The sequence below is a fragment of the Solibacillus cecembensis genome (assembly GCF_050272495.1).
Lineage (GTDB): Bacteria > Bacillota > Bacilli > Bacillales_A > Planococcaceae > Solibacillus > Solibacillus cecembensis.
In genome coordinates, this window is the sequence record NZ_JBNNMF010000017.1 from 57,672 (window position 1) to 104,372 (window position 46,701).

Genomic DNA, 46,701 nt, shown 5'->3' on the forward strand with positions numbered 1-46,701 from the left:
GTTTATGCCTTTTACGCAAAACACGAATATTCATACCAATCATGTTTTTCATCTCCTTATATTTAATAATATAGAGGATTTAAGGAGAAATCTATCAACAGTTCATAACATTTCTTGTTAAATATTGTGGCAAATATTCATACACAAGAAAGATAGCATATCCATATTTGATGCTTAATCAATTATCTGGACCGATTGTGGAACAAGCTAAAAATTTTCTTATTCAACTAACCTGCTTCGTTAGTTCAAAGAGAAAAAGCTACTCTAAAGGCAGCCTTATTCTGCTAAAGCACCCGTTAGTTGAGTAACATTTCTTATTTAAGTATTTTGCTTAATCGCTTCTTCTACGTAAGTAAGAAGATTACTGTATGGGGAGTTCCCTTTCAAAAATTGCGATACCACATTCAAAGGTAATATCACCATATCCCTCTTTTTAGAATAAAGAACACTCTGTGTTTTGCTATTACTAAACTCTCCATCAAGACTGGGAGAGTAATTACGTACAGAATCAGACTCATACCAGTAAAAGTCTTGATTAATATAATTTTTGATAACCTCACCAATATACGCACCTATTCGAACCACAAAATTATCAAAATGCTTATTTAACAGTTCAGTACCAAAATCCGTATTTATTAATCTTTTTGCATACATATCAATATAACGAATACTCTCAATAGTGAAGTCTAAATTTCTTTTAGTTAGGTTCTCTTTATCCCAGGAATCATCTGATACATCCCGATACATTAATTTTGCAATGCCTTTTAAATCATCTTTTTTTAATTTTGCTATATTTAAAAAACTAAACATAAGATGGGATTTCTCCTTTATCAATTGTCTACGAGTAAAGCTATGATAATTATATCTCTTATTCCGCTAACCTGCTTCGTTAGTTCAATAAGAAAAAGCTACCCTAAAGGCAGCCTTGTTCTGCTAATGCCCCTCGTTAGTGAACAGTTCGTTAAGGTGCATTCCATATAAAAGCACGCACTATGTGTGGACCAATTACTGTAAATGATAGAACAAAAGCATTTCCAAAAATACCTATGTTTCTTGTAACTCCTTTATTGCCAAACCACGAAAGAATAAACCCAATAATTGAACCACCTATCATTAAAGGAAAGATTACTTCATCTGGAACTAAATCAATTCCGTTTAAAAATAAAATATAAACCACTAAATCAAATCCACATATTAGTACCGATATAACGTTGAAATAATTTTTCAATTTCATACTCCCCCTTATTAACATTAACATATTCCTAGTTCAACTAAACTGCTCCGTTAGTTCAATAAAGAAAAAAGAGCTGCATATGCAACTCAATGATCTTCAAGTAAAGCCCCCGTTAGTGCAATAAGGATAAATAGTTAATTTAATTCAATCGTAATAGGTTCGAAATCAATTCGTTTATTATCACTTTGACTATTACTTACATGAGCGAATGGATAAAACATAATCGATGTTGCCTTGGGATCCAGTCCATGAATTGTTGCATTCCATGTGATATCTTCACTCGAATCCCCATCCTTTGTGCCAGATCCACCATTATACGGCACTTCATATTTATTGCCTAAATTATCAATCGCACTCAACTCAGCCTCAACATACCTCCATCTTTCATGAACAGCAGGATCGATATCTTGTAAGTAATTAATCGTTAAATTAACATCTGTTTTGATTGCATCGATTAGCTCGACCTTTACCCCCTCTTTGTTTACTTGCTCATTAATTACGATCTGTTTTCCATCTAGCTTGTTTAAAGAAAATTCAAAATGCCAGTCACCTTTCATTACTTTTTCTCCTGAATGAATTGCTTGAGGACTCCACTCTATATTCACTTTGTCTTGCGGGTTATCACGCATGGATACCGTCATCATACCAACATAGCCAACACCGTTCACATACTTCCCACCATAGCCTGCGTTACTTATATTCGTTGGCATATTCTCAAAAGTCGGAAATGAATCTAAATCCTCTTCAGCTCGTAAAACATATGAAAGAGTTACCGTACTCCCATCGTAAAATGCTTGCTCAATAATTATCTCAATCCCATTGCTTTCTTCAACTAAACCAATATCTGTACTGATCTCCTCATATGCTTGATAGTAGTCTTCTTGTGAAATGAAATAGTCGAATGCCTGACCAATAATGGGGATTTGTGTAACAAAGTTAGCAAATGCAGGTGAAACATAAACAGATGAAATTAGACCAATCGATAGAATTCCCACGGCAGCAGTATATTTAACCATTCGTTTAAAAGGGAATTTCCGTTGCTTCTTCTCTTGCTGAAAAGCGTCATCCAAAATAGCGTCTAATTCTTTAGAAGGAACAGGAATTTCATTCATAGCCTCTTTAAATCGGTTTTGTTCGTTCATCTATGTACACTCCCTTCAATGTCTTTTTAATTTTCGCTAACGCTCTTTTGCCGTTCGATTTCACTGTACCAAGCGGTTCGCCAAGTACCTCTGCTATTTGTTCGAAAGTCAAATCCTCATAATATTTTAAGAGTAGAACCGTTTTATATTTTTCATCTAATCGATAAATAGCATCAAGTAAGTCCATCTTTTCATCAGATGTTGCGATTTCAGTGGAGAGAGATTGAAATTTTAACTCATCAATTAAAATCACGTTCTTTTGTTTTTGAAGTACACCAAGCGATACATTGATACAAATTTTCATCAGCCATGTCGTGAAATACTTTGGCTCTCGTAGCTGATGAATGGACTCAATCGCCAGCAGCACTGTTTGCTGGAAAACATCTAAAGCATCCTCCTCATTCCGAACATAACTATAAGCAGTCCTATAAAGCTTCTCTTTTTCTTGCTTCAGTAAAAATAGAAGTGCTTCCCGGTCCCCTCTGATTGATTGTTTTACTTTCTTTTCGTTAACCGTCATCCTTTTCACCACCTTATCTATTAGAGAGCTGACCATCAAAAAAAGATGCACTTTTCTAAAATAAAAAAGACATATTCAAATGAATAAGTCCTTATTGTACACTTTTTTTATTCAAATAAACTGAGACGTTAGTTAAATAAAAAACGTCTCCAAAGCGTCGTTTGGTCACATTTCTTAACTTAGCGTTGGAAATCCCCATAATTTTGAAGGTACTCCTTATTGCACTAAACTGCTTCGTTAGTTTAAGTGCATTTCTCCACAATCCTTATAGTTACATTAACATAAATATCCAACAAAAAATCATCTAACCTCTAAGAAATCTACAGAGGTGAGAGGATTTTAATCAAACTTTATTACAAAGCTACATCTATGCCTATCCTTGTTTATTACAGCCTTCTTTGATTCATCTTCTATAGTTGGCCACCTTCTTACTCTTTTGGTCAAAAAACACCCCTTTAGATAAGGTTCAATCTAAAGGGGTGTTCATCACATTTTTTTATATACTTTGCGAATTTATTTTATAATCCACACTTCAGCTGCGCACTACAGTTTGTACATGTGTTACAGCCGCCCATTTCCTCTACCGTACCTTGACGGCATACCGGACATGTATTTCCTACTTCTGAACCGATTGTTACATCCGTATCTGCTAGTGGTTTAATAGTATCCACTAATACAACTTGGCGTTTTACTACGACTTCTTCTTGCTTTAATTCTTCAAATTCCATTTGCTCATCTGAATTTGATTCTTCGGCTTTTAGCGTTAGTACTTGTGAATCACGTGAACCATCCACGTATACTGTACCGCCTTTTGCTCCACCTTTATATAAACGCTCGTACACATTTTGCACTTGCTCAACTGTGTAACCTTTTGGCGCGTTCACTGTTTTCGAAATCGATGAGTCGATCCAGTTTTGGATAATGCACTGTACATCGGCATGTGCCTCTGCTGATAATTCCATCGAAGCTTTGAACCAGTTCGGTAAATTATTTTCATCTACACCTGGGTTTGCATCTAAGTATTCTTTCACGATTTCCGCTTTTACTTCGATAAACTTCCCTAAACGACCTGAACGGTAATAAGTGAAGCTGAAGTAAGGCTCAAGTCCTGTTGCAACTCCGACCATTGTCCCAGTAGACCCCGTAGGAGCAACTGTTAATAAGTGAGAGTTACGAATACCGTTTGCGATCACGCCTTCACGAATATGCTCTGGCATTTTTTTCATGAAGCCTGTGTTTGTAAAAGCTTCACGTAAACGAGCAGTTTCTGCATCCGTTGCACCTTGCAAGAATGGGAAGCTACCGCGCTCTTTTCCAAGCTCAATCGATTGTTCATAAGCGGCAATCGCAATTGTTTTAAAGATTTCGTCAACAAGTGCATTACCTTCATCTGAACCGTATTCTTTTTCACAGTAAATAAGTAAATCGGCAAGACCCATAACACCAAGACCAACACGGCGTTCACCAAGTGCTTGCTTTTTATTATCGTCTAAGAAGTACGGTGTTGCGTCGATTACGTTATCTTGCATACGTACGCCGACTTGAACCGTTTGACGTAATGCTTCATAATCAACTGTTTTCGTTTCTTTATTTGCAAACTGCGCTAAGTTTACCGCAGCTAAATTACATACTGAATATGGTGCTAGTGGTTGTTCACCACACGGATTCGTTGCAACTACTTTTTGACCATAGCTTTGTGCATTCGTCATATCATTCGCATTATCGATGAAGAAAATACCTGGCTCAGCAGCATACGTCGCACAAATATTTACTAAGTTCCAAAGCTCTTTTGCTTTAATTGTACGATCTGTACGAACAGGATAGCCGAGCTTTTCCCATTCACGAACATCGCCAACTTCATGCCATTTTTCATTGTAATCTTTCATTTGCTCTGGTGTGTAATTTGCCACATCCGGGAAGCGTAATGGGAAATCTTCATCATTTTCAACAGCAGCCATAAATTCTTTCGTTAATGTTACCGAAATGTTCGCACCTGTTAAAAACTCTGGATTGTGTACAGAATATGTACCACCGTCGCGTAATTTGGATTCTGCATCACGGATAATTGCCGCGTTAAAGCCACCGAAGCCTTCGATGTTTTTAAAGTTAACTATTCCTTGATACATAGCATCTTCTTGCTGTGTTAACGGCTTGAATTTCAACTTTTCTTTCGCTAAACGGATAATTGATTCATCCGCTGTATTTTCAATTAAATAACGTAAAATACGTGGATTTTGCATTTTTGAAATAATAAATTCCACGATATCTGGATGCCAATCTGCTAACATAATCATCTGAGCGCCACGTCTTGAACCACCTTGTTCTACAAGATGAGTCAACTTAGCAATATCATCCAACCAGCTAACTGATCCAGATGATTTACCATTTACACCGCGCGCTAATGTGTTGCGTGGACGTAGTGTGGAACCGTTCGTACCAACACCGCCACCACGACTCATAATTTCCATTACTTGCTTACGGTGATCACTAATACCTTCACGAGAATCCGCTACAAAGGGCATTACATAACAGTTAAAGAATGTTACTTCTGTTTCAGAACCTGCCCCATAAATAACGCGTCCAGCTGGAATAAATTTCAGGCTTACAAGCTGCTCATAAAACTTCTCAAACCATTCTTGGCGTTTTTCTTCCGTCTTTTCTACGGATGCTAAACCTGTTGCATTTCGTTTCGCAATTTGCTCATAGTAAATTTCTAAAGGCTTTTCGATAATATCTAACGAACGCATAATAATACCTGTTGCTTGCTCGCTCTCGTCCAATACATGTCGATAATCTGCTTCAATCATGATTGAGGCCATCTTATTTTCATGGTCAATCGATTGAATAATTCCGAGACCACGTGCAGGGAATTTCGGATCTTGTTTGACCGTTAATACAACAAAATCTCCTGCTTTTAACGTTTTCTTTTCCGTATCCTTAAAAGAATAACGATCAATCATTACAAGACGAGATACCCCTTTATGCGTAAGATGCATATCGGATGTGATTGAATGCACCTGGGGGAATTGTTCGATATCTTGATTTAACTGATTAATTTGGATGGTTTGCTCTAATACACTTGCCATCAATAAAGCCTCCTTTTAAAAATCACTCTAATAATTATTGTTCCCAACAAAAACCAAAATCAAACACAATATATTGTGTTTGATTTTTCATTTAGAATCTATATGTTGATTTTCATTTATTTCCTTAAAAAGATTACAATATAAATTTATTTCAATCAAGGGGTTGATTTTTTTAAGATTTCGTAAACCTCACTCATATCAACGTTTCCCGCATTAAAAATATTTTCACGAAAAATAAAACAAGTGTTCGTAACTTATTTTTTGAAGTTCCACTCATCTGTCAAGTATTTAGATTGCTCTAATTGTTTGACATAATGAAGTTGTTCTGCCGTTAATTCATACGGAACTAAGTCAATGTCCAATGCCTCTTCAAATCCTTCTGAGAACGCCTTCACGCACTGTTCAATCGTAAAAGGAGTTGATGCTAATCGATTCATCGCAACCGCCTTCTCAGGCAATTTTAAACGCATTTTCTCTTTCGCTTCAGGCGTTGCAAAACGGAATAATGATAATAATAAATCTTCATCAAGTTCTAATAAAATTGCACCATGTTGAAGTATAACACCCTTTTGACGAGTTTGCGCACTCCCAGCAACTTTCTTCCCTTCGACAACCAATTCATACCAACTTGGCGCATCAAAACAAACCGCGCTTTTCGGTTTTTTTAAATCAGCCAAGCTTTCCTGCGTCTCTGGAACACTAAAATAAGCATCCAAACCTAATTTTCTAAACCCAAGCAATAACCCCTCACTCAATACGCGGTAAGCTTCTGTAACCGTTTCAGGCATATCTGGATAGTTTTCAGAAACAATAATGGAATATGTAAGTTCTTGATCATGTAAAACAGCACGTCCACCTGTTGGGCGACGAACAAAACCTAAATTTTGATCCTTCACTGCCTGCAGATTAATATCGCGCTCAGCTTGTTGAAAATACCCAATTGATAACGTCGCAGGGTTCCATTCATAAAAACGGATGATTGGTGGCATACTTCCCTCACTATGCCAATCTAATAACGCTTCATCTAACGCCATATTAAAACTAGGACTACACGGACCTGAATGAATAAAATACCATTGTTTTTTCAAAATCACATCTTCTCCTCTAATTCAATTTCCCCTTGGCGTAATGACGTCCAGATTTTTTTCGAGCCCTCTCGAAAAACTCTCCTTAAAAATCTGTGACATCCGCCGGGGCTTGGGTCAACACGATGGTGATCACAAAGGCGTTGTCACAGGACGTGACGGGTTTAGCCTTTGTTCCCCTATGCAGCAGTTTTTGAAACTCCTCTGAATAAAATTGGAGATTTGACATTCATCCTCCACTTATTAAAGAGGCAACTTTCGCTGAAACAGGTTAACTATTTTAACAAACTGACTCGACTAACTGTAATACATCTCTTATAATAGACATAGAGAACGAAAGGGGCAATTTAGCAGTGACAATACTTTATACCATTTTAGCTGTTTTAGCGATTATTATCGTTTATGTATTAGTAAATTCATATCGATTAAAAAAAGCTGTAACAAATTTAACACAAGAACAATTTATTCAAGGCTACCGCAAAGCACAATTAATCGATTTACGTGAACCAAAAGAATTCGAGGCAGGCCATATTTTAGGTGCCCGTAACATTCCGACAACACAATTTGGTACACGCCATAAAGAAATTCGTCCAGATTTACCAGTTTATCTATACTGTCAAAACTCTGGTCGCAGTGCGCGTGCAGCATTGTCATTAAAGAAAAAAGGCTACACTCAAATTTATCAATTACAAGGCGGCTTCAAAACTTGGACTGGTAAAGTAAAATCAAAATAAAATCTAACATCCAGCTCCCTATTTTTATAGGGAGCTTTCTTCTTAACTTGTATCACTGCAATTATGTGAGCATACCTTTAATTGGAGTTTCTTCTATATATAAAGGTAGCTGTTAGAGGTCGAACAACTAACATCTAGTAAAATTGGACAAAATTAGAGAAAAAGAAGGTTTTATTATATGAAAATCGCCGCGCCAAAAATCGCGAATCACTTGCCAAAGCAGTCCTTCCATGATGTGCAAATGGAAGATGAGTTGGAACTTTATGATTGCCAAATAATCGACGATGAATTCGAAAGTGAACAACTGGATCACGTACGTATTTCCACTGCCCATATTAAAAATTCAAATTTAATTGGATCTAGCTTTTCAAAATCAGATTTTCTGGATGTTACTTTTGAAAACTGCGACTTATCAAATGTTCGCTTGGACGGCTCTAATATACACCGTGTCCACTTCAAAAATTGTAAACTGCTTGGCGTCAACTTTACAGATGTTCGCTTTGGCAATGTGACATTCGAGCACTGTATCGGTAACTTATCGGTTTTTTCACAGTCCAAATTTGATAAAGTGCGATTTGTTTCATGTGAACTAAGACAGACTGATTTTTATGACTGCACCTTTAAAAGCATTGAATTTGAACAATGCAATATTAACGAAGCAAACCTCGAAGAAACGAAACTTGCGAAAGTTGACTTAAGTTCATGCACGTTTGAAACGTTAACAGTTGGCATCAATTCATTAAAAGGTTGCACCGTTTCTGCACAGCAAGCAGCACTACTCGCCTCACTTTTAGGGTTGATTGTTAAATAATCAATTACGCCTCGGCGTAATTGCGTCCAGATTTTTTCGAGCTCGGGGCCACAGGACGTGGGTCAGTCAGCCGTTGTCACACGATGTGACGTTTTTAGGCTGACTTCCTCTTTTAAAGCTCCCCCTTAAAATCTGTGACATCCGCCGGGGGCTTAACTTGATTCAGTGGGGGAGAACCCCACTGAATCAAGTTAAAATAAGCCGATTGAAGTATTAACCACTTCAATCGGCTTATTTTATACTTTTATTTTCGTTGCTTCCTTTAAAGCTTTTTCCTCTACGGGAATCCGCACTGCGAGCATCGCAAAATTTAATAGTGTGAAACAAACGACGGTAAAATACGCTTGAAACATAAGTGGCAGCACTAAAATTTCAAGACAGACGACGACGTAATTCGGATGTGGGATAAACGCATATGGACCTTTTTTGACAAGCGTTGCCCCAGGTAAAATAATGATTTTCGTATTCCAGAACGACTTTAATGAGGTAAGACACCAAATTCTCATGAGCTGTAAAAATAGGAAAACAGCGAGCAACAAGTAATTTGGCGTCTGTGATAAGTTACTATACATCACCTCGATAATGAGGCAAACAAAAAAACTACTATGCAATAAAATCATGTAAGGATAATGAGAAGCCCCTACCTCATACGCTCCTTTTGCTAGCATCATTTTTTCATTGCGTTTCGCCACAACAATTTCCACTAGCCTTTGCAAGATAATCAGGATGATAATGACTGTAAATACCACATCAATCCCTCCATTCCAGCAAAACCGCTTCCCCGCTAAAGCCAGGACCTAATGCCACTAATAATCCTAGCGTGTTCGCTGCCGATTCTTTCAACATAAATTGTTCGAGCACATACAGAACCGTTGGCGACGACATATTGCCGTGATGCTTTAAAATCTCTCGGGAAATGGCAGTGTGTACGCTGTCTAATTGCAATGCCTCCTCATATGCATGCAGCACTTTTTTACCGCCAGGATGTGCAACAAAATGATCAATTTGCTCTGGCTGAATGTCATAATCATTTAAAAATTGATGGATAAACGGTCCGAGCCATGTGGCAATAATATTCGGTATGCTTTTAGCAAACACGACATGCAAGCCCCCATTTTTCACCTGCCAGCCCATCACCTCCTCAGAATTTGGCATCCATTTTGATTTTCGCCCAATAATATGCGGTACTGGCTTGTCCTGCTCCAGTTCTACTTGATCCCCACATATGAGCACACAAGCCGCGCCGTCCGCAAATAATGACGCCCCGACAATATTGCTTTTTGTATAATCGTCTTTTTGGAAGGTTAAGCTACATAGCTCAATACAAACGACGAGTACTTTCGCTTTTGGATACGCTTTGCAATAATCAAAGGCGCGACTCACACCCGCAGCCCCTCCAGCACACCCAAGTCCCCAAATCGGCATGCGAACGACTTCATCTGAAAATGGCAGGATATTCATGACACGTGCATCAATACTTGGTGTGGAAATACCTGTACTACTGACGAAAATGACAGCATCAATATCCTCCGTTGCAATCGCTGTTTGTAAAAATGCCGGATTCGTTAAACATTTTTGAATCACTTCCACGCTATAGGCAACCGCTAGCTCGACATATAATTCATTGCGTTCCTCAAATGTATGCGCCTCACGATACCATTCAGGTGGCACACAAAAATGGCGCGTTTCAATTTCACCGTTCACAAAAACATTGAGCAACCGATCAATTTTAGGCATTTGCTGTTGAAAAAGCTCTTTCGTTAATTGTTGAATATTCGACTGCGCCAATGAAAATGGCGGTGTATATGTACCGACAGAAGCTATTTTTGGCAAGATCATATCCCCTTTTAAAGTTTACATTTTTACCAATGTATTAAAGAGACGCAAGAAATATACTGCTAGATCATGACCTTTTCATAAACGGTTGTTACTTCCACTATGTTTTATTCACAAAAGGTTGTCCCTAAAATTTTTTAGCCATTATAATAACCCTCTCGCTGGCATGTTGACTTACCGGCGAGAAGATCTATTTAACTTATTTATATCGCATGAATGGTTAAGATATCTCTACTGATTAAATTTCTAGTTTATTAACAATGCCCTTTTGGTTTTCTGCAGTTGCAATTACATGTATGCATTGGCATTTGTGGTCTAAATGGTGTCCCACACATTGTATGCGTTTCACAGCATTCATTCACGCAAGATTCTGTATGTGGGAAATGATATTGATGATTGATCATATGTCTGTTAATAGTAGTCAAATGTGATGGTGAAACGTGTGGAACCACCTCAGTTGTCATATTTATTTGTTCGAACTGTTGAGTTGGTGCTATGCGCGGGTCCGCGAACTGGGTAGAACCCGATTGTATTGGAAGCTGAATTGGTTGTTGTGATGGCATTGGCATTTGCATCGGCATTCCCATCTGCATTGGCATTCCCATTTCCATTGGCATTCCCATCTGCATTGGCATCCCCATTTGCATTGGCATTCCCATTTGCATCGGCATTTGTTGCTGCGGATAACCTTGATAAAATTGCTCACTAGTCATATCAAATTGATTGAACCAATTACCATTGTTCATTTAAAGCCCTCCTTCATTAAATTTGTTACATTATTAACATATGAAATTGAAAACACGTGAACTATTTGTATGCCTATACGTTTGATGGTACGATTTATAGGCAGATTATTACAACAAAATTTTTAAAGAAGAATAGGACGTGTAAACGGATGAATTTACAATCAGTTATGCAGGAGCTTGAAGCTTTAGGTAAGGAACGTTCGAAAAAAATGTATCAATCAAACGGCGCATGCGAACCCCTTTTTGGCGTGGCGACGGGTGCGATGAAACCGATTGCCAAACCGCTCAAAAAAAATCAAGCGTTAGCAGAGGAGCTATATGCTACGGGCAATTATGATGCGATGTACTTTGCGGGAGTTATTGCGGACGCCAAAGCTATGACAAAGGATGATTTCGAGCGCTGGATTGACGGTGCGTATTTTTATATGCTATCGGATTACGTCGTTGCGGTGACATTAGCTGAATCGGATCTTGCACAAGAAATTGCGGATGAATGGATAGCAAGCGGAGAAGAATTAAAAATGTCCGCCGGTTGGAGTTGCTACTGCTGGCTGTTAGGCAACCGTAAAGACCATGAATTTTCAGAGCAAAAACTTTTAGGCATGCTTGAAACTGTTAAAAATACAATTCATGATGCACCAGAACGCACTAAATCCGCGATGAATAATTTCTTATATACAACAGGGGTTTCCTTCTTACCTCTACATGAAAAGGCAATGGAAATCGCTCAAGCAGTCGGTCCAGTTGAAATTAAAAAGGTCGATAAAAAAAGCAGTTTCGTGAACGCCTATGAAAGTATTCAGAAAGAGATAGATAGAGGGCGGATTGGTTTTAAACGTAAATATGTGAGATGTTAACGGTACGGAGCATGTTGGGATTTACACATTCAACATGCTTTTTTATGGAAGTTTTTTAGGGGGAGTTGGAGAATAAATTATAATAGTATAAAAAATGAGGAGGGACTAAATGGATATCATCAGCTTGACTATCATGCCAATTATCGCTGCATTCATAGTAACTTTTATTTTTTCAAACATTTATAAAAATAAGGACAAAGTAGATCATGGTTTTGCTTTAAATTATTTCGGAATCTCCTATCGTAGGAAAATGATTCGAGCACTTTATACTTTCCCCATTTTAATCGTGGCATCCGTCCTTTTATTTGCATCTTCACTTTTAAGTTTTCGTTATTTGCTATTCTTACTGATAATTACGGTTATCGGATTTATCATTCAGTTTCTCTATAACTATACAATGTGGAAACGAGAGCAAAATGAGTCCCCTTATTAATTTCAATATAAAAACAAACCTCGTATTTTGAACAATGAATGCTCAAAATACGAGGTTTTACCTGTCTATCGTTATTTACCTATATAATAAAATTTGATTATTCTGAAATATAATAATTCTATTCAAGTACCGGTTAGCTAAAGGCGATATTTTATGATTAAGGGGTTGTCCCAAAAATCATTGAAATGACTTTTGGTGGCAGCCCCTGTTTTTATTTTTATTCAGAGAACTCATTTCTGACAAATCTCCAAAAGTATAATTCATTTGATTCTTTATACATTTCCGCACCTGATTTTTCTAAAACCCTGTGCGATGGAATATTATCTTTATCCGTATCAGCAATAACGTACATAACATCGGACTGATTTAACAACCAGTTTTTCATACTATTAATAGTTTCCGTCATATAGCCGTTCCCTTGATATTCAGGGAGAGTATAGTAACCTATTACTACTTCCCCATTTTCATTTGGAAGACCTTTTAACATTATTCCTCCAACACTACAGTTTTTATCTTTCGAGACGATTAACCAATTGGTATACCATATATAATTTTCCTCATCACCTAACAACTTTGAAAGGCTTACTTCCATAGCTTGTTTAAGTTCTGGACTAAGAAATCGACCTGATTCAAGTAAAGATAACCTTTGCTCCATTTTCTTTGGTTTATCAATTAATAATCTTAGACTTTCTGCACTCAGTGGAATTAATCTTAATCTTTCTGTGTTTAATTCGATCATTAGTACACTCCTATCATAATTTTGTACGTCTTTTTTTATAGACAAAAACAAATTTAAAAATAGGTATATGTTATTGGCAGCTACTCCTATTACATTTAATCCAAAATAAAGGAAACATAACACTTGGTAACCCAATATTAAATGGTTATTAAAGTTTATCATCCCATTAATATAATGTAAATCATTCCAATTGTGGGATAATTAATTTTTGCTGGCTGTTTTTTGTTCAACTAACCTATAGTGCTTGTTTAATAAAAAAAGACATTACAAATAATTAAAGTAATGCCTACTGTTGCCGTTATTTGATTTCAAATTCATCCGAAAGAATCTATCCTACATTACTCAAGTTAATTTCCCGTTTCAATGATTTCTTTAATTATTTCAGCAAGGGCTTCTACTGACTTATATGCTTCTTCCCACTTATTTTCAACACCTCCAATATCCAATAATACGGACTCTTCTAAAATATCTTGATTGTAAGTATTACCCGTCGTTTTAACTAATACCCCTCTAGATAACCCTGGATATTTTTCTTCCATTTTTTTATGAAGAAGTTCTGCAAATTTCTGATTTTCTTTAAAATTGTCACTTGAATTAGATACTATAAATGCAATCCTCGCATAACTTTTTCCTTTTAGATTCAGGGTTGAGAAGTTTTTTTCAGCTAATCCTCTGTGTATATCAAATGCCATTTTAATGTTAGGGTTATTTTCCAAAGCATCATTTAATAATTCTCTTGATACCAAATATGATTGCTTAAAAGAAAGTCCACGTTCCTCCACTATTCCACTTATATCGCTTTTATCATGAATCGTACTAATATTTCTATCTTCTAATTCTTGAGCTAGCCTCGCACCTATAAGACTAATGTTTTCAGTATTGTGAAATGCTTCAAACGGTTCATTTAGATTATTATTTGGAACAAACGTTTCCTCATTATGTGTATGATATATATAAACCGAAGTTGCCGTTTCATCGATTAAGATTGGTCTATTTCCTTCTCCAAAAGAGTTAATATTATTGATCACTACCTCTTTTCCACTAAAAAGGAAAAACCATGATATTGCAATAACGCATAGTACCAATCCACTGAAAGCAAATGTTGATCGTTTAATGACCATTCTTCTGCTTTTCTCTCTTGCTTTTTGTTTTAATTTATTTTCTGTATTTAAAATAAATTCTTCACGTGGTTTTAAAGGATAGGTTTCTTTAATAAGTTCAATAATTTCCTTATCAAAATGCACTTTTCTCAACCTCCCCTATATTAATGTTTAATCTCTTTTTAAGTTCTTTTAAAGCCCGATGATAATCTACTTTAACCTTAGATTCACTACATTGAAGTACTTCGGAAGTTTCTTTTACTGAAAACTCATTAATCCCTCTCAATATTACAACAGCTCTATAATTTGGCTTTAATTTTGAAATGGCTTCATGAACACACTTTTTCATTTCAATATGTTCAATTAATTCATATGGCTCCTTATCAATTGATGCGATTTGTGTAAAAAAACCGTCTTTAAAGAAAGAAGTAAATTTTTTCTTTCGATAATGGTCAACAGCAACATGTTTTGCAATGGAAAAAATCCAAGTTTTCATATTCTTACTTCCATTAAAATTAGATAAATTATTCAAGACTCGAATAAACACTTCTTGCGTATAGTCCTCAGCATCATTTTGATTTCCTGAAAAACAAATAAGGAACCTATACACATCCGAATAGTATTGTTTGTAGATTTTACTAATGCTGTCTTCTAAGTTATCTAAATCAATCATATTTCTCTCCTCTCATTAATGATTTCAATTATTATTCGTTTGAAACGTCAAAAAGGTTACAAGAATTTTTCATTTAAAAAAGCAGAGTAACTTTTACTCTGCTTTTTTAAATGAATTCATAAATCTATGCTGATATTTTTTGTTCCGTCATAACTCGATAATATTAAGAATCACCTTTCCCTAACGTAAATCCTTCAAATAATCGCCCACCGTATGGATCTAGAACCTTTTCACATAGTTGAATAACTTTTCTTTTCTCTCCCGTTTTATAAAAAGTATCAAAGGCTTCTACGTATTCTTCTGTAAATTCCACATCATAATTCTTCAATGTACGAATAACCCATTTTGAAGAACCTGTCCAACGACCATTTATTCTTAAAACAAATTCATGAATCAGCCCAGCTAATGTGTTGGCTATAAATAAATCTTCAGCTCGATTTTTACAACCTATGAAATCATCTAAGGCATCCGTAATAAAATAACGTTTTGTCGTAATTAGTTGTTCTGTCCATCTTTCAGGACCCTTTTCCAATATCTCTTTAGCTTCTTCTTTTATAGAAGCTATAATTCCTTCATCCTTTAATATAATTCCTTCAAATACCATTCTTTGCATAGAAGGCTTCGCTGCTTTAAAATCCATTTCGAAAAAATGTTTATAGGATGTTGAATTATGTACGAAAACTTCTATCGGCCAACCAAAATCAATTAATGACTCCCTGTACGAAGAGGGTATGCTTTGATCAAAAACGACGATATCCAAATCAGATGTATCTGTTTCTTCTCCCCTAACAACACTTCCCGCCAATACAGCTCCTTGACAGGATGGGTAGTACTTATGAATAAACCGTTTAGCTGCTTCTACTGGATTTAACTTTTTAGTATGTCCCATTTACTCCCCCCCTAACTATTTGAATTCCTACTGACTAAAATACATTATTAACCTCAGTCATTTGCTCCATTACTTCAACAACGCATTAACCATTTAATTCTTTCGTTAAATCCTCAATTGCAGACATTACGTCTTTCTTATTTGCTCTTGTATTCATATTATTTCTGGCATGAAGGAGGACTGGCCTTACGGATTCGACTGAACGACCGAAATCATACATCCATTCATAACGTGGAACCATCCAAGTATGGAAATGATGTATTGTATCTTCGTTATAAAAATAATATACATTCTCAATATTCAATACTTTCCGTTGTGCCTTCCTAATTTTTGTTAAAATATTCATATAATCTAATTTTTCTGCTTCAGTTAATTCATCAAAGCACTTAATATGTCGTTTGGAGGCTAATATGATTAACCCTTTAATTGGATACGCCACATCTTGATGTGCATGAAAGTATTCCGTTTCTATTACAACTCCACCATCAGGTTTAATTAATCCACTTGTCAATGCACAACTCAAACATTCAACTTCTACACTTTTCCCGTTTGACAATGTAATTTTTCTCACAGATAGTTTCCCCTTTCTATCATTTGGATTATTATAAAATAAGAGCTAACTAAACAGCTAAATAATCAGCTAATAACGCTCTCCGTTAGTTCAACATGACAAAATATCAATTACCATTTCTTTAATTGAAACCTAAAATTTATAGTACCAAAAAATCGCAATTTCATTTGCTGTTGAAATGTTTGAATAAAGCATCGTATCAACTGCGCCTATTACAAAATGATTTTTGGCATAAAAATGACAAGCTGAAACATTAATATTTTGTGTTTCAAGCATAAGACCACCAAAGTTGTTATCCTTTGCCCACTCTATCGCTTTATTTAATAATGCGTATCCAATACCGTTTTTTCTATAATCTTTTGCAACAGTAATGTCCTCAATAAGTGCATATCCATTCCAATTCGAACGGATCTTAATCCGACCAATGCAGCTGTTTTCTACGTAATAAAAAAATACAGCTTTCCCCTCTTCTTCAATATAACTACTCTCAATATCATCATCTTCATATTTCTTGAAATAAGGTTCTGAAAAAAGTTCCTCTGTGTATTGCCAAACATTGTTTTCAAACGTAGGGATAATTCTCCCCGAAACAATAAAAGATTCGTTTGGTTTATTAAAATCCTTCATATTCAGTTGAGTCATTTTAGTGATCATGTCATGCTCCTCATAAATGGATTTATCTGTAATACAACTTTTATTATAATCTTGAATTTGTTAAAATTGTTGATAATATGAAATCTGATTAATTATTATTTCAGAAAGGAGATTTGCATGGATTCTGAACAATTAAGAATTATAGCTGCAATTTTCATCATCTTGTATTTCGTCATCTATTTCGCCGTAAAACATGCCATAAATAATTCGGCCATTGGGCAATCGTTAATAAAACGTGAACAAACGCAAGAGAAAATCATTCCAGTGAGTAACGAGGAAATTGAGAGAGAGTTAGAAAGTGAATTAAAAAGTAAGGGGTAACACCAAAATCTGTTCCTTCAATAAATCCAAGCGATTTAACTGCAACATATAACTGCTATGAAAAATTCCAAACTTAAAGTATCGTTTAAGTTTGGAATAATGTGCTTGGTTACACTATCAAATTTAAGAAAGCAGAACTACTTCAATGCATGCCTCAAACGACATGAAGAGCGAAATCATCAACATTTACAAAAGTAGATAATTCTGCTCCTTCATCGATTTCAATTTTAATGTTCAACTACTTTCGCATCAAAAATTTATGCTGTTCCGGAGACCATTCAAATGCGTTTATATCTGAAACGTATTTTTCCAATAAACGATGTCCCTCGTCAATACTACATCCGTTAGGTAGTTCAATTCCACCGAAGGCTACATTTGAAATTGACGCATCAAACTCATAATCATAATCAATTTCCCCAGAATAGTTTAATGCAATCCGACCAGTCCAATGCACGGTAAAGACTGAAGTACTTTCATCCTTTTCAAAGCGAATATGATGACCAGCGACAGCGTCATGACCCAATAAATAAATTCCGAAAGCGCTGTCGTCAAAACTCTCATTTGACTTCAATGGTAACATTTCTACTTGAAATGTCGTTGTTTTGTTATCATAAAAATCTAGTTTATTCATTTCTGTTCCAGCCAAAAATCCTTTATTCCCCCAATATGTGGAGGATATTATCGCTTGATGGTAGTTATTCCATACTTCTTTGTGAAGCCAACTGTGTGTATCTTCAGGTATGCCGTCCTCCTCTATATCCTCTGTGTCCTCTTCGTAATAGTCTGCTGATTTCAAATGCAAGTCGAACCAAATCCCACTATCAGGAATCAACCTAGCGAGCCATTCAAACTCCTTAATGCCATGTCCACTAGGCCACGGGTTGTCTTTAAAATAAATCCGATTCATATGTACTTCTCCTTTTCTCCTAATCTAAATTTATTTACTATATTTCCCGAAATATTTCTCCAAACGATCTTCATTAATTGCATACTCTCCACGCCATGCAGCTAGTGGAAGAATAATATCCGAACGTGGGGAGCCATTTACTTTCTCATAAAGTTGCATTCTTTCCATGGTATCTATGAATCTATCAACCATTGGCGGATAAAAATCATTTGGGATTATTCCAAGTTCCGCCAATGATAATAGCTGCCCACGGACACTATATTTACTGAACTTAGGAAAAACTTTTTCCGATTTAATTCGCTGTTCTAACTTTCCTGGCGTTTCTCCTTGCGGGGCATTTCTGATTATATCTATTAATTTTCTAAAGATTACTATATCTTCTTCTGTTGGGGTTGGAACCTCTAGCTGTGAAAACTCTCTTAATTCTATCAACATCAATTCAATACCTTCATTCCATGAACTACCAAAATAACGACTGAATAACACTTCCCCCACATTTAAGTATTTTTCTTTTTTAACACTGCATTTTTTACAGTGCTCTGTATCACTTAGGTAGGAATGATTTTTACACTGATTGGCATAAAGATAACTTAATATTGGTTGTCTTCCCCTTGGAAAACTTTTCATACCTGCTACATAAGCTTGAAGTGCTTTATCCATCGTTACATTGAAATTTTTGATTAATAGCTTAAATTCATCGATCACTATATCGTGAGTAAAATGCTCTATCTCATTTAATGGGTACGAACTTTCTTCCAAATATGTCTTTTCCTCATCTTTTAAATTATTTGTTGAATATAGATAAACAGCTCTTTCATTATCCCATACATCTCCATAATCAATTTCACGAAAATAACCTTTTTCGTCTTTTTCATATCTCTTTTTGTTATAAACTTTTTTTATGATCTTTAGTAGTTTATCATTCATATGATAGTTCATAGATTATTTCCTCCACTATTATTATTTTAGTAGAATCTTACAATTTGTGGTACTTTTTTTCTGGATTGATATAGTAGGGAGAGTATAAAATATTATGTGTAAATCATTACCGTCGCATAAATTTAAATTGATTTTTTCGTAAAATACAGAAAAACTTATTGGGAACTAGATTTAGTGTGGATAATGTAAGCTTTGTACTGAAATGCCTTTGAATCTCTTCAATAAAATGCTTTTGTATAGCGCTTTTCAGGTGCGATACACGCATAAAACCAAACACAGATTGGCAAAACAAGAAGCGCAAAATAAATGAATCGTGGGTAGTTTTAAATAAACGGGACAACCAAATGCATCGAAATAACGCACTTTTCGTATTGAACGGATGCCAAGATGAATTGTTTTGGAAGATGCATAAATCGGACAAGGCTGATTTCAAGCACTGATTTTGGTGTTGACCCATAATAAAGTTCAAAAAAACAATAGCCTATCAAAACCAAAATGATTTGATAGGCTATTGTAACAATCAACAATTAAACTTCTTTCGTATAACGTAAAATCGGTGTACGTGCTGCACGCGTTTCGTCTAAACGATTAATAACTGTTGTATGTGGTGCTTCTTGAACGATTGAAGGGTTTTCCATCGTTTCTTTTGCGATTTGAATCATTGTGTCACAGAATGCATCTAATGTTTCTTTTGATTCTGTTTCAGTTGGCTCAATCATTAACGCCTCTTCCACGTTTAATGGGAAGTACGTTGTTGGTGGATGGTAGCCAAAGTCTAACAGGCGTTTTGCGATATCGAGTGTACGCACACCTAATTTCTTTTGACGACGACCTGATAATACAAATTCATGTTTACAATGACGGTCAAATGGTAAATCAAAATGCTCTTGTAAGCGACGCATCATGTAGTTTGCATTTAATACTGCATATTCTGTTACTGCTTTTAAGCCGTCTGGACCCATTGTACGGATATACGTATACGCACGAACGTTAATACCGAAGTTTCCGTAGAATGGTTTTACACGTCCGATTGATTGTGGACGGTTGTAATCGAAGTGGAAAGTCCCATCTTCTTTTTTCACTAATATTGGCTTTGGTAAGTAAGGAATTAAGTCTGCTTTTACCCCTACTGGACCTGAACCTGGACCACCGCCACCGTGTGGACCTGTGAATGTTTTGTGTAAGTTTAAGTGTACGCAGTCAAAGCCCATATCGCCAGGACGTGCTTTACTCATAACAGCGTTTAAGTTGGCACCATCATAGTACACTTTACCGCCTACTTCATGAATAATTGCAGCCATGTCTAAAATATTTTCTTCAAATAAACCAAGTGTATTCGGGTTTGTTAACATAAGTGCCGCTGTATCTGAACCAACTACACGACGTAAATCTTCAAGGTCAACTAAGCCGTCTTCACCAGATCTGATTGTAATTGTTTCAAAGCCTGCTACTGTTGCAGAAGCTGGGTTTGTACCGTGTGCTGAGTCAGGAACGATAACTTTGTTACGGTGTCCTTCTCCGTTTGCTTCATGGAAGGCACGGATCATCATTAACGCTGTCCACTCACCATGTGCACCTGCAGCCGGTTGTAATGTTACTTCATCCATACCCGTAATTTCTTCTAATGAAGTTTGTAAATCATATAATAATTCCATTGCCCCTTGCACTGTTGACTCATCTTGTAATGGGTGAACGTTGGCAAAACCAGAAAAACGAGCAACTGATTCATTAATTTTTGGATTGTACTTCATTGTACAAGAACCAAGTGGGTAGAAGCCTGAATCTACGCCGTGGTTACGACGAGATAATGCTGTATAGTGACGCATAATATCTAGCTCAGATACTTCTGGAAGATCTGCCGCTTCCTCGCGAACAAGCTCAGCTGGTAATAAGTCTGTAAGATCGAAATCTGGCACATCTAATGGCTCTAAGTTGTAGCCTATGCGACCTTCTTTCGTAATTTCAAAAATGAGTGATTGGTTTTCGTTATGCATTGTGAGCCCCCATTTCCGCAACAAGCGTATCGATTTCTTCTTTTGTGCGAATTTCTGTTACTGCGATTAATGCGTGATTTTCTAATTCTGTGTAAACACGACCTAAGTCAAATCCACCGATAATACCTTTTTCAATTAAAGCTTTATTAATTTCTGTAACGGATTTATTTGTTTTTACAACGATTTCATTGAAGTGTGCACCTTGATAAAGCACTGTAAATCCAGCTGCTTCGAATGCATTTTTCGCATAGCGCGTCTTTACGATATTTTGTTTCGCCATTTCTTGCATACCTTGTTTCCCAAGTGCTGTCATTGCAACAGATGCTGCAAGGGCAAGTAATGCTTGGTTTGAACAGATATTTGAAGTCGCTTTATCACGACGAATATGCTGTTCACGTGCTTGTAATGTTAATACGTAACCACGACGGCCATCTTGGTCAACTGTTTCACCAACTAAACGACCTGGTACTTTACGCATTAATTTCGTTGTTACTGCAAAATAACCACAATGAGGACCACCATAACCTTCTGCAATACCAAATACTTGTGCATCACCAACTGTAATGTCTGCACCTAATTTACCTGGAGGTGTTAATACGCCAAGTGCTAATGGGTTTGCCGAAACGATGAATAAACCTTTTGCATCATGAGCAATATCTGCCATTGCTTGTAAGTTTTCTACTTGACCGAAGAAGTTTGGATATTGAACGATCACACCTGCAGTTTGATCATCTACTAAACCTTTTAATGCTTCAACATCTGTTACGCCATCTTTTGTAGGAATTGTTACAACTTCAATTGACTGACCGTATGCATATGTAGCAACAACGTCTTTATATTCTGGGTGTACTGCGCCAGAAACAAGTAATTTTTTACGACGTGTATGACCTGCTGCTAACATACCCGCTTCTGCTAGTGATGTACCGCCATCATACATAGATGAGTTCGCTAAATCCATTCCCGTTAATTCCGCAATCATCGTTTGGAATTCAAAGATTGCTTGTAATTCCCCTTGAGAAATTTCAGGTTGGTACGGTGTGTACGCTGTATAAAACTCAGAACGTGAAATAACGTGGTCTACGATAACTGGCTTATAGTGATTATAAACACCCGCGCCTAAAAACGATACATTCGATGCTGTATCTTTATTTTTTGCTGCAAGCTGAGCTAATTCTTTTGCTAATGCCGCTTCTGATTTTGCTGCTTTAATATTGTATAAACCTTTGAAGCGTACTTGTTCAGGAATGTCAGCAAATAGCTCATCCACACTAGAAACTCCAATACGCTCTAACATTTCTTGCTTGTCTTGTTCCGTCATTGGTAAATAACGATGTTTCATACGTAACCCTCTTTTCGAATTTTATTTACTGCGTTTATAGAATGGTTTTTCAACAATAACCGCTTTCGCAAACTTATTGCGAATTTCGATTTCGACTTCCATTCCAACTTCTGCAAATGCTGTAGTAATTAGAGCCATACCAATATTACGTTTTGTCATTGGTGATTGTGTACCTGTTGTTACTTCACCGATTTCTTGGCCATCTTTGAATACTTTATAGCCGTGACGAGGAATACCTTTATCAATCATTTCAATACCAACCGATTTACGTGTTAAACCAGCTTCTTTTTGAGCGATTAACGCTTCTTGTCCGATGAATTTCGGCTCTTTTTGAAGTTTTACCGCAAAGCCAATACCCGCTTCTAATGGGGAAATATCTTGTGAAAGCTCTTGTCCGTATAATGGCAAGCAAGCTTCAAAGCGTAACGTATCACGCGCACCTAAACCAGCTGCAATGACACCTTGCTCTTTACCAGCATCTAAAATTTTATCCCATAAATCAACGATCGCAGCTGGTGTTCCGTAAAGTTCGAAACCGTCCTCACCTGTATAACCACTACGTGAAACTAATACATGATGGCCTGCTACATTCACGTTATCTTGGAATTTGAAATACTTAATTGTTGTTAAGTCTGTATCTGTTAACGTTTGTAATACTTCTTCAGCTAATGGACCTTGTAAAGCAATTTGTGCAAAGTCATCCGAAGCATTTGTAATTGTTACGTCGCCTTCTACATGTTCCTGCATCCAAGCGAAGTCTTTTTCAATATTCGATGCATTTACACATAGTAAATAACGTGTTTCATCTAAACGATACGTTAATAAATCGTCTACAATACCGCCGTTTTCATAGCATAATGCGCTATATTGTGCGCCGCCAATCGCAATTTTTGAAATGTCATTTGATAATAATTTTTGTAAGTAAGGTAATGCATCTGGACCTTCTACAAAAATTTCACCCATATGTGAAACATCAAATAAGCCAGCGCGATTACGTACTGCATCGTGCTCTTCTTTAATTGAAGAAAATTGTACCGGTAAATCCCAACCACCAAAATCAATTGTTTTCCCACCGTATTTTGCATATTCATCAAATAGCGGTGTTCGTTTTAATTCATTTGTCATGTATAGTCCTCCTTTAAGTTTATGTAATTGTATTTCTCGTTGAAAATTTCATTCCCTTTTATAGGAATAGGTACGCTTATTTCTACTAAAAAGCAAAAAAATAGACAGACGAATCCCGTTTAATGAGATTCCCTGTCCTTGCACCTGAAAGTTACACCTAAAATTGAAAATCCCTTCACATTTTAGGCTTTCCCCTTTGGTGGCTGTAGTAGAACATCACAGCGCTCTCCAGAGTTGCGTCCAATACGAGTCTTTTTGCCTGAGAGATTCATAGATCCTCTATTTGCTCCTTCGGCGACGTGACTTCACGTTCTCTCCCCGTATCTTCATCCGCGTTGCTATAAAACTAAGTGAGTCAATTATGATAACTCTTAGCCATATCCTAACATTGAATGTAATGAGAACGCAATCTTTTTTTAATAACAGATAAAACACGAACCTAAATAATTATTTATCATCAATTGTTCGCTTTTAGACGATTCACTTGAAAGCCAATATACTCAACAATTTGTCTTAACGAGCGATTGGCTGTCAAAACTTGAATATGACCTGCTTCCCGGTAAAATTTTCTTCTGTTCAAGTACAGTTCCTTCAACTCTTGCTCTGTGGACGTTTGGACAATTGGACGATTTTTATCTTTGCGAATACGCATATAAATATCGTCAAAAAGTGCATCTAAGAAAAATACCAAGCCTGTCCGTCGCATAATTCTACGATTTTCTTCCCGAATCGCAACACCGCCGCCTGTCGCTATAATGCAAGCCTCATCTCGGAAAGTACGTAAAAACTCAGTTTCAATTTCTCGGAATCGCGTCTCCCCGTATTTTTCAAAGATTTCAGGTATTGTCATTCCTTGTTGCCTTACAATTTCATGATCCATATCATAATAAGGCATTTTTAAAAAATAACTTAGGCGCCTTCCAATTGCACTTTTCCCGCACCCCATAAAGCCAACTAAATATATCTTTCGCATGCAAATCACCTTCTTCTATAAACGTGCTACTTCCATCCATTATTCATACAAAGTACTAAGTATATTTATCGTAGCACGAACGTAAATAGATTCCAATGAGTTATACGTTTTTAATTGCGCAAAATATGCATTTGTATATAGTAATGCAGCTCCTGTCACAATAAATAATAAAATAATTGCAAATGGAAAAATAATTCCACGTTCATTCGTCAGCAAGCGGCATAACCAACCGTCTTTCCCTCCTCGTCCCATCTCGCATCACAACTTTCACTAATAATTCATTGCCATCAACCGTCAAACTCCACAGGTCCACATAAGGTAAGAGTATTTCATTCCCGCCCAAATTCGAGCGTTTGCGAATATGAAATTCAGAACGATCAAATATAAAGTAACGGTCAGCTTCATCAATCAGCTCTAATTGTAAACTCGTACTTGAATTAAGCTTACCGGTTAATGTGCGCTCATTGTACTGATTTAAATCATAGATAAATAATTCCCAATTCACTTCTTCTGTCATTTTTTCAAGTGTAATGATTTCCCGAAACCAAAAAATTAATAGTAAACTTATATTGGCAAATAAAATAAAAATCATGAGCTGAAAAATACTTTCTAAAAATGTAAATCCTTGTTCATTCCATATTTTCACTTTCATCACACGCATAATTCGTGCTCCTCTAAATCCGCATCATACGTTACACAAACCGAACCTGAATCAAAATTCCAAAAATATGAAACACCTTCAATTTCTTGTACACCACTCCATTCGCCATATCTTTGTTGCAGCAAAGCGCCGTTGAAAGCTACTTCAGCTGCATGTGCTTGCCATTTCTGTTCCTCCAATTGTTGTTTCATATGATAAGTTAGTGGAACGAGGCTCGTACTTAAAAAAAATAAAATCACAACAGCTAACAATGCTTCAACAAACGAAAAGCCCTGTTCATTCATTCCTCGTAAATCTTCCTTTCCCTATGTTAATTTTGTAGCCATACATTTCCCCTTCATAATGAAAAGCCATACTTCCAAAGGATTGCAAATTGCCATTTGTTTTAAAATGTAACCTCGGATTGGGTGCCGTTATATATAATTGCATCCCTTCTGGTAAATATGTGCGGTAGAAAATTTCTGTCCCAACAAAATATTTAATGACCACTTCAGTTCTGTCACGTATTTCGACAATAACGGGTTGTTGATCTTCAATCGCCTTCATTTGGGCCATACGAATTAACAATTCCACTTCGTCCATTGTTTTTAATACGGTGAGTCGATTAAGTTTGTCATGCGAAAAGTAAAATATGGATGAACATAAAATCATCAAAATGGCCAGTACGACTAACATCTCTAATAAGGTAAACCCCCGTTCGTTGCGAAGGCTTCGTTTAATCCCCACTCGCTTGGGAGGCTGATGCAACCTTTCCCTCTGCATCAATCGTTACTTGTTCGCCATTCGGACATTCTTTATTCGTTTCTGGAACATAGCCCGCCGTGACTAAATCATCCATCGACGTTGGAAAGTTTTTATTTTCCAGTTTATACGCCTCGACTTGCCCCTGAATCATCACAACGTAAGCATCACAGCCCTTTTTATCAATGGATGCGAAATGTTTGGAAACATTAGGTATCGTCACCAGAATTAAAATGGAAATTATTAACAATACCACTAACATTTCCACCAAAGTAAAACCTCGTTCATTTTTCAAGTTGTTTTCCCCTCTCAAATAAAATCAAGTACATCATACATCGGAATCAATATACTTAAATATGCAGCTATCACACAGGCTGCAATAATCATAAATAATAGCGGCTGAATCATCGTCATCAAAAGTCGGATGGTCGCCTGTAAACGTTGATCTAATAGCTCACAATATAAAATCAATTCGCGCCCAAGCATGCCACTCGCTTCCCCGTGCGCAATAAAATGTTCAAACTTGGGATAGAAATAACCATCCAGTTGAACCGCATCTGATAAAGAATCCCCTAAAATCACTTTCGCTTGTAATACTTGTGCAACATAGGCAATTTGATTTTGATGCTCTTGTTTTTTTAAATGGTCTAGTGCGTGCTGCAAGGAAAAGCCTGCCAGTAGCAAATTCCCTAATACCCTTGAAAATTGGCGGGTCAATAGTAATTTCCAAAAGTGGCCGAGCAAGGGGATTTTAAAGAGAAAGGATAACTGGAGGTCGACACGTTTGCGTTTAATATAAAATATAAACGCGATTACTACACCTAATACAAGCGTTACTAAAACAAGAATATAATCAGGCATATGCAAGAAAAATTTGGACCATTGCACACTTGTCGACGTATCATTTTGGGCCCTTGATGTAACCATTGTTGAGATATTCGGTAAAAAAAACGTACGAAAGGCAAGAAATAGCCCCATTAAAAATACAAATAATATAACAGGATAGGACAGCACCTTCACTAATTGAGATTTCATTTCTTGTTGAAAGGTCAACTGCTGCGAAACAATCTGAACGGTTTCAGCTAACTGACCCGTCAATTCCGCCAACTCAATCGACACCAAATACTGCTTTTCCAAGCCTAATAGCTTTAAAACTTGTGTAGCACCACCTCCATCATGAAGTATCTCATCCACTTTTTGTTGCACTTCTTCAAACCTCTTCATATGAAAAGGTAATAGCATTTGAATGCAATGTGCGAATGTATAGCCTTCTTTTAATAAATCCCCTATTCGTTCTAAAAATGCCGGAAAATCTGACAATTTTGCTTTTCCATTACTTGTAAGACTGAAATTTGCAATACGCCCCCTAATAAGAGGTAGGTTCATACAGTTTCACCCCTAATTTTGCCCTTTGACCGACCAATGATTGATCATAGGGGAGCGTATATTTTCGTTGATGGGCTATTTCATTTAAAGCGGTTTCTAACGTAGCTTCGGAAAGGATTTCAAACAATGCTTTTTGCTCATCTTGTTCCGTAGTAATTAGCGTTTGCGACACAACAGCTATGAGCATTTGTCGCATCTCCTCCACCGAAACGTCTAAATCCATTAAGCGATACAAGCAATTGATTGTATCCTTTGCGTGAATCGACGAAATGACTAAATGCCCGGTAAAAGCTGCTTCAATGGCAATTTTCGCCGTTTCTTTATCGCGAATTTCTCCAACCATAATGATATCTGGAGAATGCCGTAAAATCGCTTTTAATCCGGTCGCATACGTAACACCCGCGCGCTCATTTACTTGAATTTGTAATAGCTGCTCTTGGCTACTTTCTACGGGGTCTTCGAGTGATATAACGTGACGGGATAACTCGTTTGAACAATATTGCACAAGCGAATACAGTGAAGTCGTCTTGCCAGAGCCAGTAGCACCACTTATTAGTAATAAACCTTGTGACTGCGTAACAAGCTGGCATAGTTCCGTTGCGGCTTTCGTATCATAGCAAAGGGTTGAAATAGGAAGTGTGTAATTTTGGCGTAATAAACGAATGGCTAAGCTCTCTTTATGAAAGGCAGAGGGCAATGTGGAAATTCGGAAGGAATAAAAATGATCGTTTAGCTGTTTTTGAAAAGCTCCGCTTTGAGGTTTTCGCTTCTCGCTAATATCTAAGGAGGATAAAAACTTGAAATAGGAAATCATTCTGTTTGCAATATCACTTGGAAGCTCACCCGCGTGAATAAATTGCCCATATTTTCGAAACATGATTTTGTACTGATGTTCCCCTGGTAGCAAGTGCAAATCAGACGCATCAAAATGACTCGCCCTTAACAATAACTGCTCGCACTTATGTTTTATAATGGATTCTTGTTCCATAATAACGCCTCTTTTCATCGTTTTTTCATGAAGAGTACCGCAAAACTATCTTAGCGATATTATATATTGAAAAAATACGAAAACCTATCGAATGTTAGAAAGTTTCTTTTTGCACATTAATTTCTATTGAAATCAACTTTTTCGCCATAAAATAAGGTAAAATAATCCTATGGTTAAAAATTAGTTTTTTTATACATAAAATAACAGGAAAAAGTTGAGGTGATAACAATCATACACCCTATTAAAATAACAAGTACATTAGCAGATGAGACGCGCTTTTCGATTTACGAATATATGTTGCAGCGTAAAGAATTCTTTACCGTACAAAACATCGCAGACGAATTTAAAATCCACTCTAACGTTGCCCGATTACATTTAACGAAACTTGCTGAGATTGGCGCTATTTCATCAGAATATTTAAAAACAGGAAAGGGTGGTCGTCCGGGTCGCGTATACAAAGTGAAACAAGACGGTATCACGATTAGCTTCCCTCGCCGCGATCATTCTCTTTTATTAAAATGGTCATTAAATTTAATTGCTGAATTAGGGGAAGTTGCCCTAGAAAAAGCAAAAGAGCTCAGTTACGAGGATGGCAAAATGTCTATTCAAGAATTATTAAGCGAACGAAGACATCGATTACCACTTCCATTTGAAGAAAAGGTCAATCTTTTAACGAATTCTGCAAAGCTTATTGGCTATATTCCAGAAGTGAAGGAACACGAAAATGTAAAATCACTTGTTTTTTCGATTTTTAATTGCCCATTCCACGATCAAATTGCCCGACATGGAAAGATTGTTTGTGCGTTGCATGAATCGTATTTACGTGGTCAGGTAGAAGTTTTGTTCGAAACAGAAGTATTTTCTCAATTCGAAAGCATGCTCCATTCATGTGACTACTGCAACTATAAAATTGCGATTCATGAATAATTAATCATCACAATACGTTCAATATAGTAACCTTTTATATTACTATAAGTTGAATGAAGTATTAGAAAGTGGACGCTTTTAGGAGCAGTGAAACGCGAATCGAAGTCTCATGACAGTGCGGAACTATAATTAGTTAAAAAATCCCACTCGTTTGTCACAACAATTCCATAAGTTGCAGTTTACTTTATAGCGCTTCATGTTTTATAATAGAAATGAGATTATTTGATTTTATGCAAAAGGAGGGGAATTCTTCAATGAGCAATATGTATAAAGTTATGGCATTTTGGACTGCTATTTTCGCCGTTTTGTTCTACCTTGGTGGTATGAACGAGGTTTCGCTATTATTCATAGGTAATACTGGTTTGTTCTTATTATTAGGCTTCTTAAATCTTTCAGAGCGCATGTACATGTACATTTTCGGTGCGTATTTAACAGTTTTCTTTGCAGGATTTACTTATTACACAACGTTCTTACACACACCAGGTGGAGGACACTAATACGCAAGACAAAACCGACTAGCCAATGGACTAGTCGGTTTTTGTTTTCACGTTTAATACCAACAGCTTACTATGGAACAAAGGCTAAGCTCGTCACGTCCTGTGACAACGCCTTTGTAACCAACTTCGTATTGACCTAAAACCCATTCAGAAACGGATTTGCATCCGTTTCCGCTGCTGGAGTTGTGTAATTTCCATGACCTGGATAAATAATGGTATCCACTGGTAAAGACAGTAATTTATCATGAATGGACTGCATCAATATTTTCATCGACCCGCCGATTAAATCCGTACGTCCGACACTGCGTTCAAACAGCGTATCCCCAACAATCGCAAATCCAGCCTCTTTAAAAATAAACGACACACTTCCTGGTGAATGCCCTGGTGTATGAACTACCCCAAATGTAAAATCACCAATTGTAAGCGGACCTTCTTGACGAAGAATATGCGCTTCATTTGGCGCCTTAACAACATAATTGGGCAGCTCTGCATATTTCCCTGAGCCATTTTTTAACGGGTCAGCAAGCCAACTCACTTCTTTTTCATGTACATAAAGCGGAAGTTCCGCAAATCCTTCTCTTATCGTGTCAACAGCCCCAATATGATCGAAATGGGTATGAGTTAATAAAATCGCTAAAGGCTTTAATCCGTTTTTGCGTAGCGTACTGATTAAAAAGTTTGCTTCTTCACCCGGATCAAAAATTAAGCACTCTTTCTTTTTATTGCTCACTATGTAACAATTGGTTTGTATTGGTCCAAGTGGGTAAACACGGACATTATAGTTAACCATCATAATTCCTCCAAGTTATAAAGTAATTGTTTCTTTCCCATTATACCAACTTTCTATTTCGAATCAATTATACCTCAGCATAATTGATTCCGGAATCGGCTGAAATAAGAGAAAGCTTTCGTTCATATAAATGTCATTTTTAGTCCTCGACAAACGAACTGGAAACCTTTACAATAAAGGAGGAATATTGTTTGCGACATTATTTTTTAATGTCGAAAGGAGTGTCAATTTTAATGAACTTATTAATGGTTATTTTCGGTTTAGTTTCGATTTTTGGCGTAGTTGGCGTATTCCAATCAATCAAAGAAAAAAACATTTTAGCAATTGCTTTTAACGCAGCAGCTGCAGGTGTATTTGGTTGGTTCGTGATCATGACGGTTTTAAACCAAGGCTATCCACCAACTGCTCATTAATCGAAAAAAACGTATCGCTCATGTAGCGGTACGTTTTTTTATTACTTAATCAATTACGCCCCAGCGTAATTGCGTCCAGATTTTTTCGTGCTCGCTCGAAAACTCCCCTAAAAAATCTGTGACATCCGCCGAGGCTTAACTTGATTCATCTCCACTGAATAGAATTGCATTTTCGGCATTCATCCACCACTTATATAAGTAGTGAATGAATGCTGAATCAAGTTAAATAGAGAAAAGCGCCTCAATTAAGAGACGCTTTTCTTATTTTACAGAATCAATTTTTAAATTCCCTGTTTTTTCATCATAGAAACGAAGTAAGTCTCCATTAATAATCGCATCGTTATATTCTAATTCCTTCGCTGCACGATCGATATAAGGTTGACAGTTTTCAATTTCGATTTCATCCCCTGTTGCACGATCATAACAAACTTCACCCGCATATACTAGCTCATCTGTAATTACACGACCGTCACGGAAAATAACGAAATCCTCATGTTCCTCAGAAAATAAATCTGCCCCAAGTTGCATATCCTTCGACGTATCAATTCCAAGTAAGTGTAATATCGTTGGACGAATATCCAGTTGTCCTGATACCGTATCGATCACTTGTCCATCATTAGAACCCGGGATATGGATGTAAAATGGAACTGATTGTAATAAAGCACTATCCATCGGTGTAATTTCTTCTTTACCTAAATATTGCGCCATTGCTTTATTATGGTTTTCTGAAATTCCATAATGGTCACCGTACATCACAATAATCGAGTTTTCATAGATTCCTTGTTCTTTTAAGTCATCAAAAAATTCTTTAACAGATTCGTCTAAATAACGAGCTGTTTGGAAATAGCGATTTAACGTACCTGAATTTGAATCAAACTCCGGAATCATAATATCCTCTTCATCTAAATAGAATGGATAATGATTTGTTAAAGTAATTAAACGACTATAAAACGGTTGTGGCATTTCCGCCATATGCTTTGCTGACTGCTCAAAGAACGGAATATCTTTAAGTCCCCAGTTCACAGCTTCTTCTTCTTTTACTTCATATGACTCCACATCATAAAATTTATCTATATTAAATGACTGATAAATCATATCACGATTCCAAAACGACTTGTTATTGGCATGCATGACATTTGTAAAGTAACCATTTTCCCCTAGTCGCTCCGCAAATGAATTGTACGTATTCCCACCATGTGTGAAGAATACCGCACCACGTCCTAAACCATATAACGAGTTTTCAAAAATAAATTCAGAGTCAGATGTTTTCCCTAACCCCGTTTGATGATAGAAATCATTGAAATAATAAGTGTCTTTGTCTTGTGTCAATGAATTCAGGAAAGGTGTAATCACTTCTCCATTCATTTCATTGTTAATAACGAATGTTTGTAACGATTCTAACGAGACCGCAATGACATTACGCCCCTCGTATTTACCAAGCATTTTTACATTTGGCTCAGCTTGATTCGCACGAACATAGTTATTCACTTCAACTAATTCACTGCCATCCGCCAATGCACGTTGAGCAGACGATTTTGATTGAATATAAATATCATATAGGTGGTAATTATATGTCCCTAAATTTTTCACTAATAATTCACGGTCAAAGCTACGTGTTAATAGCTGTGGACGCTCTGTTTCTGCTAAACCTAAATTCAAGAAGAACACAGCCGCTGCCATTACGAAATAAGCTTTACGCGCATCTTTACGAACCGGTAATATATCGCCATTATTTTTTGGAATAAATTTAACTGCCATTAACAAAATAAATACATCAATAAAGTACAATATATCTATCGGGTTAATAATTTCCTTTGCCGACGTTCCAAGACCACTAAAGTTGCTCGTTTGGAATAGCACTGGCAATGTTACAAAGTCATTATAGAAACGATAAAATGCTACGTTTCCGTATAGCACGAATGCGAGCACAATGCTCCCACCTACGATATAGCGAATTCTCGTCTTTTGTGTTTTGAAAAATAATGATAGGCCATAAAAGAATAATAAAAAGCTAATTGGATTTATGATCAAAATAAAAGTTTGCATCATATTTTCTAACTTCATATCAAAACTTGTTCCATAAACGATAACCGTTTTAATCCAAGTTGCTATTACAGCAATCGCTAATATCGAATGTTTAGGCCATTTAAAAGATTTCATTTCCTAACATCCTCTCCTAATAATCAAATTCGATTTTTAATATATTTCTATTTAAAAATAGTAACTTTCAATGAAACAAAATATATCTTAATCTTTTTTATTTATTTTATCAATTATTTTGTTTTTGAAAATTACCCTAGTAATAAGTACGTTTAACTTTTAAAAAGGTTTCATGACAAAACATAAAACAGCGGTAAATTCCGCTGTTTTATGGTCATACATTCTGAAATAAGTTAACGTTTTATATATTTTAAGAATTGCTTCGGGGTTCTCTTATTCAGCCGTAGCTGGGCTTTCACTGAATAACATCACCTATTTGACATGCAAATTCAAATTAATCATTCCTATTACAATCACTATTATTATACTACAATTGATTTGTTTTGGCTTCTTTTATCTTTCTTTCTTCTTGACGTAAAATTAACATCGCCATTTGGTAATCTTTAATGTCAATAAATTTAGCCTTGTATAATTCTTTTATTTCATCTTCCATTAAGTGCAAATCTCCAATACGGTCACGCGTGTATATGTAAATACCGTAATTTTTTAATAACCCGATAATATCTAATATTGATTGCATAATCGTTCCTCCTATGAACTATTGACAGTTCATTCGTCCTTTATCCGTAATTAGTATATGAACCGGAATATCATGTGGTTCTTTCGGAATTTGATTCATTAGCTGTTCTTCAAAAGCTAAGGATATTAACTCACCCTGAAATGACGGCAAGTAGCGATCATAATACCCGCCCCCAAAGCCGATGCGATAACCACTTTGATCAAAAACAACTCCCGGTACTATAATAACATCAATTTCATTTTTTTCCACAAGTTCCGTCTGCTCAGGAATTGGCTCTAAAATATTTTTAAAGACACGCTCCGTTTGCATAAAACTATCAATTTCATAAAACGTCATTGTACGATCTGCCGGCTCACATTTTGGAACGACTACACGTTTTCCTAATCGCCAAAGTTGCTCGATAATGGCTGTTGTATCCACTTCTGGTTGGTTGCTAATTGTAATGGCGATTGTTTTTGCCTCTTGAATCACTTGCTCGTCCAATAATTTTTTGGCAATTATAAGCGAACGGCTTCGATAGTCGCTCGCAGATAATAGACTTAACTGTTGTAAAACCCGAATGCGTTGCTGCTTCTTTTCCATACGATTCCCCTACCCTCAAAAAATTACACAACGGCCCGTCATCAAGAGATCGATAGGTGCCTTGCATTATGTATAAAATCAATTACGCCCCAGCGTAATTGCGTCCAGATTTTTTTCGAGCTCGCTCGAAAAACTCCTCTTAAAAATCTGTGACATCCGCCGGGGCTTAACTTGATTCAGCCGGGGGGTGAACCCCACTGAATAGAATTGCCTATTTCGCATTCATCCCCACTTATAGAAGTAAGGGACTTCTGCTGAATCAAGTTAAAAAATTCAACCCTTGCTAAGATGGCGCGAGTTGAGTACTTTCTTCTATGTATATTTCTATGAAGCGGACTACTTTTCTATTCACGTGAACAATCAAATAGGAAAAAATGAAAGTAAAAAGCCAAAACCAACAAGTGGTTCTGGCTAATTGAGCAATTACTTTGTTTCACGGTGAGTAGTGTATTTCTTCTCACGTGAGCAATATTTTTTAAGTTCAAGACGTTCTGGATTGTTACGCTTGTTCTTTTTTGAAATATAGTTACGTTCGCCGCAGTCTGTGCAAGCTAAAGTAATATTTACGCGCATCATTAACCCTCCCACTCTAATTCAAGAATTCTAATTTAAAATTGAGCATGATTTATACGACTAATCCATTATAACATGTTTTATAAAGAAATCCAGTTGTTATTTAATAATTGATTAAACTTTTTTTAACTCAAATTATATTTATATAGGTAGAAGGTGGATTTGCCCGTTCCATTATTTCATTGGCATTCAAACAATCATTGCAGGAATTAACGCCGAAGTACCATTTATATGATAAAATAGATGCAAGCAACGTTCAATAATAGGAGGACTCTCAGTGGATATCGCAACAATTATTATGATTATCGGAATCGTTTTTATTATTATTTCCATGTTCTTAAAAGATAAATCAAATAAAATAGAAAACGATTTAGAAGACTTATCAATTAATATTTACCAGGAAACAAATGCGCTAAAGCGACGTATTAAAACGGTAGAAGAGGAACTTTTAGTCGAACCTAACTTCCAAATTCAACCGCAAAAAAAATTACCAGCAAAACAAAAAGATGCGATGGAAAGCTTTCAACAAGTAGCTGCCCAAGTAAAGGCCGCTCAAGCATACGGTTCTCAAACGACACCATCCGCACCTCAAACACAAGGAACAAAACCTATTAATGGGATTTTAGTCAGCCAAGTTCTCGCTCTCCATGAACAAGGCCATTCTCTTGAAGACATTAGTATTCGCTCTACATTAACACATGCACAAATACAATCCATTATCGCTTCTGGAGGCCGCCTATGAAAACTTCCTTACGTGCATTTGGAATTGGTTTATTTATAGCTGGCGCAAGTTTTACGTTGTACGAAAAATTTGGACCGATTGCCGCAACACAAGAGGTTTCACAATATGAGGAGCAAATTGCCGCATACGAACAACAAATCGACAGTCTAGAACAGCAGCTTCAAAAAGAAAACACGGTGGCCACTACAATAAAAGAATCTACAAAACAGGAGGCAAAAAAGGAGCAGCCGACTAATACCACTTCAAAAGAACAAGATGTCATTACGCGCACCATTTACATATATGAAAATATGTCACTTTATGAGATTGGTCAGCAACTAGAAGCAGAGCAAATCGTAAAAAATGGCCGCGAAATCGAGCTCTACTTGTCAAAGCCTGAGTTTTCACGTTCCATTCAAAAAGGTGCATTTGACTTACACTCCGATATGACAGTCGACCATATCGCTAAAACATTGACAGGTAAAAAAATGGACTAATATTGACCATCCAAAATAGAAGTCATTTCTTATTTTCATGCGAATCATCGAACGGTTCGCATGTTTTCTGTTTTTTATCAGGAGATTCATTCAAGTAAGGATGTGTTAAATTGGTGAAGAGTCGAGCAGCACTCATTAGTTCCTTTGTACTTTTATGTATATGTATGATTTTATCCTTCCCCTTCCTGAACAATCGAATGGTAGATGCCCGCGCCACATTCATGTCTTTTCCAATCAGAAATCAAGATGGGTATATAACAATCGGCATCATTGGATCTATTTTATTTGTAATCGCAATCATTTTACTTGTTATTGGTTTAAAGAAATATCATGTCCGAATCGTATTTATCGTTCTGATCTTAAATGCTATGTTGCCCAATCAACTGATGACATTGTACCAAGAAACTTTCGCAAAAGGGATTTCTGCCATTTCATATGATGGGAAAGGGCATTGTACTTTTGAAAACGTAAGCAAAAATCGGCTAATTGGTGAATGTAACTTTGTATTACAGAATCATAGTAATGACGATGTGACTTTTGAAATAGAATTTTTAGATCCTTATTTCATAGAAGATGACGCACGAATGGAATCACTCATGAATGTAGCGGGACTACATACAATTACAGTCGAAGCCAATCGTAAAAAATCTATTAATATGAAGGAACTAATTAATGTAACCGATGTTCCAAATCATATTGAAAGTGGCTCCTCAAGCAATATTCATTTTAAATTAATAGATAGAAAAGCTGATCGCATTTTATAGCCTCATTAACATTCTACTTATAAAAGACGCATTCGCATTAAGTTCATTTCGAATGCGTCTTTTCATGAAAAAATCTGTGAAATCCACAGGGGTTTGAATCCCCACTTATAGAAGTAGAAGATTACTGCTGAATCGAGTTAAAATAATCCCTAACAAATGAAATAAATTGATTGGTTGCTGATGACTTTTTTGTGTTGTCTAAATAGGCAATACCAATTGCGCGTTTGCAATTTTCAGCATCTACTGGAATCATTTGCACCTCATATTGTTCAATTCCCTTAATTGAAGGAATTAAAGAAACACCTAACCCGCTTTCCACTAGCCCCGCTAACGTATGTACCTCTTCCCCTTCAAACGCCACATTCAGCGGAAAACCCTCTTGTTGAAACAACTCATCCACTGAGTTACGCAAAGAATTTCCTTTTTTGATTGTAATAAATGGACGATGGGCAAACTCCTCCACCTTAATAAACTCCTTTTTGCTAAGGACATCATTTTTCGGAACAATTAAAAATAACTCCTCTTCCCATAACTTTTCCCAATAAATATACGATTTATAGTCCAGTGAAGAAATTAAACATACATCCAATTGACCATCTTCTAGCTTTTCTAGTAATACCCCTGAATTACTTTGGGTCAATTGAAATTTCATGTTTGGGTAGACGGTCCGAATATCGTTCATTAACGCTGGAATAACTTTCAGCCCAAGCGTATGCATAAAGCCGATTGCCACCTCCCCATAACCTGGTGAAACGATATTTTGTAAATCTTCACGTGCCTTATCATAATCGCGTAGTAGTTGTTCCGTACGTTCTAAAAAAAAGCGTCCATAACGATTTAAACGAATTGTTCGGCCACGTCGTTCAAATAATTGTGTACCTAGGCTCGCTTCTAATTGGGCAATCGATTTGCTTAAGGCTGGTTGAGTAATATGAAGTTGTTCCGCTGCCCGCGACATATTTTCATATTGCGCAACGGTCTTAAAATAGAGTAACGGTAATAATTCCATTTTCCACATTCCCCTTATTACTTTTATTTATAAGCGACATAAAAACAATGAATTATCTTTATTATGACACGTTCCTTATACTGAAGGAAATAGCAAACCAATTTTAGGAAGACATGTGAGGTTTTCATCGATGAAATACATACAAAGAGGAACAAAACAATTTACACTTACGAACTTAGCTTTATTTGCAGCTGGATTTATTACATTTGCCAACCTTTACGTGACACAGCCTTTATTGCCACAGTTTGCACATGATTACGATGTGTCTCCCGCTGTTGCAAGCTTATCTCTTTCTGTTGCTACTTGTGTGCTAGCCTTTAGTTTAATCCTATTCGGGTCGTTATCAGAAGCTTGGGGGAGAAAAAAATTAATGACTGTTTCCATCATCGCCGCTTCATTTCTTACAATTACTCTTGCTTTTGCCCCAACATTTGAAATATTATTATTGCTCCGTATCGTACAAGGCTTTGTATTTGCAGGTGTGCCAGCAATTGCTATGGCGTATTTAGGAGAAGAAATGGAGCCGTCAAGCTTAGGTGTAGCAATGGGCTTATACATAAGCGGCAATGCCATTGGGGGACTTTCTGGGCGAGTCATTATGGGCATGATGACGGACTTCTTTAGCTGGCAAATGGGGATGATTTTTTTAGGATTACTTAGCTTAATCATTTGTCTTTATTTCATTTGGGCTTTGCCGCCATCGAAACACTTCAAACCGCGCCCACTTCAATTAAAAGCAATGACCCAATCATTATTGCAGCATTTAAAAGATCCTGGTCTCATTTGCTTATTCGGCATTGCCTTTACGCTCATGGGCAGCTTTGTTACGATGTTCAACTATATCGGGTTTAAACTCCTCGATGCACCGTACAATTTAAGTGCAACCATTGTCGGATGGATTTTCATCGTTTATTTAGTTGGTTCATGGAGTTCCGCATGGTTTGGTAGCTTATCCGATCGTTTTGGTCGACAACGCGTCCTCTACATCGGTATTTTCATTATGATGAGCGGTGGGTTGCTTACATTACCAGAAAGCTTGCTAGTAAAAATTATAGGCATTACAGTATTTACATTCGGATTTTTCGGCTCGCATTCGATTGCTAGTGGTTGGGTGAGTCACCGCGCCATAAAAGACAAGGCTCAAGCTTCATCGCTTTATTTATTTGCCTATTATTTAGGGTCAAGTGTTGGAGGAACGGTTGGCGGTATTTTTTGGGTTCGCTATGGCTGGACTGGTATTATCGTGTACATTACAAGCGCGTTAGCTATCACTTTTACACTTGCGGCCGTCATCCATTTAATTAATCAATCGCAGAAAACGGTCCAAACAAGCGTTCAAACATAAAAAAAGCAAGTTCATTCTTCTCATTCGAATGAACTTGCTTTTTCTTATTATTGTCGAACCCACGTAAGTCCTAGCGTTCCTTCACCTGCATGTACGCCAACGCAAGCTGAAAGTGGTGTTGGTGTAAAGTTGATTGTCGGGAATTGAACTTCCAATTCCTTTTTCCACTCTACCGCACCCACTTCATTGTTACAGTTAATCACTGCCACTTCTAGTACGGGTGATTTTACAATCGCTTCTTGTAATTGCTCAATCGCAAACTTCTTAGCGCGTTTGTCTGCTCGAACTTTTTGAATCACTTCTACTCCGCCCGCTTCGTTGTAGGCAATTACTAATTTGATGTTTAACAGATTACTTAAAAACATGGCCGTTCCTGATACACGACCACTTTTATGTAATTGCTCTAAGCTTGCTGGTATGAAGATTAACCTTGATTTATCACAAATCGCTTCAATTTGCTTCACAATTTCCTCTGGTTCAAGACCTTGCTTTTCGAGTTCCATCCCTCTTTCCAGCATTACTTGCATTGGATAAGAACCGATTTTAGAATCGATCGCATAGTTTTTGAAGCCCGCCTGTTCAGCTGCCATTGGAGAACTCACAACTGTACCGGATAATTGCTCAGAAGTATGGATGGCAATCGCACAATCATACCCTTCTTCTTTCAACTTTTCATACAAGGCAACATGTTCACCAAATGCGGGCTGTGATGTTTTTGGATGTTGTTTTGCATCGCGCAATTTATGATAAAATTCGTCATGTGTCATATCAATCGTTTCGCGTAGAGCGCCCTCTTCAAATATAATATTTAACGCCAATACATGGACATTATTTTTTTCAATGAATTCTTCAGTTAGCAATGCGGCTGTGTCTGTTACCCAGGCAATCTTTTTTCCCATTAATTGTGAGCCCCTTGATTATGTATTTTATATCTCCACAAAATGTATAGGAGAATACGTTCTCACCATAGTGACATTTGTCATATTCTAATATTTTTTTGAGGAATAGGACATTTTTTCGACATTTTTCACCAATGTGTTTTTTTGTAATACACGTTAATTATTTTACAGTTCAGCTAAAATTAAGTACGCTATCAATAGAATTTCAACTATTTTATTCTCAAGGAGGGATTGAATGAATCTTTATGAAATTACTGTACACACTGAAAATCATGAACACTATTCATTAGAAAAGTATAAAGGCAATGTGCTGCTCATTGTGAATACTGCTAGTAAATGCGGATTCACGAAGCAATTTACACAATTAGAAGCCCTCTATCAAAAATACAAAAATCAAGGTTTCACTGTTTTAGGCTTCCCTTCCGATCAATTTAAACAGGAATTGGATTCGGGTGAAGAAGCTGCCCAATTTTGCCGCCTTGAATACGGTGTATCATTCCCGATGCATGAAATCGTTAAAGTAAACGGTGCCAATGCACATCCACTTTTCCAACATTTAGCCTCAGAAAAGAAAGGCTTGTTAGGACAAGCAATTAAATGGAACTTCACAAAATTTTTAGTCGATCGTGAAGGCAATGTTATAAAACGTTATGCTCCTGTCGATACTCCCTTAGTAACCGAAAAGGAGATTGAGCAATTATTATAAAAAGCAACGTTATTTATGTAAATTCATCACCATGAATAAAACGCTTTCAATTTTTAAGCTTAATGTTTTGACGATAGTTTAAGGGTATACTATAATGAACTTATCTTCGGTAATGAAGAAAATTTAAAATTATAATTACTAATTAGGGAGTGTTTATTGATGGGTCGTTTAGAAAATAAAGTAGCAATTATTACAGGTTCAGCACAAGGTATGGGTGCTGCTCACGCTAAACTTTTCGTATCACAAGGCGCTAAAGTTGTTTTAACAGACTTAAATGAAGAAAAAGGACAAGCATTTGCTGCTGAACTTGGCGAAAACGCAATTTTCGTTAAACAAAACGTTGCAAGTGAAGAAGATTGGGCGACAGTTGTTGCAAAAGCTGAAGAAGCATTTGGTCCAGTTAACGTATTAGTAAACAACGCTGGTATTACAATGGCGAAAAGCATGTTCGACATGACAGTTGAAGAATACCGTCGCATTGTTGATATTAACCAAGTTTCAGTATTCTTAGGTATGAAAACTGTAGCACCTTCTATGGAGAAAGCTGGCGGCGGTTCAATCGTTAACATTTCTTCATTAAACGGTTTAGTAGCTGGTGCAATTGGTTACACAGATACTAAATTCGCAGTTCGTGGTATGACAAAATCAGCGGCAATCAGCTTAGCGTCAATGGGCATCCGCGTAAACTCTGTACACCCAGGTGTTATCGCTACACCAATGACTGTTCAAGAAGATACAAAAGCAGCAGTTGAAGCGTTCGCTAAATTTATTCCATTAAAACGCGTTGCACAATCAGAAGAAGTTTCAAACATGGTATTATTCTTAGCTTCTGATGATTCTAGCTATTCTACTGGTTCTGAATTTGTTATTGACGGCGGAATTTCAGCTCAATAATTATATTAATATGGGTATTGATTTTAAGTTCTTCTCAATATCCCAACAATTACAGCCAGTTATCGATTTTTTTCGGTGGCTGGCTGTTCATTTTGTATTTCCCATTAAATTGATACACCGTACATAGTAGTAACTTATTACAATAAAACGAAATTGAAAACACATGGCTAGTCCGAGTGAGTCCGACCGCTTCCCTTTGCCGAAAAGGATTTACATTTGCATTTAGACATAAATAAAAAATCGCTATCGTGTAAGTAATACTTTAGCGATTTATATCCAACATTACGTTCTTATTTTCTCACCAATGTCTATTTCGAATCGCTTCCTCAATATCAATCTCGATTTGATAAGCGTTCAGCATTAAGTAGACCGTATCTGCTATTGACTCTCTCGCAACCGTTTCGATTTCGCTCCCATTCTCCTCAAATTCTTCAGCTAAATCATTAATTCTATGTGTCATTTCGTCTAATTTTAGTTGCACGGTTTCATTTGTATGGTTTTCCGTTTCCAGAAAGTGAGCGACTCCTTCAATTGTAGCTTTGATCTTGTCTACTAAAAAATCTGGGAAGTATGAATCTCTATACATATCTACTAAATAATTTATGTCTTTTGCCAATGCTATCCCTCCATCATATTGAATCTATAAATATAGTAACATATGAGTGTTGTGGGTTTACAGGTAATTCAAATTTATAACTGCATACCTCTACCTCTTGAATTAAAGCCGCATAATGTCATATTAGAAATAATTGGATGGATAATGAACTAAAAAAGCTTAAAGGAATCATTGATTTCCTTAAGCTCTTCTCATTATGATTGTGAATTCACAAGTATCTTAATTTGATTTTTTTCTTTCATTAATGTTTCAAAACCTTCTGTTACTACATCATCCAGTCCTATTCGCTTAGTTACAAGCTTGTCAGCTGGGAAATACCCTTGCTTCATCAATTCCATGACAGCTGGGAAAATATCACGATACGCAATGATTCCTTTTACTGTTCGCTCTGCAAGTACAATATTATTCGGCTGAATTGAAGCCTCCGATTCCCAAATTGACACAATAATTGTTTCACCCTCAAACGTAGTCGAATCAATAGCTTGCTTCAATACTACGGGTATTCCAGTTACTTCAAATGCAACATCTACACCGCCGTTTGTTAACTCGTGAATCCGAGCTATAGGATCTTCATTTTGTGGATTTATGACTGCACTCGCGCCTAATTCTAAGGCCTTTGCAGCACGCTCTTCTGAAAGCTCTACCGCGTAAATTTCCGATGCACCCGCTGCACGAAGCGCTTCAATTACAAGCAGACCAATAGGACCTGTACCAAAAACAGCTGCTTTGTCTCCTGCCTTAATTTTACTTAAACGTACTGAATGGAGTGCAACAGCCGCTGGTTCTACAAGGGCACCTTGCTCATAAGAAAGACCCTCAGGCATTTTATGTACCATTTTTTCATCTACCATTGTATATTCCGAGAAACCACCACCTCCACCTGAAAGCCCGTGAAACCCTAAATGAATACAAATGTTGTATTTCCCTTTTTTACATGCAGCACATTCTCCACAAGCTAGAATAGGCTCAACTACAACAGCATCGCCAACTTTCACTTTCGTAACGCCTTCTCCTACTTCTACTACTTCGCCAGAAAACTCATGCCCCATGATAATTGGTGCAATATCCTTACTTAAATAGTGTGGCTGATCTACAGGAATGAAAATAGGACCAGCTGCGTATTCGTGTAAATCACTTCCACAGATGCCTGTCCATTGTACTTTAATCTTTACCTTACCTTGCGAAATTACCGGTTCTTCTACAGTTTCTACACGAATATCTTTTGGTTTATACCATCTTGCAGCTTTCATTATTTCAATTCCTCCTCAAGAAAATATTGTAAATTCTGTACACCTCCATTATACATTTTTCAACTGAATATAGTCTAAAAACCTAGAATATACACAAAAAATTAACAATTGCATACACCAATGGGTATCTGGTACCCATTTTATTATACGCATATTCCTAGTCTCTTTTTAAGTTGTTGTTTCCATCTTAAGAAGAATAATATAGAGCGAAATAATTTGCCCCCAACCATTATGATCCAACTATCCACAGTTGTTAAGTCGTTTTTTAATATAAAGCATATTTTTAACCTTTAATACTTAAAAGATGAACCTTCTGAAAATAATCCTCACATTCTCATCGTTATCATTGCAAGTGGCCCACCTTTTATTGCGAGTCACCTGTTATTAATTGCAAGTTACCGCAAAATGGAAGACTCCCTCGGAAAATCAGCCTATACTTTGGTTACAAAGAACATTAGTTGGAGGGAATAAAATGAAAGTAATTGAAGTCAACAATTTAAAAAAGTCTTACGGATCAAAAAATGTACTAAAAGGGATTAATTTCCAAGCGCGCGAAGGTGAAGTGATCGGTGTTATTGGAAAGAACGGCGCTGGAAAATCGACCTTTTTAGAAATTTTAATGACAATCAAGCAGTATGACGCAGGAAATGTAGTCATTTTGGAAGAGGATATTCAATCGCTATCTATTAACAAGCTTGAACAAGTACGAAAGCATATTTCTGTCGTTTTACAACCTACGCAATTTTACGCCAATTTAAAAGTTGAGGAGTTACTGAAATTATTCAAAGCGTATTATAACTCACCTATGGACGTCAAAAAGATTATGGCGGAGTTCAAATTAGAACCACACCGCAAAAAGTATTTTGACAAGCTTTCTGGTGGATGGAAGCAAATTGTTAGCTTAGCGATCGCCTTTTTATCGGAACCTAGACTACTCATTTTGGATGAACCGACAACTGGGCTTGATCCACATATGCGCGATCTTCTTTGGACCTACATTACAAATTACAATAAAAAAACAGGCGGCACAGTTATTCTAACAACACATAACATGGATGAAATCGAGTTATATTGTGACAAAGTCCTACTTCTCAATAACGGTGTGAATGAAGTTTTTGATACAACTGAGGGCATTTTGAAAGATGGTTATAAATCCATACACGAATTTTACATTTCAAAAGTATCTATTTAAGGGGGATTATTTATTATGTTACTTACACAATTAAGATATGATTTATTAATGTTTTCTAGGGAATTATTTTATTTAGTATTCACGATTTTTGTGCCGCCTATTACGTATATCTTTATGGGACAATTATTTGGAGATACAATGTACGCAGGCAACTTAAGCTATGCACAAACGTATACACCTTCATTTATTTTACTGATTACATTTACCGTCATCTTTTTCGCTTTCGGATTTGACCAAGTAACACATAGAACGACTGGGGTTGAAAAGCGCATCCGCATTTCCCCAGTATCTAAAACTACACTTTTACTTTCTAGCATTATTCGCTCAGTCATCATCACTAGCATTGGTTTCATTTTGATTTTAGTCATTGGAATCGCGATGTATAATGTAGAATTCCATATCATTGAATTAATCACATCATACGGCTTCTTCATTGTACTAAATGCACTTTTACTCATTATTTCATCTGCAGTTTATTCATTTTTCAATAATATGAAAAGTGCGCTCGTTTTCTCAATTGTTATTTTACAAATCGTTATTTTAACAGGTGGTTTTGCGATGCCGATTAATTTGATGCCAACATTCATCCAAACAATCGCAAACTTTAATCCACTGTACCATATGAATACTTTATTTATCGCAGTTTGGAACGGCCAACTTACATTTAATAACAGTACAGTTCTTTCATTTGGTTACATTTCAGCATTTGCCCTACTCTCTCTCATTGTTCTTGGTTTTATGAATAAAAGAAAAAATTAACATATTTGGATACTTAATTTAGAAAAACATATACAATATTCTCGAAAGAGGTGTTGTACATTGAAAGTTTCATTGAATATTGACAACGAGTTTAAGGAAGCGAAAATAACGATTGAAACACCTGAATTAAACAGTTCGGTTCAAGAAATTCTCGATTTTATCAAAGGTCGCGAAACAGAATTCCTCATTGGAAAAGATGGAGAGATGCAGCATATTCTAAAACCCGATGATATTCACTATTTCCATACTGAAAATGAAAGTGTCGTGGCTGTTACTACAATTGGCACATACAAATTGAAAGAGAAACTATATGAATTAGAGGAAATTCTCCCTTCTAATAAATTTATTCGACTCTCAAAATCAGTCATTGTTAATCTGCATGAACTTAGCCGTTTTGAAGCATCGTTTAACGGTACACTCTGTGTCTATTTCAAATCGGGGGCGAAAGAATATGTCTCTCGAACGTACGTCAATACAGTAAAAGAAGCTTTAAAAATGAATAGGAGAAAAAATGAATGAAAATCTTTTTAAGCAGAAGTATGATTGGCATTTTCTTCGGTTCATTTATTACGGTTATATCTACAAACTCCATTGTCTATTTCGGTGATAAAGGTATGCTAGACGGTGATCTTTTTTTGAAAAATTCGATAGGTTTCATGTTATGTGGTTGGTTATTCTCTGTGAGTTCACTCTTTTTTGAAAATCAAAAGTTACGCATTACACAGCAAACCGCGCTACATTTTGCAACAGTTGTTGTTTTATATTTCATATTAGCTTTTGGCATTGGCTGGATTCCATTCAACTTCATTAGCTTTATCCTTGCGATTGCATTGTTTAGCGGAATTTATCTCTTCATTTGGACAGCTTGTTATTTTTACTTTAAACATCAAATGAAAAAAATAAATGAGGAACTCGATTTACTTTGAAAAATAAAAGATCAACACCGTCAATGGGACTGACCCCAAAAATATAGACAAATAAAAAAAGCATCTTCGATTGAATTCGGGTTTAGATACCTAAAATTCAACTAGGGGGTGTTTTTT

55 protein-coding genes and 2 riboswitches (1 of these 57 cut by a window edge) are annotated in these 46,701 nt (G+C 36.5%); of the genes, 18 read left to right on the forward strand and 37 right to left on the reverse strand.

The window, feature by feature from the left end; genetic code table 11:
• From ACQKIH_RS15305 to ACQKIH_RS15335, 7 genes are all read right to left on the reverse strand, one after another.
• Positions 1–43: the 5' portion of a helix-turn-helix domain-containing protein gene (locus ACQKIH_RS15305; RefSeq protein ID WP_427767554.1), read on the reverse strand. Its footprint begins 395 nt before the window's first position; only the first 43 of its 438 coding nucleotides appear in the window; its start codon is at positions 41–43; its stop codon lies beyond the left edge, outside the window.
• Between the two features lie 275 nt (positions 44–318).
• Entirely contained in the window at positions 319–810 is a 492-nt protein-coding gene (locus ACQKIH_RS15310) for a hypothetical protein (protein ID WP_099424291.1), read from the reverse strand.
• 151 nt (positions 811–961) lie between these two features.
• Positions 962–1,228, reverse strand: a complete 267-nt coding sequence (locus ACQKIH_RS15315) for a hypothetical protein (protein WP_427767556.1) — start codon at positions 1,226–1,228, stop codon at positions 962–964.
• A gap of 140 nt (positions 1,229–1,368) precedes the next feature.
• Complete coding sequence (locus ACQKIH_RS15320) at positions 1,369–2,376, reverse strand: DUF4179 domain-containing protein (protein WP_427767558.1); 1,008 nt, start codon at positions 2,374–2,376, stop codon at positions 1,369–1,371.
• Positions 2,354–2,896 carry a sigma-70 family RNA polymerase sigma factor gene (locus ACQKIH_RS15325; RefSeq protein ID WP_057990227.1) on the reverse strand — a complete coding sequence of 181 codons (543 nt, stop codon included), beginning with the start codon at positions 2,894–2,896 and terminating at the stop codon, positions 2,354–2,356. Before ACQKIH_RS15325 ends, ACQKIH_RS15320 begins: the two co-directional genes overlap by 23 nt.
• Positions 2,897–3,414: 518 nt before the next feature.
• Complete coding sequence (locus tag ACQKIH_RS15330; RefSeq protein WP_427767560.1) at positions 3,415–5,982, reverse strand: vitamin B12-dependent ribonucleotide reductase; 2,568 nt, start codon at positions 5,980–5,982, stop codon at positions 3,415–3,417.
• Positions 5,983–6,236: 254 nt separating this feature from the next.
• The gene (locus ACQKIH_RS15335) at positions 6,237–7,073 is read right to left on the reverse strand and encodes a lipoate--protein ligase family protein (RefSeq protein WP_486387653.1); all 837 of its coding nucleotides are present in this window, start codon (positions 7,071–7,073) and stop codon (positions 6,237–6,239) included.
• A gap of 347 nt (positions 7,074–7,420) precedes the next feature.
• On the opposite strand from ACQKIH_RS15335, the gene ACQKIH_RS15340 reads away from it, so the two are divergent.
• On the forward strand, positions 7,421–7,801 hold the full coding sequence (locus ACQKIH_RS15340; protein ID WP_057983885.1) for a rhodanese-like domain-containing protein: 381 nt from the start codon (positions 7,421–7,423) through the stop codon (positions 7,799–7,801).
• A 178-nt stretch (positions 7,802–7,979) separates the two neighbouring features.
• On the forward strand, positions 7,980–8,612 hold the full coding sequence (locus tag ACQKIH_RS15345; RefSeq protein WP_057983887.1) for a pentapeptide repeat-containing protein: 633 nt from the start codon (positions 7,980–7,982) through the stop codon (positions 8,610–8,612).
• Positions 8,613–8,848: 236 nt separating this feature from the next.
• Here ACQKIH_RS15345 and ACQKIH_RS15350 read toward each other — a convergent pair whose 3' ends face one another.
• The 3 genes from ACQKIH_RS15350 to ACQKIH_RS15360 form a co-directional block, all read right to left on the reverse strand.
• Entirely contained in the window at positions 8,849–9,361 is a 513-nt protein-coding gene (locus ACQKIH_RS15350) for an isoprenylcysteine carboxyl methyltransferase family protein (protein ID WP_427767563.1), read from the reverse strand.
• A 1-nt stretch (position 9,362) separates the two neighbouring features.
• Complete coding sequence (locus tag ACQKIH_RS15355; protein ID WP_427767565.1) at positions 9,363–10,445, reverse strand: type III polyketide synthase; 1,083 nt, start codon at positions 10,443–10,445, stop codon at positions 9,363–9,365.
• A gap of 257 nt (positions 10,446–10,702) precedes the next feature.
• Positions 10,703–11,194 carry a CotD family spore coat protein gene (locus tag ACQKIH_RS15360; protein ID WP_427767567.1) on the reverse strand — a complete coding sequence of 164 codons (492 nt, stop codon included), beginning with the start codon at positions 11,192–11,194 and terminating at the stop codon, positions 10,703–10,705.
• 149 nt (positions 11,195–11,343) lie between these two features.
• Here ACQKIH_RS15360 and ACQKIH_RS15365 point away from each other — a divergent pair, with 149 nt between their 5' ends.
• Both ACQKIH_RS15365 and ACQKIH_RS15370 read left to right on the forward strand, forming a co-directional pair.
• Positions 11,344–12,051: a DNA alkylation repair protein gene (locus ACQKIH_RS15365; RefSeq protein ID WP_427767569.1), complete on the forward strand. Its 708-nt coding sequence runs from the start codon at positions 11,344–11,346 to the stop codon at positions 12,049–12,051.
• A gap of 109 nt (positions 12,052–12,160) precedes the next feature.
• The gene (locus ACQKIH_RS15370; protein WP_427767571.1) at positions 12,161–12,484 is read left to right on the forward strand and encodes a hypothetical protein; all 324 of its coding nucleotides are present in this window, start codon (positions 12,161–12,163) and stop codon (positions 12,482–12,484) included.
• Between the two features lie 217 nt (positions 12,485–12,701).
• On the opposite strand, the gene ACQKIH_RS15375 is transcribed toward ACQKIH_RS15370, so the two are convergent.
• The 6 genes from ACQKIH_RS15375 to satA form a co-directional block, all read right to left on the reverse strand.
• The gene (locus ACQKIH_RS15375; RefSeq protein WP_427767573.1) at positions 12,702–13,223 is read right to left on the reverse strand and encodes a GNAT family N-acetyltransferase; all 522 of its coding nucleotides are present in this window, start codon (positions 13,221–13,223) and stop codon (positions 12,702–12,704) included.
• 347 nt (positions 13,224–13,570) lie between these two features.
• Positions 13,571–14,467, reverse strand: a complete 897-nt coding sequence (spoIIP, locus tag ACQKIH_RS15380; RefSeq protein ID WP_427767575.1) for a stage II sporulation protein P — start codon at positions 14,465–14,467, stop codon at positions 13,571–13,573.
• Positions 14,457–14,996 carry an RNA polymerase sigma factor gene (locus ACQKIH_RS15385; RefSeq protein ID WP_427767577.1) on the reverse strand — a complete coding sequence of 180 codons (540 nt, stop codon included), beginning with the start codon at positions 14,994–14,996 and terminating at the stop codon, positions 14,457–14,459. The genes spoIIP and ACQKIH_RS15385 overlap by 11 nt, the downstream gene beginning before the upstream one ends.
• 163 nt (positions 14,997–15,159) lie before the next feature.
• Entirely contained in the window at positions 15,160–15,885 is a 726-nt protein-coding gene (locus ACQKIH_RS15390; protein ID WP_427767579.1) for a nucleotidyltransferase domain-containing protein, read from the reverse strand.
• 85 nt (positions 15,886–15,970) lie between these two features.
• Positions 15,971–16,456 (reverse strand): HIT family protein, encoded by a 486-nt coding sequence (locus ACQKIH_RS15395; protein WP_427767581.1) that lies wholly within the window; start codon positions 16,454–16,456, stop codon positions 15,971–15,973.
• 132 nt (positions 16,457–16,588) lie between these two features.
• Positions 16,589–17,110 (reverse strand): streptothricin N-acetyltransferase SatA, encoded by a 522-nt coding sequence (satA, locus tag ACQKIH_RS15400; protein WP_427767583.1) that lies wholly within the window; start codon positions 17,108–17,110, stop codon positions 16,589–16,591.
• 117 nt (positions 17,111–17,227) lie between these two features.
• Between satA and ACQKIH_RS15405 the strand changes: the two genes are divergently transcribed.
• Entirely contained in the window at positions 17,228–17,431 is a 204-nt protein-coding gene (locus ACQKIH_RS15405; RefSeq protein WP_427767585.1) for a hypothetical protein, read from the forward strand.
• A 238-nt stretch (positions 17,432–17,669) separates the two neighbouring features.
• Here ACQKIH_RS15405 and ACQKIH_RS15410 read toward each other — a convergent pair whose 3' ends face one another.
• The 12 genes from ACQKIH_RS15410 to comGA form a co-directional block, all read right to left on the reverse strand.
• Positions 17,670–18,338, reverse strand: coding sequence for a hypothetical protein (locus ACQKIH_RS15410; RefSeq protein WP_427767587.1), 669 nt, complete (start codon positions 18,336–18,338; stop codon positions 17,670–17,672).
• Between the two features lie 30 nt (positions 18,339–18,368).
• Positions 18,369–19,277, reverse strand: coding sequence for a hypothetical protein (locus tag ACQKIH_RS15415; RefSeq protein ID WP_427767589.1), 909 nt, complete (start codon positions 19,275–19,277; stop codon positions 18,369–18,371).
• 527 nt (positions 19,278–19,804) lie between these two features.
• Positions 19,805–21,271, reverse strand: a complete 1,467-nt coding sequence (gene gcvPB / locus ACQKIH_RS15420) for an aminomethyl-transferring glycine dehydrogenase subunit GcvPB (protein ID WP_427767592.1) — start codon at positions 21,269–21,271, stop codon at positions 19,805–19,807.
• A complete protein-coding gene (gene gcvPA / locus ACQKIH_RS15425) occupies positions 21,264–22,610 on the reverse strand; it encodes an aminomethyl-transferring glycine dehydrogenase subunit GcvPA (protein ID WP_427767595.1) in 1,347 nt (448 codons plus the stop codon). Before gcvPA ends, gcvPB begins: the two co-directional genes overlap by 8 nt.
• A 21-nt stretch (positions 22,611–22,631) precedes the next feature.
• On the reverse strand, positions 22,632–23,735 hold the full coding sequence (gcvT, locus tag ACQKIH_RS15430) for a glycine cleavage system aminomethyltransferase GcvT (RefSeq protein ID WP_057983902.1): 1,104 nt from the start codon (positions 23,733–23,735) through the stop codon (positions 22,632–22,634).
• A gap of 130 nt (positions 23,736–23,865) precedes the next feature.
• Positions 23,866–23,969, reverse strand: a riboswitch (glycine riboswitch).
• Between the two features lie 3 nt (positions 23,970–23,972).
• A riboswitch (glycine riboswitch) is annotated at positions 23,973–24,065 on the reverse strand.
• Positions 24,066–24,192: 127 nt separating this feature from the next.
• On the reverse strand, positions 24,193–24,708 hold the full coding sequence (locus tag ACQKIH_RS15435) for a shikimate kinase (RefSeq protein WP_057983904.1): 516 nt from the start codon (positions 24,706–24,708) through the stop codon (positions 24,193–24,195).
• A 202-nt stretch (positions 24,709–24,910) separates the two neighbouring features.
• Positions 24,911–25,369: a competence type IV pilus minor pilin ComGF gene (gene comGF, locus ACQKIH_RS15440; protein WP_427767598.1), complete on the reverse strand. Its 459-nt coding sequence runs from the start codon at positions 25,367–25,369 to the stop codon at positions 24,911–24,913.
• A complete protein-coding gene (locus tag ACQKIH_RS15445; RefSeq protein ID WP_427767601.1) occupies positions 25,360–25,653 on the reverse strand; it encodes a type II secretion system protein in 294 nt (97 codons plus the stop codon). Before ACQKIH_RS15445 ends, comGF begins: the two co-directional genes overlap by 10 nt.
• Positions 25,646–26,095 (reverse strand): competence type IV pilus minor pilin ComGD, encoded by a 450-nt coding sequence (gene comGD / locus ACQKIH_RS15450; protein WP_427767603.1) that lies wholly within the window; start codon positions 26,093–26,095, stop codon positions 25,646–25,648. The genes ACQKIH_RS15445 and comGD overlap by 8 nt, the downstream gene beginning before the upstream one ends.
• Positions 26,085–26,405 carry a competence type IV pilus major pilin ComGC gene (gene comGC, locus ACQKIH_RS15455; protein ID WP_427767606.1) on the reverse strand — a complete coding sequence of 107 codons (321 nt, stop codon included), beginning with the start codon at positions 26,403–26,405 and terminating at the stop codon, positions 26,085–26,087. Before comGC ends, comGD begins: the two co-directional genes overlap by 11 nt.
• 14 nt (positions 26,406–26,419) lie before the next feature.
• Complete coding sequence (comGB, locus tag ACQKIH_RS15460; RefSeq protein WP_427767608.1) at positions 26,420–27,496, reverse strand: competence type IV pilus assembly protein ComGB; 1,077 nt, start codon at positions 27,494–27,496, stop codon at positions 26,420–26,422.
• Positions 27,477–28,487 carry a competence type IV pilus ATPase ComGA gene (comGA, locus tag ACQKIH_RS15465; protein ID WP_427767650.1) on the reverse strand — a complete coding sequence of 337 codons (1,011 nt, stop codon included), beginning with the start codon at positions 28,485–28,487 and terminating at the stop codon, positions 27,477–27,479. Before comGA ends, comGB begins: the two co-directional genes overlap by 20 nt.
• A gap of 216 nt (positions 28,488–28,703) precedes the next feature.
• Between comGA and ACQKIH_RS15470 the strand changes: the two genes are divergently transcribed.
• Positions 28,704–29,411, forward strand: coding sequence for a helix-turn-helix transcriptional regulator (locus ACQKIH_RS15470; protein ID WP_236706727.1), 708 nt, complete (start codon positions 28,704–28,706; stop codon positions 29,409–29,411).
• A gap of 254 nt (positions 29,412–29,665) precedes the next feature.
• The gene (locus ACQKIH_RS15475; RefSeq protein ID WP_057983919.1) at positions 29,666–29,908 is read left to right on the forward strand and encodes a DUF2626 family protein; all 243 of its coding nucleotides are present in this window, start codon (positions 29,666–29,668) and stop codon (positions 29,906–29,908) included.
• Between the two features lie 136 nt (positions 29,909–30,044).
• On the opposite strand, the gene ACQKIH_RS15480 is transcribed toward ACQKIH_RS15475, so the two are convergent.
• On the reverse strand, positions 30,045–30,698 hold the full coding sequence (locus ACQKIH_RS15480; protein ID WP_427767612.1) for an MBL fold metallo-hydrolase: 654 nt from the start codon (positions 30,696–30,698) through the stop codon (positions 30,045–30,047).
• A 233-nt stretch (positions 30,699–30,931) separates the two neighbouring features.
• On the opposite strand from ACQKIH_RS15480, the gene ACQKIH_RS15485 reads away from it, so the two are divergent.
• Positions 30,932–31,111, forward strand: a complete 180-nt coding sequence (locus ACQKIH_RS15485; protein WP_057984194.1) for a DUF2759 domain-containing protein — start codon at positions 30,932–30,934, stop codon at positions 31,109–31,111.
• Between the two features lie 261 nt (positions 31,112–31,372).
• Here the strand turns inward: ACQKIH_RS15485 and ACQKIH_RS15490 are convergent, their stop codons facing one another.
• The 4 genes from ACQKIH_RS15490 to rpmG all read right to left on the reverse strand — a co-directional run bounded on the left by ACQKIH_RS15490 (position 31,373) and on the right by rpmG (position 35,006).
• The gene (locus ACQKIH_RS15490) at positions 31,373–33,271 is read right to left on the reverse strand and encodes an LTA synthase family protein (protein ID WP_057983923.1); all 1,899 of its coding nucleotides are present in this window, start codon (positions 33,269–33,271) and stop codon (positions 31,373–31,375) included.
• A 367-nt stretch (positions 33,272–33,638) separates the two neighbouring features.
• On the reverse strand, positions 33,639–33,851 hold the full coding sequence (locus ACQKIH_RS15495) for a YqgQ family protein (RefSeq protein ID WP_057983925.1): 213 nt from the start codon (positions 33,849–33,851) through the stop codon (positions 33,639–33,641).
• A gap of 18 nt (positions 33,852–33,869) precedes the next feature.
• Complete coding sequence (locus ACQKIH_RS15500) at positions 33,870–34,433, reverse strand: 5-formyltetrahydrofolate cyclo-ligase (protein WP_427767614.1); 564 nt, start codon at positions 34,431–34,433, stop codon at positions 33,870–33,872.
• A 423-nt stretch (positions 34,434–34,856) separates the two neighbouring features.
• Positions 34,857–35,006, reverse strand: coding sequence for a 50S ribosomal protein L33 (gene rpmG / locus ACQKIH_RS15505; protein ID WP_053582877.1), 150 nt, complete (start codon positions 35,004–35,006; stop codon positions 34,857–34,859).
• 277 nt (positions 35,007–35,283) lie between these two features.
• Here rpmG and ACQKIH_RS15510 point away from each other — a divergent pair, with 277 nt between their 5' ends.
• From ACQKIH_RS15510 to ACQKIH_RS15520, 3 genes are all read left to right on the forward strand, one after another.
• Complete coding sequence (locus ACQKIH_RS15510; protein WP_427767617.1) at positions 35,284–35,748, forward strand: hypothetical protein; 465 nt, start codon at positions 35,284–35,286, stop codon at positions 35,746–35,748.
• Positions 35,745–36,224 (forward strand): hypothetical protein, encoded by a 480-nt coding sequence (locus ACQKIH_RS15515; protein WP_427767620.1) that lies wholly within the window; start codon positions 35,745–35,747, stop codon positions 36,222–36,224. The genes ACQKIH_RS15510 and ACQKIH_RS15515 overlap by 4 nt, the downstream gene beginning before the upstream one ends.
• Positions 36,225–36,388: 164 nt before the next feature.
• Complete coding sequence (locus tag ACQKIH_RS15520) at positions 36,389–36,988, forward strand: hypothetical protein (RefSeq protein ID WP_427767622.1); 600 nt, start codon at positions 36,389–36,391, stop codon at positions 36,986–36,988.
• Between the two features lie 121 nt (positions 36,989–37,109).
• On the opposite strand, the gene ACQKIH_RS15525 is transcribed toward ACQKIH_RS15520, so the two are convergent.
• Positions 37,110–37,997 (reverse strand): LysR family transcriptional regulator, encoded by an 888-nt coding sequence (locus tag ACQKIH_RS15525; RefSeq protein ID WP_236706728.1) that lies wholly within the window; start codon positions 37,995–37,997, stop codon positions 37,110–37,112.
• Between the two features lie 130 nt (positions 37,998–38,127).
• Here ACQKIH_RS15525 and ACQKIH_RS15530 point away from each other — a divergent pair, with 130 nt between their 5' ends.
• A complete protein-coding gene (locus ACQKIH_RS15530; protein WP_427767625.1) occupies positions 38,128–39,342 on the forward strand; it encodes an MFS transporter in 1,215 nt (404 codons plus the stop codon).
• A gap of 47 nt (positions 39,343–39,389) precedes the next feature.
• On the opposite strand, the gene ACQKIH_RS15535 is transcribed toward ACQKIH_RS15530, so the two are convergent.
• Positions 39,390–40,241 carry a DegV family protein gene (locus ACQKIH_RS15535; RefSeq protein ID WP_427767628.1) on the reverse strand — a complete coding sequence of 284 codons (852 nt, stop codon included), beginning with the start codon at positions 40,239–40,241 and terminating at the stop codon, positions 39,390–39,392.
• A gap of 235 nt (positions 40,242–40,476) precedes the next feature.
• On the opposite strand from ACQKIH_RS15535, the gene ACQKIH_RS15540 reads away from it, so the two are divergent.
• Positions 40,477–40,947: a glutathione peroxidase gene (locus ACQKIH_RS15540; RefSeq protein ID WP_427767631.1), complete on the forward strand. Its 471-nt coding sequence runs from the start codon at positions 40,477–40,479 to the stop codon at positions 40,945–40,947.
• Between the two features lie 159 nt (positions 40,948–41,106).
• Complete coding sequence (locus tag ACQKIH_RS15545; RefSeq protein ID WP_057983945.1) at positions 41,107–41,841, forward strand: glucose 1-dehydrogenase; 735 nt, start codon at positions 41,107–41,109, stop codon at positions 41,839–41,841.
• 298 nt (positions 41,842–42,139) lie between these two features.
• Here the strand turns inward: ACQKIH_RS15545 and ACQKIH_RS15550 are convergent, their stop codons facing one another.
• Positions 42,140–42,457, reverse strand: a complete 318-nt coding sequence (locus ACQKIH_RS15550; protein WP_269084194.1) for a DUF5713 family protein — start codon at positions 42,455–42,457, stop codon at positions 42,140–42,142.
• A 194-nt stretch (positions 42,458–42,651) separates the two neighbouring features.
• Positions 42,652–43,707, reverse strand: coding sequence for a 2,3-butanediol dehydrogenase (locus ACQKIH_RS15555; RefSeq protein WP_427767634.1), 1,056 nt, complete (start codon positions 43,705–43,707; stop codon positions 42,652–42,654).
• Positions 43,708–44,179: 472 nt separating this feature from the next.
• Between ACQKIH_RS15555 and ACQKIH_RS15560 the strand changes: the two genes are divergently transcribed.
• The 4 genes from ACQKIH_RS15560 to ACQKIH_RS15575 are packed head-to-tail and all read left to right on the forward strand — an operon-like array spanning position 44,180 to position 46,584.
• A complete protein-coding gene (locus ACQKIH_RS15560; RefSeq protein WP_427767636.1) occupies positions 44,180–44,899 on the forward strand; it encodes an ABC transporter ATP-binding protein in 720 nt (239 codons plus the stop codon).
• 15 nt (positions 44,900–44,914) lie between these two features.
• Entirely contained in the window at positions 44,915–45,658 is a 744-nt protein-coding gene (locus tag ACQKIH_RS15565; RefSeq protein WP_427767639.1) for an ABC transporter permease, read from the forward strand.
• 60 nt (positions 45,659–45,718) lie between these two features.
• Complete coding sequence (locus tag ACQKIH_RS15570) at positions 45,719–46,177, forward strand: LytTR family DNA-binding domain-containing protein (RefSeq protein WP_427767642.1); 459 nt, start codon at positions 45,719–45,721, stop codon at positions 46,175–46,177.
• A complete protein-coding gene (locus tag ACQKIH_RS15575) occupies positions 46,174–46,584 on the forward strand; it encodes a DUF3021 domain-containing protein (RefSeq protein ID WP_427767644.1) in 411 nt (136 codons plus the stop codon). The genes ACQKIH_RS15570 and ACQKIH_RS15575 overlap by 4 nt, the downstream gene beginning before the upstream one ends.
• Positions 46,585–46,701: the final 117 nt, after the last annotated feature.

Excerpts from the sequence above, each read along its gene's own strand:
- ACQKIH_RS15310 (WP_099424291.1), bottom strand. The coding sequence starts at position 810 with ATGTTTAGTTTTTTAAATATAGCAAAATTAAAAAAAGATGATTTAAAA.
- ACQKIH_RS15320 (WP_427767558.1), bottom strand. The coding sequence starts at position 2,376 with ATGAACGAACAAAACCGATTTAAAGAGGCTATGAATGAAATTCCTGTT.
- ACQKIH_RS15325 (WP_057990227.1), bottom strand. The coding sequence starts at position 2,896 with ATGACGGTTAACGAAAAGAAAGTAAAACAATCAATCAGAGGGGACCGG.
- ACQKIH_RS15330 (WP_427767560.1), bottom strand. The coding sequence starts at position 5,982 with ATGGCAAGTGTATTAGAGCAAACCATCCAAATTAATCAGTTAAATCAA.
- ACQKIH_RS15345 (WP_057983887.1), top strand. The coding sequence starts at position 7,980 with ATGAAAATCGCCGCGCCAAAAATCGCGAATCACTTGCCAAAGCAGTCC.
- ACQKIH_RS15360 (WP_427767567.1), bottom strand. The coding sequence starts at position 11,194 with ATGAACAATGGTAATTGGTTCAATCAATTTGATATGACTAGTGAGCAA.
- ACQKIH_RS15365 (WP_427767569.1), top strand. The coding sequence starts at position 11,344 with ATGAATTTACAATCAGTTATGCAGGAGCTTGAAGCTTTAGGTAAGGAA.
- ACQKIH_RS15370 (WP_427767571.1), top strand. The coding sequence starts at position 12,161 with ATGGATATCATCAGCTTGACTATCATGCCAATTATCGCTGCATTCATA.
- ACQKIH_RS15375 (WP_427767573.1), bottom strand. The coding sequence starts at position 13,223 with ATGATCGAATTAAACACAGAAAGATTAAGATTAATTCCACTGAGTGCA.
- ACQKIH_RS15385 (WP_427767577.1), bottom strand. The coding sequence starts at position 14,996 with ATGATTGATTTAGATAACTTAGAAGACAGCATTAGTAAAATCTACAAA.
- ACQKIH_RS15390 (WP_427767579.1), bottom strand. The coding sequence starts at position 15,885 with ATGGGACATACTAAAAAGTTAAATCCAGTAGAAGCAGCTAAACGGTTT.
- satA (WP_427767583.1), bottom strand. The coding sequence starts at position 17,110 with ATGATCACTAAAATGACTCAACTGAATATGAAGGATTTTAATAAACCA.
- ACQKIH_RS15405 (WP_427767585.1), top strand. The coding sequence starts at position 17,228 with ATGGATTCTGAACAATTAAGAATTATAGCTGCAATTTTCATCATCTTG.
- ACQKIH_RS15410 (WP_427767587.1), bottom strand. The coding sequence starts at position 18,338 with ATGAATCGGATTTATTTTAAAGACAACCCGTGGCCTAGTGGACATGGC.
- ACQKIH_RS15415 (WP_427767589.1), bottom strand. The coding sequence starts at position 19,277 with ATGAACTATCATATGAATGATAAACTACTAAAGATCATAAAAAAAGTT.
- gcvPB (WP_427767592.1), bottom strand. The coding sequence starts at position 21,271 with ATGCATAACGAAAACCAATCACTCATTTTTGAAATTACGAAAGAAGGT.
- gcvPA (WP_427767595.1), bottom strand. The coding sequence starts at position 22,610 with ATGAAACATCGTTATTTACCAATGACGGAACAAGACAAGCAAGAAATG.
- gcvT (WP_057983902.1), bottom strand. The coding sequence starts at position 23,735 with ATGACAAATGAATTAAAACGAACACCGCTATTTGATGAATATGCAAAA.
- ACQKIH_RS15435 (WP_057983904.1), bottom strand. The coding sequence starts at position 24,708 with ATGCGAAAGATATATTTAGTTGGCTTTATGGGGTGCGGGAAAAGTGCA.
- comGF (WP_427767598.1), bottom strand. The coding sequence starts at position 25,369 with ATGCGTGTGATGAAAGTGAAAATATGGAATGAACAAGGATTTACATTT.
- ACQKIH_RS15445 (WP_427767601.1), bottom strand. The coding sequence starts at position 25,653 with ATGAATGAACAGGGCTTTTCGTTTGTTGAAGCATTGTTAGCTGTTGTG.
- comGB (WP_427767608.1), bottom strand. The coding sequence starts at position 27,496 with ATGAACCTACCTCTTATTAGGGGGCGTATTGCAAATTTCAGTCTTACA.
- ACQKIH_RS15475 (WP_057983919.1), top strand. The coding sequence starts at position 29,666 with ATGAGCAATATGTATAAAGTTATGGCATTTTGGACTGCTATTTTCGCC.
- ACQKIH_RS15480 (WP_427767612.1), bottom strand. The coding sequence starts at position 30,698 with ATGGTTAACTATAATGTCCGTGTTTACCCACTTGGACCAATACAAACC.
- ACQKIH_RS15485 (WP_057984194.1), top strand. The coding sequence starts at position 30,932 with ATGAACTTATTAATGGTTATTTTCGGTTTAGTTTCGATTTTTGGCGTA.
- ACQKIH_RS15490 (WP_057983923.1), bottom strand. The coding sequence starts at position 33,271 with ATGAAATCTTTTAAATGGCCTAAACATTCGATATTAGCGATTGCTGTA.
- ACQKIH_RS15495 (WP_057983925.1), bottom strand. The coding sequence starts at position 33,851 with ATGCAATCAATATTAGATATTATCGGGTTATTAAAAAATTACGGTATT.
- ACQKIH_RS15500 (WP_427767614.1), bottom strand. The coding sequence starts at position 34,433 with ATGGAAAAGAAGCAGCAACGCATTCGGGTTTTACAACAGTTAAGTCTA.
- rpmG (WP_053582877.1), bottom strand. The coding sequence starts at position 35,006 with ATGCGCGTAAATATTACTTTAGCTTGCACAGACTGCGGCGAACGTAAC.
- ACQKIH_RS15515 (WP_427767620.1), top strand. The coding sequence starts at position 35,745 with ATGAAAACTTCCTTACGTGCATTTGGAATTGGTTTATTTATAGCTGGC.
- ACQKIH_RS15520 (WP_427767622.1), top strand. The coding sequence starts at position 36,389 with ATGATTTTATCCTTCCCCTTCCTGAACAATCGAATGGTAGATGCCCGC.
- ACQKIH_RS15525 (WP_236706728.1), bottom strand. The coding sequence starts at position 37,997 with ATGGAATTATTACCGTTACTCTATTTTAAGACCGTTGCGCAATATGAA.
- ACQKIH_RS15530 (WP_427767625.1), top strand. The coding sequence starts at position 38,128 with ATGAAATACATACAAAGAGGAACAAAACAATTTACACTTACGAACTTA.
- ACQKIH_RS15535 (WP_427767628.1), bottom strand. The coding sequence starts at position 40,241 with ATGGGAAAAAAGATTGCCTGGGTAACAGACACAGCCGCATTGCTAACT.
- ACQKIH_RS15540 (WP_427767631.1), top strand. The coding sequence starts at position 40,477 with ATGAATCTTTATGAAATTACTGTACACACTGAAAATCATGAACACTAT.
- ACQKIH_RS15545 (WP_057983945.1), top strand. The coding sequence starts at position 41,107 with ATGGGTCGTTTAGAAAATAAAGTAGCAATTATTACAGGTTCAGCACAA.
- ACQKIH_RS15555 (WP_427767634.1), bottom strand. The coding sequence starts at position 43,707 with ATGAAAGCTGCAAGATGGTATAAACCAAAAGATATTCGTGTAGAAACT.
- ACQKIH_RS15560 (WP_427767636.1), top strand. The coding sequence starts at position 44,180 with ATGAAAGTAATTGAAGTCAACAATTTAAAAAAGTCTTACGGATCAAAA.
- ACQKIH_RS15565 (WP_427767639.1), top strand. The coding sequence starts at position 44,915 with ATGTTACTTACACAATTAAGATATGATTTATTAATGTTTTCTAGGGAA.
- ACQKIH_RS15575 (WP_427767644.1), top strand. The coding sequence starts at position 46,174 with ATGAAAATCTTTTTAAGCAGAAGTATGATTGGCATTTTCTTCGGTTCA.